The following is a 41,839-nucleotide window of genomic DNA, read 5'->3' on the forward strand; positions in this document are numbered from 1 at the left end:
GACCAGCTGGGTCCTATCGAGATGAGCTTCATCGAGTACGTGATTCCGCTGTTCGCCGCGCTCGCCGGCTGGCTCGTGCTCGGACAGCAAGTCACACTCGCTACGGTTGGCGGGTTCGCGTGCATCCTCATGGGATTCATGGCAGCGAAGTGGACAACGTTGCGAGCGGAACTGCGTCGGGTCGTCGAACCGAAAACCAGTCCGCCGGCTGACTGATCGGGAACAGAGCCTGCAGGCTATCACTCGGTGGCCGATGCTGCCGGATTCAAAGAAATCGACAGTGGAGCGAAAGGCGGTAAGAATGACCGTCAGGCCGGAGGGACAGCGGCCTCGCGCTTCTGAAGACAACTGAATTACAGCCGCCATTTTGCTATCTTTTCAGAGGATCAGTAGCAGCACTCGGCATTTACCGGTAAACCCGGCTCCAAACGGAATCTTGTAAGAGCAGACCGCATCATAGCCGCTCACACATACTGGCGGGGCTAACGGGTTTTTATAAGACCGTCTGTTGCCCTATAATATGATACAATCCGCTCGCACGCTATGGAGCCGGTATCGGTCCATCCCACTCATCTGGCGTATTTTCATCGCCTTCGTACTGGGCGCAGGTGCCGGTATCGCGTTCGGGGAGCAGATGGCCGTAGTCAGGCCAGTGGGCGACCTCTTCCTTCGGCTGCTCAATATGCTGGTCATCCCGATCATTGTCTTCACACTGCTGACCGGGATTCGGCAGCTTTCGCCCGCAAAGCTCGGAAAGATCGGCGGTGCGACAGTCGGTCTCTACGCCCTGACGACGACTCTCGCAGGTATTATCGGCCTCGCAGTTGCAAACGTGCTCCAGCCGGGCCGGGGACTCGAATTCGGCGGCGGTGAAGCGCAATCGAAAGCGCCGCCGTCGTTGCTGGATGTCGTTCTCGGTATCGTGCCGAACAATCCCGTCGCGGCGCTTGCAGAGGGGAATCTGCTGGCGACGGTGTTCTTCGTCATCGTCTTCGGAATCGCGCTGACATACGTCCGCGCCCAGCAGGGCGGACTCGCAGAGAGTGTCGATTCAGTGTTCGAGGCCTTCGAAGTGGGTGCTGAAGCGATGTTTGTCATCGTTCGAGGGGTCCTCGAATTCGGTGTGCTCGGCGTGTTCGCGCTGATGGCGTCCGGAATCGGCACTGAAGGTATCGGCCTGTTCTCCTCGCTGGGCGAGCTCGTGTTGGCAGTCACTATCGCAATCGTCATCCACATCGGCTTCACCTATCTCGTTCTGTTGATGGGCGTGATTGCCGACGTGTCGCCGATTGCGTTCCTCAGCGGGGCGAGAGACGCGATGGTGACTGCGTTCGCGACTCGGTCGTCGAGCGGAACGCTCCCCGTCACGATGCGTAATGCGGACGAAGACCTGCAGATCGCCGAGCGAGTGTATTCGTTCACGCTTCCAGTCGGTGCCACGGCGAACATGGACGGGGCCGCCATCCGGCAGGCAGTCACCGTGATGTTCGCCGCGAACGTCGTCGGACAGCCACTGGTGCTTACTGAACAGGTTTTCGTGTTGATTGTGGCCGTCCTCATCAGTATCGGAACCGCCGGTGTTCCGGGAGCGGGCATCGTCATGCTCACTGTAATTCTCACGCAGGTCGGTCTCCCGCTGGAAGTTGTCGGGTTCGTCGCCGGCGTCGACCCCATTCTCGGGCGGGTTGCGACAATGAACAACGTCACTGGCGACCTCGCGGTTTCGACCGTCGTCGGGAAGTGGAACGACGGACTCGACCTGAATGAGGGCGTCTGGTCACGAAATCTGAGCGGCGTCGCCGAGTTCGTTCCCGGCGACGACTAGAGAGGAACAGCGGTCGCGATTGAAACAGAAACTAATGCTGGTACAGTTGTTATTCTAATCTATAAGAACAGAATCACGTCTCACGGCTGGACTGACAACGACAGTATGAGCGGGTCCGGAGCGAGTACACCAGTCAAAAGCGGTCGTCTGTCCAGTCCGGAGCAGCCCTGCGTGAACTTCTGTGTGTCAGTTTTAACGTTATTTCGTTCGTTTCCGTTCCTGCGTCGGGTGGTCCGTGACATACACCTTCGTATCGTCCGGAACGTCGTCGGTGACCCAGGAGTTCGCCCCGATGCTAACGTGGTCGCCGACGGTAATAGCACCCAGAACTTTCGTGCCCGCGCCGATGACGACGTGGTCGCCGATATCCGGGTGTCGTTTGTATCCCTTCTTGAGTCTGTGTTCGTCGCTCTCGTCGGCTTCGAAGTGGAGTGCGCCGAGCGTCACGTCCTGATAGAGGCGAACCCACTCCCCGACAGTCGTGGTTTCACCGATGACGACACCGGTCCCGTGATCGATGAAAAAGTAGTCGCCGATTTCAGCGCCGGGATGGATGTCGATGCCGGTCTCAGTCTTGGCGTATTCGGTGAGTTCACGAGCGTACTCAGAGGCACCGGCCTCGTAGAGAGTGTGTGCAACCCGTTGTACGAGTATCGCCATGAACCCCGGATAGGACCGGATTATCTCCATGTACGTCTTCGCCGCCGGATCGCCCTTGAACGCGGCCTCGACGTCTTTTTTAAGTCGCGTGCGAACCGCTGGGAGTTGATCGATGATGGCGTCGACTGTCTCAGCGGGGTCAGAGCCGGAGTACGGTCTGATACCGGCAAAGAAGAGGCCGCCAAGAGTGTCGAGACGGTCCAGCACGGCGAGTTCGTCCCGGACCAGTTCAGCAGCGTTCCAACAAGTCGGGAAGAACAGTCGTTTGAGGATGTCGATTTCCGGCCTTCGGTGTTCCCGCCGCGGGAACTCCATCTGTGTCTGGGTCGGGAACGGCTCCTCGTCGGCCCGGTACGCCGCGAAGAGTTTCTCGTGTGTGTCGCCCGTGTAACAGTAGTCCATATCGGATTGTTGGGCTGAACCACCTTAGTCTTGAAACAACAGTTATCTCTTTGTCTATATGTTGTGTTCTCGCTGGCGCAGTAGAACTGAAAACGAGCGGAATCCCACACTGAGAGGTAGCTATTTGATACTGGCTTGTCATCGAGTCTGTATGAACGGCGAGTGTTACTTCTGTCACGGCATCGTCTCCCCACCGGAGGAAGGCCACATCTGGCTGCGTGAGCACGACAGCCACGAGGTATATATGCACGAACAGTGTGCCAGCGGTCACAACGTCATCGAAGGTGGGCAGAACCCGGCCGGTGAACTCCTGATTACGTGCCCGGAATGTGGCGAAGTCGAAACCGTGTAGCAATCCACGCAGGCAGCCCTGTGGACGGGCCGTGGCTCCGTCCTAGGGAAGTGTAATATCGACGCCGGACTGCAGGCTAGCCGCTTTCACGGTGTTGTACATTAGCATTGCAATGGTGAGCGGGCCGACACCGCCGGGAACCGGGGTGATGGCGTCCGCTTTCGCTTTGGCGCTCTCGAAGTCCACGTCCCCGACGAGTTCGTACCCCTTCTCCGTGTCAGCAGCAACCCGGTTGATACCCACGTCGATAACTGTCGTGCCCGCCGAGAGCATCGACCCGTCTATCATTTCCGGAACCCCGGCGGCGGCGATCACGATGTCCGCGTTGCGAGTCTTGTTCGCGAGGTCATCAGTCCGGGAGTGGCAGACGGTCGTTGTCGCGTTCCCGCCCGGCCCGTACTGGATGAGCAGGTTCGCCATCGGTTTGCCGACGATGTCCGAGCGTCCGACGACAACGGCGTCTTTCCCCTCTGTCTCAACACCAGTTTCGGCCAGTATCTTCTGTATTCCGTGGGGCGTGCAGGGTTTGTATCGCGCGTTCCCTGCGACGAGCCGACCGACGTTTTCCGGGTGGAACCCGTCGACATCTTTCATCGGGTCGATGCGCTCCAGTACGTCACGCTTGTTCACGTGGTCGGGGACCGGCATCTGGACGAGGATTCCGTGGACGGCCGGGTCCGCGTTCAGTTCGTCGATGGTCCCAAACAGCGTCTCGGCCGGTTCGTCCGCGCTGATTTCGTAATGGAACCCCTCGATGCCGATCTCCTCACAGGCCTGTTGTTTCATCGAGACGTACGTCTCACTCGCGCCGTCGTCGCTCATTAGCACCGTCGCCAGCCCCGGTGTGACACCCTCGCTGACGAGCGTGTCCGTACACGCCGCGACGCCCTCCGTGATCTGGTCGCCGATTTCGTTCCCGTCGATTACTGTAGTCATTGTTGCTAGATTTGCTGTCGGCCCCGAAGTCCCCAGTTAGATGTCCAGAGTGAGCAGACTGCTGCACGGTCAACTGCTGGGGTTGGCCAAGCGTTCGATGTTCCCCTCAAGCCCCGTCGGAATAGTGGGTGATGCGGAATAGTCCAGCCTTTGAAATGATACCGGCTATTCGTCCAGTGTTTAGCCGTAACCAGTCGACAGTTCGGCAATATTTCGGGCAGTGGGACGGAGTACCGAAGGTTTTTGTCCTGACCCATGCTTGGTCTACACAACCACACCGGGAGGCAGGGCCTCTCGCTTAGGAGCAACTGCACTATGACTGAGATTCGATTCAGCACCGACAAAGAATCGTTCATCGAAACTGCGAGGGCAGCAGCGGACGGCGCCCGTGTGCCGGTCGAGGCGCGCGTCACCGTTGCTGACCCGTTCGAAGCGTATCGCCGCGCCCGCGACGAGAACACAGACGGCTTCTATCTCGAAACGACCGGTGGGCAGTCGGGCTGGGGGTACTTCGGCATCGAGCCAATCGAGCGCGTCGAGGTGTCCGCAGGAGCGACACCCGCACAGGATGGCGGAAGTCCGAGTCTCGAAGCTATCGACAACCTACTCGACCGCGAACACCTAGAACGGGGCGACTGTACGGTTCCATACCCGTGTGGCGCGTTCGGGTGGCTTTCCTACGACGTAGCACGGGAACTAGAGGACATCCCAGAGACGACCGTTTCGGATGGCCTCCCACGGCTTCAGTTTGGCGTGTTCGACTGCATCGCCGCGTGGGAGGAGCCACACGACGGGGACGTCGAGATGCATGTAACGGCCTGTCCCACCGTCGACGGGTCGCCTGAATCGGCATTCGAGCGTGGCCGGACGATGGCCCAAGAGCTAGCACAGGACGCCATCCACGGCGAGAAACACGTCCAGTCCCAGCCGACCGCTGCAAGTCAGGCCACGTTCGAAAGCGAGTGCGGCGAGGCAGCGTTCGCCGACCGCGTCCGACAAATAAAACAGTACGTCAGGGACGGCGACACGTTCCAGACAAACGTCTCACACCGGCTGACCGCCCCGGCGGCCGTCCACCCGGTCGACACCTTCGACGCTGTCCGTCGGGTGAATCCGGCTCCGTACTCAGCCCTGCTTGAGTTCCCCGGCGTCGACCTTGTCAGCGCCAGCCCGGAGCTGTTGCTGGACGTCGATGGGGACCAGTTGCTCACTGAGCCGATTGCCGGAACGCGGCCGCGAGGCGCGACGCCGTCCGAAGACGAGGATCTTGAGGCAGACCTCTGTAGCGACGAGAAGGAGCGGGCCGAACACGCCATGCTGGTCGACCTCGAACGCAACGACCTCGGCAAGGTCAGCGAGTACGGGTCCGTCGATGTCGCCGAGTACCGCCGCGTCGACCGGTATTCAGAGGTGATGCACCTCGTTTCCCTCATCGAAGGGGAGTTACGCGACGACGTGAGCATTGCCGACGCGGTCGCAGCCGTGTTCCCCGGCGGAACCATCACCGGCGCGCCGAAACCGCGGACGATGGAGATTATCGACGAGGTGGAGCGGACCCGACGGGGGCCCTACACCGGCAGTATCGGGATGTTCGGTTTCGACGAGCGAGCGACGTTGAACATCACGATCAGGACGCTGGTTCACTACGACGGCGAGTATCGCCTCCGTGTCGGGAGTGGCATCGTACACGACTCCGTTCCAGAGGCGGAGTACCGGGAGACACTGGACAAGGCCCGGGCGCTCGTTACTGCCGTCGACGAGGCACTCGGCGAACAGGGGTCGTTCGCGGTCGAATCCGGGACCGAACCGATGGAGGGAATGCGATGATACTCATCATCGACAACTACGACTCCTTCGCATACAATCTGGTCCAGTACGTCGGCGAGTTCGACGAGGTCACGGTCCGTCGGAACGACGCTATCGACGTCGCGGGCATCCACGAACTCGACCCGGACGGCATCGTCGTCTCACCGGGGCCCGGGACGCCAGCGGAGGCCGGCGTGTCCATTGACGTGTTCGCCGAGACAGAGTACCCGGCGCTTGGCGTCTGTCTGGGCCACCAGGCGCTCTGTGCGGCCCACGGGACTCCTGTTGGCCACGCACCGAGCGTGGTCCACGGGAAGCCCTCGGAGGTCCGCCACGATGGAACGAGGCTATACGACGGCGTCGACGACCCGTTCGAAGTCGGGCGGTATCACTCGCTGGCCGTCGAAGCAACGGAACTCCCGGACACGCTTTCGGAAACGGCCCACACGAACGACGAGCAGGGCATCGTGATGGGCGTCCAGCACGCCGAAAAACCGCACATCGGCGTCCAGTTCCATCCGGAGAGCATCCTCACTGACGCCGGGAAACAGATCGTCGAGAACTTCTGTACCGGAATCGCCAAGGCCTAAATCACAGCACCCGCGCGGTCTATTTCTTTTCAGGTGGGTCGACGTCGTGGTGTGTCTGAATGTCCGGCAGTTTCCTGACGGCGCGTCGGAAGAGGGAGGTGTGGCCCTGCTCGTCCCGGTACCAGGTCACGGTCAGCCCGCCGACCGCCACAAGTGATATTACGGCGAACGGGCCGCCAGTCAGAACGGCCAGCGCCTGGAGCGTCTCGGCACCACCGAGAAGCAACACCGAAACGGCGACTGCACCCTGAAAAATGCCCCAGAAGACGATATGCGTCGCCGACGGTGCCATCCCCCGTCGCGTTGCCAGAACCGAGACGACGAGCGTCGAGGTGTCCGCCGAGGTGGCCATGAACACGATGATGAGCGCAAGAAACAGGAACATCAGGAGCTGTCCCAGCGGCAACGACGCGAACAGCGGGAAGCCGGCGACCGCCTCCGAACCGCCACGTTGTGCGATCGCGGCGAGAATATCGGCCTGCCCCGTCTGCTGGATGAACAGCGACGTGCCACCGAGCAGCAGGAACCAGACCATCGTCGCCGCTGAGGTCGCGACGACACTCGTGAACACGACAGTTCTGACCCGGCGACCGCGGGAGAGTGCGGCGATGAACAGCCCCGCGAAGGGTGCCCACGAAAACCACCACAACCAGTTCCAGACGGTCCACGCCGCGACCCACTGCCCGCCCGTGTGAAGACTCAACGGAACGAACTCCACCACGTAGGTCCCGAGTGCCTGCGTTCCTCGCTGGAGAATGAACGACCGTGGACCGACGGCAGCGATGAGAAGCGCGAACAGGCCGAACAAGACAATATTGAGACCGGCGATGCGACGGATGCCACGGTGGATTCCAGTCGCGCTAGAGACAACGAATATCAGCGTCAAGCCGCCGACGAACAGGACCGGTCCGACCTCACCGGCTGCCACGTCCCACTGGTAATTGATTCCGGCGAGAAACTGCTCGCTCACGAGTGCAACCGAGGTGGCGATGCCCCCGATAGTGGCAAAGACGGCCAGCGTATCGACCAATGTAGCCCAAGCCGAATCCAGTTCATCGACACCGAGCAACGGGGCCAGCACCGTCGAGACCCGGAGCGGTGCGCCCCGCGTGAACGCGAAGTACGCGATCGGGACGCCGATGACGGCATAGGCGCTCCAAGCCGAGACGCCCCAGTGAAAGAGGGTGTACACCAGCGCGCCGTTGATCGCGCCCGGCGACCTGGGGGCTGCCCCGATGTACGGCGGTGGCTGATCGTAGTGAAACAGAGCCTCAGTGGGGCCCCAGAACACCAGTCCGGCCGCGATGCCGGCCGTGAACACGAGCGTAAAGTACGTCGGATACGTGTAGCTTGGTTCCGTGTCTGGACCACCGAGTTTGATTTCACCCCAGGGCCCAACCAAGAGAAACAGACAGTAACAGACCGAGAGGAAGACCGCGGCGAGAAACAGCGGGCCGCCGCCGCGAAGGACTGTGGCAGCAGCGGCGTCGACAGCACCCGTCGTCCGTGCGGGGAATGCGATCTGGAGCCCGAAGAACGCGGCAAACACGAGCACCGGGAACGCGAGGATGGCTGGCTCGTGCTGTGTGAGGAACTCTCTGACGGCCCGTCTGACATTGGTCCGCCGAACACGGAGCAGGACATCGGCCGCGGCCGGCGCAGTAGCGTCTTCGGAGTAGGGAAGGAGCGCGATGTAACAGAGTCCCGAACTGAAAAACACGAGCGCGATAGTCAGCCATGCCGGACCAGTCACGGCTTCGCCGACAAGCGTCGGAAAGAAGAACCCTGCGAGCACGAGCGCCCCGGACGCGGCGCACAGTGGCACCAGTAGCCGGCCGACAATCTCCGCAATGCCACAGGCGTCCGAGGTGGCCATGCGTCAATATTCAGTATCGAATACATATATTACTATCCCACAGCACGATGCAAGCCGGTCGACACCGTCGCTGACGAGCGTTGGGACCGCTACTCGGTGGTGTCTCCGCTCTCCTCGTCGTCCGCGACGATTCCGTCCAGTAGTGGTTCGCTCGACTCACGGCCCAGCACCGACTTTCCCAGAAGCCGTCCGCCGATAGAACGGGGGTTGATAACTTCGTCCGCCCCGACCGCGCGGAACTTCTCGACGTGTTTCTCGGCAGTCGCCGCTGCGACTGTGCGGATGTCAGGATTGACGTTTTTCGTCGCGATGACCGCAAGCACGTCGCGGGCATCGTCGTTACTCCCCACCACAACACCGCTTGCGGTCCCGACGCGTGCGTCCCTGAGGACATCCTCATCGGTGGGATCACCGGTGAGCAGATTCACGCCCTCGCCCTGCAGCGACGCGACCGTCTCCTCGTCGGGGGTAACAACCACAACCTCCGTCTCGTCGCCCAGTTCCTCAAGCAGCGATGCCGTAACGTCTCCGTACCCAAGAACCACGACGTGGTCCTCGAGGAGTGTGAGTTCTGATGCTGTCATGACTCCGAACGCTGTCGCCATTCTGGATTCGATAGCCGGCCCGATGAGCGCGCCCACGGCGACGGTGAACGCGCCGGTCCCGAACAGGATAATCGAGAGCGAGAACCATCGTGCTTCCGCCGTCACAGGTGTGATATCGCCGTAGCCGACCGTCGCGATTGTGACGACGACGTAGTACACGGCGTCGCCCCAGCTGTCGAGTTCGAGGAACTGGCCTCGTAGCCCGTAGGCACCGACGGTCCCGTAGAGAACAACGCCGAAAATCGCCGACAACGATGCGATCTGAATCGGCGAGAGGTCAAGAGACTGGTCGAACCGGTGACGGTTGCGGACCAGCAGCGGGTACGTGACCAGTGTCAGCAACAACAGCGGGATGTCAGTTGGCTGAAACGTGGTAAGCGGCAGGACTACCAGACCGAGTAGCACGACGGCCGCCACGCGCCACGCGAGTTGTTTGCGCCGCTGGAGTCCAACCGTCACGATGCCGAGGATAAACGCGAACAGCACCCCACCGAACCTGACAAAAAGTATCGGAAGGTCGACGACTGCGGTCAACGGGCCATTGAGGGTAAGCGACGCCTGGCTGAGGTTCGAAAGACCGGTCACGAACGCCAGCAGCGCGACCGTGCCGGTCAGAACGACTGTTGGTTTTGCGCCGGATAGCTCGTCCCACTCGACGAACGGGACTCTGTCAGCCGGATAGAACACGTCCTCCAGCGTCCGGTCCGACGAGTCCTCAGGGACGTTAGCCATTAACATACTTTTGTCGGAGTCAATATAAAAAACACGCGGCGAGCGGGCACCGAACTCAAGTCAGCGGACCACATACGACCACATCAATGCGTCGATTGCACGAGCATGGGTGTCGCCATTCGCCAAGGGCGCTTAGAGGGAGCGGGGACCGACTCATCTGGAGGGCGGACAGATGAACGCCGCCGTCCTGTTCGGACTGGGAACGATGATAGCCTGGGGGTTCTGGATAGCGTTTGGCAACGTCGCGTCGAGTACAATGGACCCGGAGACCGCGGCGTTCGTGTCCTACGCCGCTGCAACGGTCGTCACCGGGATATACGTCGTTGTCTCAGACGCATCGTTCGTCGTCACGAACCGGGGGATGATGTTCGCCGGCGCGGCGGGCGTCGCGGCGGCCGTCGGCGTGGTCTCGACGTTCGTCGGCGTGACTGTGGGGCCCACGTCGATTGTGTCCACCATCGGCGGGATGTACTTCATCACTGCCGCGGTCATCGGCGTCATCGCGTTCGGGGAGTCAATGACGTTGACGAAAGCCGCCGGCATCGGTCTGGCGCTGATAGCGATTGTCGTCATCAATCAGTGACTGGACACAACTGGTAAGCGCCCGAGAATGTTGTGCGAGCGTGACTCGTCACGGCGGGGGTTTATCAGATGGGGGCAGGTACGGCCGAATATGAAGCACGTAATCAGCACCGACGAAGCACCGGCCGCGGTCGGCGCGTACAGTCAGGCAACGTCGAACGGCGACCTCCTCATCACCGCCGGACAGCTCCCGCTAACGACAGACGGCGAACTCCTCGACGACGAGCCAGTCGCTGACCAGACGCGGCAATGCCTTCACAATGTCGCGGCGATTCTGGAATCAGAAGGGCTCTCGCTGGACGACGTACTCAAGACAACGGTCTATCTCGACGATATCGACGACTTCGATGCGTTCAACGAGGCCTACAGCGAGTTTTTTGAATCGGAACCACCGGCGCGGAGCGCCGTCGGCGTTGGTGCGGTCCCGAAAGGTGCAGCGGTCGAAATTGAAGCTATCGCGACCACCGAGTAGCGAGCGCGGCCGTTCCGTATCCTACCGCAGCTCCATCTGTTCTGCTCGCTCTGCGGCGAGCGTCGTCAGTTCGTCGACGCTGCTGTCCGAGCGGTCCGCGAGGACGCGAAGCAACATCCCGAGCTGTATCGCCGCTGCCTCGCGGAGTTCAGCCGCCTCCTCGGTGTCGTTACCGAAGTAGTACTCGTGGCGGCCGTCCTCGTGGATAATACCGGTGTACACCGAGCGCAGGTCGGCCTCGGTTATTGCGGCTGACGCCTCCGCCTTGACTTCCTTGAACCGTGGATTCATGATTTCGATTGGGGGTAACGTCCCGCTGCCTCATTGTTTCGACGGAACAGTCTGACCAGCGCTGTCTCATCAATGTATAAGCAAGTGATATGTTGTGGGGGCCGACGACGCCACTGCAACCAGTGGTCCCGGGACCGCTCGGCTGGGGTTTTTAATCGTTCAACACGAGGCACAGAGTATGACTCGGGAAACCACGGCCCTCGCTCATTCGACCGCCGTCCGGGTATCGACGGACGGCCGGTCACAGAACGAGGACAGGGTCCTCTCCGCGGCGCGAGCGACAGCGGATTCGACGCCGGTCGTCAGGACGGGACCGACGGGCATCACAGCAGCCACACCGCTTGTGATGGTCACGCGTAGCGGACGGACAGCGTTCTACGGCGACCCGCCGCCGGGTACTGTCCGTGACCTCGTCAGTGAACTGGAAGCGGGAACAGTACCGACAGCCGATGCGGACGCCGTCGTCGAACACGACCCCGAAACGGCCTCGCTCCCCATCCCCGAGCGTGGCCCGCTCTCGGTCGGCCGCCGCGACGTACTCGGTCCCTGCGGCTGGGTCGCCCCACTGGAGCCGGCCGACTGGTCGTTCGTCTCGCCCGAGCAGACTGCCGACGCTGCAGCAGCAGCCGGGCTGCTGGGCCGGGGCCGCGGGGACGCCGCCGCTGACGAACCGGTCGCCGATACGTGGGAAACAGCCAGCGAAACCGACGGTGACCCAGTGGTCGTCTGTAACGCCAACGACGCCAGCGACCTCCCAACAGGCGACGACACTCTACTGTCCGGCGCACCGATGGCAGTCCTGGACGGGATTGGAGCGGTCGCCGAGTACGTGGACGCTGTCGACGCTGTCGTCTATGTAAACGAGTCGCAGACCGACTTGCAGGCGCACCTCCGCGAGGCAATCGACGCGGCCGCCGACACCCTGCCTGTCGTTCCGCAGCTGGTGGCCGGTCCGGACGAGTTCCGCGCCGGCGAGCCCACGGCGGCGCTCGAAGCACTGGAAGGAGCCGACCGCATCGAGCCGCGGCTCCAGCCGCCCGCACCGGCCAAACGCGGCCTATACGGCCGCCCGACAGTCATCCACACCCCGCGAACGTTCGCGCACGTCCAGCGAGCAGTTGCCGATCCCGATAGCGTCGACGCTGACGCGGCGGACCCCGGGACGCGACTTGTCACGGTCACCGGTGACGTTGCCAACCGGGCGACGGTCGAACTTGGGTCCAGCGCAAGCCTCGCAGCGGTTCGCGGAGCGGTCGAGATGGACGGGTCGTTCAAGATGGCCTGCGTCGGCGGCGTTCTCGGCGGTGTCACTCGCAGCCTCGACATGGCACCGACCGCACAGTCGCTCCGAGCGGCCGGGCTCGGAACCAATGGCGTCGTCGAACTGTTCGACACCGGTCGATGTACCGTTGAAACGGTTGGGAAGCGGGCGCGGTTCGCATCGATGGAGAACAGCGGCCGGTGTGTGCCCGGTCGCGAGGGAACGAAGCAGCTCGCAGAACTCCTTCGTGACGTATATGACGGCTCGTTCGAGAGCGACAAGATACGTGAACTCGGCCGCGTGATGCGTCAGTCGAGTAACTGCCAGACCGGCGCGCATGCGCCACGGCCGGTGACCACCGCCATCGACGAGTTCGAACCCGAGTTCCGCGCTCACACGAACGGACACTGTCCTAGCGGTACCTGTACGGAGAAACTATGAGCACAGACAGATCGATTCCACGAGTTCCAGATCTACACGACCCACAGCCCGAGACGCCAGTTACCCGCGAGTTCGAGACCGGAACCGCTAACGACCCGGCCGTGGGGACCGACACGGACGACCCGACGACGCTGACAGTCGACGGCGAGCGGGTCACGGTCGCCCCGGGGTCGACCATCATCGACGCTCTGCAGGACCTCGACGACGATATCGTCAGTGTCGACCCCGGCGCAGAGGGCGTCGAAGACGATGCTGACGTACCTGCGCTGTGTTACTACGACCGTGACGGTGACTGTAGCGATGAGATCGGCCCGCGCAGTGAGTGTCGGACCTGCATGGTCGAGACAGAGGAGCACGGTCTCGTCCCATCGTGCTCGTTCCCTGCCGAAGACGGCCTATCCGTCTCGACGGACACCCCCGATGCCGAGGAAGCCCGCAGCGTCAACCTCGACCTCGTGCTGTCGAACCATAACCTCCGGTGTACCACCTGCAACGGCAACGGGCGCTGTGAGTTGCAGGACGCCGCCATCAGCGAGGGCGTCGACCACCCCAGATACGGCGTCTTCGACGAGCGCGACCAGTACGAACCCATCGACGACACTTCCTCGTTCATCCAGATCGACCGCAACAAGTGCATTCTCTGTAACCGGTGTGTCGACGCCTGCAACGACGTGCAGGTGGAAGGTGTCCTTCGAATCGAAGGTCACGGCGAGGACACCCGCATCGGCTTCCAGTCCGACGCCGAGACGATGCACGACTCTGAGTGCGTCTCCTGTGGGCACTGCGCCACCGTCTGCCCCACCGGCTCGCTGACCGAGAAGGGCATCGACGGCGCGGCGACGCTCCCGCTGCCGGGGTTCACGCAACGGAACTCCATCGGGACCGTCATCGAACACGAGGACGCCGAGACCATCGACGACACCACCGCCCCGAATCGCGGATTCGAACCCGACGACCCGAGAGCAGCGAAGGGGAAGCAAGGCCTCGCCAGATTCGCCTCAGCGGCCAAACGCCGCGCTGGGGACATCGCCAAAGACTACGGCAAAAAGGCGTTCCTCGCCGGCGAACACACCGCCGAGAGCATCGCAGCAAACACGATGCCCGAGGGCCGACTGTTCGACATCGCCGACCTGGTCAGCGACTACCGACTCTCGAAAATTGACAAAGAGGAAACGACCTGCGGGTTCTGTGCCGTCGGCTGCCGGTTCGAGATGTGGGGCAAAGACGGCGACTCGCTCGGCGTCGTTCCGGTCGATGACCCCGACGACGCGCCCGCGAACAACTTTTCGACTTGCGTAAAAGGGAAGTTCGGCCACGAGTTCGCCAACAGCGAGCAACGGGTCACCGAACCACTCATCCGCAACGACGACGGCGACCTCGAACCGACGACCTGGGACGAGGCGCTTGAGTATGTCGCCGAGCGCTTCACCGAGATTCAGGACGCCCACGGCATCGACTCGCTTGGCTGTCTCGCCTCTTCGAAGGGGAGTAACGAGGAGGCATACCTCGTCCAGAAGTTTGCCCGACAGGTGCTTGGGACGAAGAACATCGATAACTGCGCGCGACTGTGTCACTCCTCGACGGTGGCGGCGCTCCAGCAAACGCTTGGCTACGGCGCGATGACCAACCGTATCAACGAGGACATCGGCGAGGCTGACGCCTACCTCATCAGCGGCTCCAACACGACGGAGTCCCATCCGGTGCTCGCCACGCGAATCAAGCAAAACGTCCGGGATGGAGCGGACCTCGTCGTGTTCGACCCACGGAAGGTCGGTATCGCCGAACACGCCGACCAGTACACCCGGACCAACCCCGGCTACGACGTGGCCTGGCTCAACGGCCTGATTCGGTACATCATCGAACACAACCTCCACGACGAGGACTTCATCGAGCGCAACACGAAGAACTTCGAGGAGGTCAGGGAGAAAGTTCAGGCGTTCACGCCCGAGAAAGTCGAGGAACTGGCAGGCGTGTCGCCGGACGAACTCGCCTCGGCCGCCGAAACGCTTGCCGAGGCCGACAGCGTTGTCTTCGGCTGGGCGATGGGGATGACCCAGCAGAGCCACGGCACGGAGAACCTCATCGCGATGGCCGACCTCGCGCTCGTCCTCGGGCAGGTCGGCAAGCCTGGTGCCGGCCTCTCGCCGTTCCGCGGGCAGAACAACGTTCAGGGCGGCGGCGGCGACATGGGGACGCTTCCGGGGAGCCTGCCAGGGTATCAGAACCCGGCGGACGACGAGGTCGGCGAGAAGTTTGCCGACGCGTGGGGCGAGCGACCGCCCGAGGAACCCGGACTCAAAGTGCCGGAGATGCTCGCCGAGGCCCACGCGGGGAACCTCCGCGGGATGTACGTCGTCGGCGAGAACCCGGCGCTCTCGGAACCCGACATCCAGCACGCCGCCGAGGCGCTGGAAGACATGGAGTTCCTCGTCGTTCAGGATATCTTCATGACCGAGACGGCGGAGTATGCCGACGTGGTGCTCCCAGCGGCTACCTCGCCGGAGAAACACGGGACGTTCACCAATACGGAGCGACGCATCCAGCGAGTTCGGCCCACGTCCGAGCCGCCAGGCAAGGCCCGCCAGGACTGGGAGATAACGCAGGCGCTGGCCCATCGGCTCGGCTACAACTGGGACTACGACCACCCACGTGAGGTCATGGACGAAATCAACTCGCTCGCGCCAATCTACGGTGGCGTCACCTACGACCGCCTCGAATCCGGCGCGGAACACGGCCTCCAGTGGCCCTGCTGGGACGAGGATCACGAGGGCACGCCGTACCTCTATGACTACGACGAGGGGAAGTTCAACTTCGAGGACGGGAAGGCCCGCTTCGTTCCCGCCGATGGTGGACACCCCGGCGAGATTCCCGACGAGGAGTATCCGCTGACGCTCACTTCGGGGCGCGTGCTGTATCACTGGCACACGGGTCAGATCACCCGCCGCGTCGAGGGACTGATGAGCCACGTCGGCGAGAGCTTCGTCGAGGTGCATCCCGAGACGGCCGAGAAACTCGGCATCGCCGATGAGGAGTACGTCCGCGTCGAGTCCCGACGGGGTGACATCGTTGTCAAGGCGCAAGTGACCGAGCGCGTCGGCCCGGGGACGCTATTCATCCCGATGCACTTCGCTGCCGGCGCGGTCAACAAACTCACCGGCGAGACGTTCGACCCGACAGCCGGCATTCCTGAGTACAAGGTGTCCAGCGTTCGTGTGGAAGTGCTGGGGCCGGAGACAGACGAACAGGTGCTCCGGACGCCAGACGCTGGTGGGAAACAGATCCGGAAGCGAGGCGCTGGCGACGACTGAGTCGGCGCGGCCGCTTCCAGCCAGTACACGGAATTGCAAGCGGTGTCATAACAGATCCAGACAGTTACGTCATAGACAAGTATAAGTAGTTATTATTTAGTCTTAATTCTCATCTTTGGCTGTTGTTCAGCCCCTTTCAAATCGTATAAATATTTTTACCAAGAAAATAGACACAAACAATCTCGAAGGGTAGCCAGATACTGTGGTTTCAATAGAAGATATCTGCTTTCGCCTCGACTCTCACTCACGAGGCCCAGCCGGTCGGTCAGCGATTTCATCAAGGAGGTCAATGAGCGACTCGGTCGCCAGTTCCAGCAGCGTCTCGCCGCGTTCGGCGCTGCCCTCACGCGGATCACCGACAACCCCGTTCTCAGTGAACTCGTCGGAATCGAACGCAAGGTTGACGCCGCTTTGCCACTCCCCCCAGCCGTCGCTACCACCGTCTGCGGCCTCATCCAGCCGGTCCTCGTGGACTGTTTCGGGATTCGTGTGCCGGAGGAGCGAAGTCTCCAGCGGCCCGCCGTGGCCCATGTCGGCGCTGTGGTCACCGACCGCGTTGAACCACGTGAACGGGACGGCGAAAGCCTCGTCGTGTCGGGTTATCGTGCCCGAAACTTCCCGTAATGCGTCGATGTTGCCGCCGTGGCCGTTGACCAGCACCACGTGGTCCCAGCCGTGGCTGGCGAGACTACCGACGATGTCACGGATGTAGGACCGAAACGTCGATTCGGAGGTCCAGAGCGTCCCGGTAAACGCTCGATGCTCCTCGGCGACGCCGACGGGGACTGCTGGTGCGACGACGACGGGGTCATCGTGGCGCTCAGCACCGTGTTCGGCGACTGCCTCAGCGTCGAGCGTGTCCGTTCCGAGCGGCGCGTGTGGCCCATGTTGCTCTGTGCTCCCAACGGGGAGCAGCGCCAGATTCGTCTCCACGTCCGCCATATCAGTCCAGGTTTCCGTCTGTAGATCCATGGGTACGTCTCTGTCCGAAGCGAAAATAAAGCCCAGTTTCTCCCCACCTGTTACGGTTGGTTGCCACTTAGCCACAGAATTGGACACGTACGTACGATCCGGCCCATGCCTCACAGACAGAGAGAGTCGTCAGTCCCCGGCTGAGGCGTGGTTGTTGCGTTGTGACCAGATAAGCGGCGTCTCAACAGGATCAACCACCCGAACGGTCAGATAGACCAGCGTAACCATGATAGTGTATTCGAGCACGCTGACCACCAGATGTAGCTCAGATGGGACGGTCACCTTGACGAGGAACGGGGGGTGATTCATCGATGCATGGAACAGCGCGACGAGCCAGAGGTTCCCCGAGAGCGCGTACACGCTCCCGTAGGCAAGACCCATGAGCGCCAGTCCGAGGAGCCTGACTGCAAGCCCGGAGCTAACGCCGTGCCCCGATGCGAGAAACCACCGCGGGAGATGAAACAGGGCGAACAGGACCGCGGCAAGGCCGATACCGGACAGCACTGCGCGACGAGTCGTCTCACCGGCCAACCACGTGAATTTCTGCTGGAGGTACGTACGGAAGAGGAACTCTTCCGGGATCGCAGTGAACAGAAGTGAACTGAAAAGCGCCGCGAGATACAGCAGCGGGTGGGCAGCGGTTCTCGACAACGAGGCTTCGAATCCGGAGATGCCACCCATCGCGAGAGCGACCGCAACAAGATTGTACAGTCCCCAGAACACGGTGACCACCCCGATCACGGGGCCCAGTGTGCGAACAGACGGGAGCAGAGAACGCGGTGAGACGGCCTCTATTCTGAGCGTCCCAACCGTGAGTGCGACGAGGAAGACACCCCAGATCATTCCCAGGACGGGTGGCGGCGATGCGCCGGGGGAGATGGTCATCAGTCCGGAGAGGACCACAATCACCAGGAGGTACGTTGCAACGGGAACCAGCGGCCCGCCGCTGAATCTCGGCAGGCCAATGTCAGGGCGCAACATCCAGTCGGAATCCGATGGCCGACCCAAAATTATCTTTCATCTCGCAGTCCGGTACAAACCTGTCGACGACGAGTACCGAAGTGTGTGAGTTGGCTACAACCCAGATGCATTGAGATTTAAAACCAGTTTTTAGTCTTTGATAGTTTTAGTATGCTCCCGTCCGACGGTTCAAACGCCGGCGACCGCCTGAGACGGGTCCCGGCTGCCAGCGCCCTCCCCATGTGCCACCGGTTTCCCCGAATCGGAATCCATCCCGGTCCGGTTGTCCACACGACAACGGGCACAAACCGCCCTCCCCGTTGTCGATTGCTCGAATCAGAGTTCGTTGGTCCTACAGTCGGATCTTGCCACACCACACAGACTGAAAGTAACGATGAAACGACGTGTCCGCTGGGTAGACTGTTCCTATGTGAATGGACGTGTGTCGGTTTTCACAGACAACGTATTCCGCGCTGCGTATGCCCGAGTAGCCGAACGTCTCGGTACAGCGTTCGATACTCACCCAATGTTCGTTGAGAGCCTGTCGCTCTACGTTCCGGTGGTCGTATCGCAGCAGGTGGTCAGCAGTGCGTGATCGGACTGTACTGCTACTGACCGTCGTCGCAATCGTGTCACTCACCGGTAGCATCGCACTGCTCGCAGTGACGGGGCCGACGGACCCCCGCCCGAATAGGGCCGATACCGCATCAGTATCAGTGTCAGACGGATCAGCCGACCGGTTCGAACGTCTCCACGCGGCCGGGGTTACAGGTTCGAACGTCTCGGTCGGTATCGTCGATCCGACCGGATTCGACACGGAGTCGGAAACGATTGCTGGACAGGTCTCCGAGACACGGAGCTTCGGCGGTGGGTCCGTAGACGACACCCGGGAGGCACACGGAACCGCGACGGCCGCCGTCGTGTCGCGGACCGCACCGGGCGCCGCCCTCTATCTCGCCCGGGTCGACAGCGTCAGCAGTTATCGGCAGGCAGTTGACTGGCTCGTTCGAGAGGACGTCGACGTTATCGTCGCACCTGTTTCCTTCTACGGACAGCCGGGCGATGGAACCGGGCCAGTCGCCCGGAGTGCGACGCGAGCGACGGAGCGTGGGTCAGTGTTCGTCGCCCCAGCCGGGAATCTCGCACAATCCCACTGGTCAGGACGGTACACCACCGAAACCGTCCAAAACCGGACAATCGAGTTTACCAACAGGAGCAGGCAGAATTACATCCGGGGCGGGACCGAAATCACGGTCTGGCTCTCGTGGGACCGGAGCCATGCAGACGAGGAGTACACAGTCGAACTGTATCGAACGAACGGAACCGATTCCCGTCTCGTCGCTCGTTCACAGCCCTACCGCGGCGACGACGTACCAAACGAGCGAATCGTTGCCGACGTCAGGCCCGGCGACTACTATCTCGTGATTCGTGGGCCCGCATCGCCGACTGGCGCACGGTTACGGCTTGTCTCACCGACGCACGACCTCCAGCACACGTCGACTCGAAACAGCATTGTCGCTCCAGGGACGGCCCGCGAAGTCATTACTGTCGGGGCATACAACAGCCGTGTCAAGCAGCTCGAACCGTTCAGTTCCCGCGGCCCGACAGTCGATGGACGGACCGGTATTGACATCGTGGCCCCGGACAGGCAGTTCGCCGCTGCCGCACCTGACGGCTTCGTCGGCTCTTCGGCCGCAGTCCCGTACGTCGGTGGAACCGCGGCCCTGATGCTAGAGGCGAACGAGTCGCTATCGCCCCGCGAAACAGAACGCCTGCTGGAACAGACCACGAGAGACGTGGGGAGGCAGAGGCTCGACAACGAGACCGGCCACGGGGCGGTCCGTCCAGTCCATGCAGTCCGGAGTGCACAGAACCGCACGGACGGTTAAATCTAGTTTTAAGCCAGCCACAGGGCTTTGATGGGTCCAGTATCATATATCCGACAGTGACGCTATGTCGAGTCTCATCGAAACGATACAAGAGCGGACCGGGACAGCGGACGAATCGCCGCGGGTACTCGGTGTTGCGGAGAACGAAACCGACGACGTCCTCGACGCGCTCGCATCGGACACCAGCCGGTCGCTGTTCCGCACGCTGTACGACGAGCCCGGAACGCCGTCCGAGATAGCGGACCGGTGTGACACGTCGGTCCAGAACGTCCACTACCACGTTTCGAACCTCAAAGACGCAGATCTCATCGAGCCGGTCGAGACGGTATACTCCTCGAAGGGCAACGAGATGACCGTGTACGGCCCGGCGAGCGACCCAATTGTGCTGGTCGGCGACAACGACCTTGCGCCGCGCATCCAGCAATCGATGAGCAACGTTATTACGGGGATAGGACTCATCGGCTTTGCGAGTCTCTTCGTCCAGTGGGGCGCAGAAAGACTGGCGGACGCAACCGCCGGATCCGAGGTCCTGGCCCCCGCAAGTCCGCATGCAGGGCCAGTCAGTGGAACCAGCACACTCGCATGGTTCGTGTTCGAAGTCGTCGAGCCGGGTGTGCTGTTTTTCTGTCTCTGCATCACCGTGCTCGGTATCGCTGCGCTACTGACTGACGGGTGACTCTGGCGAACCGCTGTCATAGGAAGGACCGCTCTGCCGTGGCGATTTGAGGATAAAACCCACAGACCTCAGTCTCAGATCGCAACGTGACAGCCGTGGGTAAGGCAATGGGATCAGGCCTCAGACGAGGGTAGCCCGATCGCCAAACCCGAGATGGTTTCAAAAACCGTGCGTATAGCCCACTGTCGCGACGTCAGTCCATCACGGACCGAAGACCGATGCCTACGCCAACGATAGCGAGCACCCCGCCGACAGCGAGAGCGCCGACACCAACCCCAAAGTCACCAGCCTGTGACTGCTGCGCGGCCGGCGTTTCGCCGGTAACTGAATCGACGCCGTCAGAAGATGCGTCTGTAGATGTGGTGTCCCCATCTGTGATGAGCAGCGTGCCGACCGTGTCGGGCCGCCCGTCGGCCACTTCGTCCCCACGGTACAGCGACAGGTCGTAAGTGCCCGCGTCAAGGTGGGAATCGAGGGCGACCTCCGAGCCGGATTCGACCGCCACGGCATCGGCATCCGCAGCGGTTTCGAGGGTCGGTTCGTCGTGACCGGCCGCCATGGTGTCAAACAGGAGGGCGACACGATCATCGCCGTTCCCGTCACGGACAGTCGCATTGATCTCGTAGTTGATTTCCGGGTTTCCGATAGAAATGGTGGCTGCGTCGGCAGTCGCGAGGACGATGTGGATTCGGGCAGTCTCTCCCTGCCGCCCTTTGACGACTGGTTCCTCTAGCCCAAAGTCGGCCGACTCCTCAACCTCGAATTGCTCGCTTGTCGTCCCGTTGGCTTCGATGACGATCGTTCCGACAGTCGGTCTCCCGTCAGTCGACTGCCCATCGAACACGCGGTACGAGTACGCAGCGGCGGCGAGCGTGGACGAGAGGTCCGGCTCCGACTCGGTCACGGTCAGCGAGTCACCGTCGTCCGCCACGCTGAGCGTCGCTCCGTCCGTACCGGCGACCGCAGTATCGAAGAGGACCAGCACCTCGCCGTCATCATCGTCGTCACTGACGGTCGCGTTGATCCGGTAGTTAGCCGCCTCGCTGCCAATGGAGAGCGTTTTGGTTCCTCCATCAGTCATTGAGACCGGAATTTCGGCGGTGTCGCCCTGGGAGACCTCGACGACGTTTTCGCCATCATCAGTCGATTCCGGGGTCTCTATCTCCGGTACCGTATCAGTACAGTTGCCGTCACACGGGGCGATAGTCTCAGTACGTTCAAACAGCGTGTCGCCATCGACATGAGCGGACAGCTCGTAGGATATGTTCGCTGGGGGGCGAGACAGATCAAACTGGGCGACGAATGTCCCATTGGGCTGTACTATGACCTGCCTTTGGTAAAGGAACGGGTTCGACGAGTTCTCTGACAGGATTCTGACCGTCATTTCCGTCCCGGGCTCCAGCGTGGTCTCTCCAGTGACTACCTGTTGTTCGTCGGCGTGCAGCGGGAGGCTGTCCTCTGAGACCGTGGCTTGCTGCTCCGCAGCGGCAAGCCCCGGACCCGTCGCCGCTGCAGCGATAAGCACTGCGGCCAACGCCACCGACCGAACGCTCACAGAATCACCTCCTGTGGTGCGGGCAACTGTCCGTGCGTTTGAGAGTGATGCTGCCAACAGTACCGCGTTGCAGGTGGAGGGCAATTCGCTGGCATACAGTTAGCGGTTACGCCGGGACTGAAAAAGCACCAGCGATAGGTTAAAGCCGTCTTGAACCCCGTAATGCTGATCCGATCAGTGCGCCGGCGAGTCCGTCATAATGTACCGGTCATATCTGTGACACAGTTTCGGCGGCGACCATGTTCATCGTATCCACGTACGCACCCGCTTTGTAGTAAGAGACGATATGCCACAGGAAGATGCAGTAATTTTATGGTAATTTCGGGATTATTGACCAGTATGCGAACGGTCCTCGCAAACCAGCTCTCCAACGTCCGGGTCGTGAGTACCGATGGCCGCGAAGTCGGCACACTGCAAAACATTACGCTCGATACAGCTACGGGAGAACTTCAGACAATTGTCATTAGCAGCGAGGTTCAGGAGATATTCGGCGTTGAGCGGGATTCCGACGGCGACATTCGATTACCGGCGTCCCTCATCGAATCGATGCGGGACCACCTGACCATTCAGCCGCCTGCAGAACAGAGTGTTACAGGCCGCGATACTGTGGATTCATAGGTAACCCGTCGGGTGTTCAAGCGGGCCAGTCCGAGTGCAGTTGTTAGTCATGCGTATTCAAATATCGTTGGCTGACAGGTCTGTCAGCGCAAATACGAACGAGTTCGGGCGAATACTCTTCTTTACAAATAGCTGAGGAGGTTTATGGAAGCATTATCGCCTGCACAGCACTATCCCGGCGTTGTCCTTGGTATCCTCTGTGCTGGTGTCGGAGCCGTGTTGCAGGGCGTCGAAAGTAGCGTTCTGTGGGGCCTTGTCGGGTACTTTGTAGGCAAATCGCTACAGAGTACGCTCTGGACTATTACCGGCGAACGGACCTCGTGACACGAAGACAGTCAGCGCGAAATGCCGACTCAGCCGTGGTGGAGGTCGGTAAATCCGATCTATCCGTTTCGCTTGAAGCTGGCGGCCACCATTGCGGTCAAGACGGCGAGGACGAGCAGTTTGACGGCGACGAGGTGCCCGATTGGGGAAGCGAGCAGCGCTGGAGCGGACAGCCCGATGAGACCGGTAGTCTGGTAGACGCCGGTCACGAGCACAACCGAGATAACGACGAGGAGGTGGCGACGGAACGCGTGTGCCTGTGGTTTCAGCGCCCAGCCGATTCAGTATCGAATCGACGCGGATTCCCCGCCAGGAAAGGCCCTCTGTGACCTCTTTCGTCCGCTGGTGAGCCATTCGCATAGTCGACAGTCAGACAGAGTGAGTCGATGATGCTCGCCGTCGGAGCCTGCCGAGCCAGGGACGATTCTATCGTGTTGGTCACAGACATAGTCACACGTCATTATACAACAGATCAGCCGAAGAACGCGATGGCGAACGTATTAGCGAGCGGATCCGGGCGGCCCGTTTTCAGTCTCGAAACGGGTGTGACAGTGACGGATACTTGACTAGTTGCTGTCCAATCGGTGGGGTGATCCGGATGCGACCGAACCCCTTCGGGACAGGTGACATCAGTCCACTTGTGTACCATCCAGTATAGAGATGCCAACAGAGATTCAGTTGCGAGACCAGTCGGAAGGAAAACGTCGTGAACAGCTTTTCGACGTACTGTCGGGAGCCGAGGTCGGTGATACCATCGAAGTCGTGGCCGACAGGGATATCGACCCCTGGCTGGTGCGCTACCAGCTAGAACAGGGCCGGTCGCTGGAGTGGGTATACGCACATCCCGACGCAGAGCCGCGAGAGCTCCAAGTGACCGTCGGCGAGCCGATTGGGGACGAGTCACTCCCCTCAATCGACGTCCGTGACCTGAAGCCACAGCGACGACACGAGGTGCTTCTGGAGATCTTCGACGGTCTGGCGGCGGGTGACGGGTTCGTCCTCGTCAACGACCACGACCCCAAGCCGCTGTACCACGAGCTCAAATCGATGCATGGAGATGTAATCGAGTGGGACTACGCGAGTCAGGGCGGCGGCGAATGGCGGGTCGAGATCGTCAAGACCGGCGCTTCCGAGACCACCGACGAAGACATCGTTACGCGGTACGACGTCCGCGAAATCCCCAAACAGGAGCGGCATCCGACGATCCATCACCGCTACGGAATGATACCCGAGGGCGGGACGATGGAACTCATCGCCCCACACGAGCCGCGGCCCCTGCAACGGGAGTTCAAACAGCAGTACGGCGACGCGTTCGCCTGGGAGGTCGTCGAGTCTGAGCCCGGCCGCTGTCGCGTCCAGATCACGAAAACAGAGAGTACGGGGGAATCCGATGAATCGGATACCGCTGCCGATGCCGTGTCGGCAGCCCCGTCTGACGACGAGTCACTCAATATCACCGAGGAACTCGATGTCAGAGATCTCCCGCCAGCACAGCGACACGAGCAGATCTTCGAGGCGTACGCCGAACTGGACACCGGGAGCGGATTCGTCCTCGTCAACGACCACGACCCCAAGCCGCTGTACCACCAGTTCGAGGCCGAGGCGGGCCCGGAGTTCCGCTGGACCTACCGGCAGCAAGACCCCGGCGAGTTCAGAGTCCTGATCGGAAAGGCCGAGACGACCGTCGACGAGTCAGCTGACGAAGAGACGGAGGCCCCGTTCTAACCATGATCTACGGACTCAAGCTCCGAGAGCAGGAGAACAGAGTGCTCCCAGCAAGGAACGCAAGTAACAGCTACCAATGACTGAACCAATCAACCCGAACCGACCGCTCGGCGTACTCGTCAGAGAGAACCCGGCGTTCGCTCGCGTCTTCGAAGCGGTCGGGCTCGATTTCTGCTGTGGCGGTGACCAGACGCTCCGGACAGCCTGTACCGAAGCGGACCTCGATATCGATGCCATCCGGGAGCGTCTAGACGAGGCGCGCCGACAAAGCGAGGATCCCGGGGACGAATGGAAGTCGATGACTGCACTCATCGAACACGTCGTCGACAGCCACCATCAGTACCTCCGCGAGGAGCTGCCAGCCCTAGAACAGCTCGCTGAAAAAGTTCGGGTCGTCCATGCGGAAGAGCATCCAGAGCTGGCGGACATCGAGCGGGAAGTCCTCGAACTGGCCGAGGAGATGCGTCAGCACACGACAGAGGAGGAACGGGACGTGTTTCCCGTCATCGAGAAACTCGATGGGGGCGCTGCACTCACGGACGAGGAGAGAGCGCTTCTGGACGAGGCGCTCGCGGATCTCGAATCGGATCACGAAGCGACAGCCGAGCACCTCGAACGGATTGCGGAGCTGAGCGACGGGTACGCAGTCCCGGACGACGCCTGTCCGAGCTATCAGAGCCTGCTCGAACGACTCGAAACACTGGAACAGGACACGCATATGCACGTCCACAAGGAGAACAACGTCCTGTTCCCGCAGGTGGAATCACAACTTGCGGGCCAAGTCTGACGGTCAAAAGGCCGATTGGCAGCCGTTACAGTACTGCTCCTCTCCGTCTGAGGTGGGATAACACTCGGAGCGTTGCTCTCGCTTCCGATATTCGGAACTGGTGTCCGTACTCTGGGAAGTGTGCTGAGCCTCGGTCGATTCGTCGTTCCGTTGCTAGTTCTCGCGCACGTTCCGGCCGTTATTGCACTGATCGCTCTCTGGTCGATAGGCTGTGACATCCGTGGACCCGAATATTCAATCCAATGACAGTTGGTATCGTCAGGCCACTGTGATGCAGATACAAGGCGACTGAGCGGTGGCGGCACAAGGCGACTGGTCACCGTAACATCGCGTCGGCGTACTCACTCGCCGTCTGTCGGGCCGTTTCAAGTTCCTCGGTGTCGTCCAGCATTACGGCACGGGTCCGGGCACCGTCGATGATCGTCAGCAGCGAACGAGTAACGTGATCCGCATCGACGTCGGTGAACACACCCTCGTCGATTCCGTGGTTGATGACCGCCTTGAGCAGATAGCGAATGTACTCGTCGTTCTGGCGGAACCGGTCGCTGAACGCCTCCTTGTACGGTGCTTGACTCCGCATCTCTAGCAAGGCGACCGAGAGATCGGGGTTTTCCTGCGGCTTGACGAGCAGTTCATCGAGCAATATTTCCAGTCGGGCTTCGGGGTCCGTTGTCTCAACGTCGTGAATCGAATCGACGAACCGCTCCAGCAGATAATCGAGAAAGGCCGCAAGAAGGTCGTCTTTCGTGTCGTAGTAATAGTGCACTGCAGCCGTCGATTTGCCGTACTCGTCCGCGATTCGTTTTATTGTGAGATCAGCGTACCCGTGTTCGCGCAACGCCCGGTAGGTTGCCTGCATTATCTCCTCGGTCTGTTCCGAGAAGGTGCGGTCCGATGGTCCACCCATTGGCTAACAGTTTCGCCTATGGTTGGATAACCGTTGTGACCTGTATGCTATTACGGACTGAATTATTAGTTAGTAAGTCTAAATTCGCCCGGATAGATCCAATAGTCGTCGGTAGCCCAGATTGTGGACTTCAAAGCGTTTTTGACTAATCGGTTAGTAAGTTTTGTCACAGCCGCCATGGATGACGATACAGCTACCGAAATTCTCGAGGCGACGTACCGCGCCCTCTGCCAGCACGGGTACGCCGCGCTCACGGTCAAGGACATCGCTGCCGAGGCAGACCGGAGCAAAGCGTCTATTCACTACTACTACGACAGCAAAGAGAACCTCTTTGCGGAGTTTCTGGACTTCTTGTACGAACGATACACTGCAAAAATAGCGGGAGTGGAGGGGAACACGCCGCGGGAAGAACTCGATTCGCTGTTGGATACAGTTCTCACCGATGGGCGACGAACGCCCGGCCAGGAGTTCAGAACAGCGTTACTCGAAATAAAGGCACAGGCCCCGTACAACGACGCTTTCCGGACACAACTGGCCAAGTTCGATGCTGCTCTCTTTGACCAGTTGCGGGAAATTATCGCGGCCGGCGTCGAAACCGGGGAGTTCGATAGCGCGGTCGAGCCGGCCGTCGCAGCGGAGTTCCTCGTGACGGCGATCACAGGTGCCTACACCCGGCACGTCGCCACAGATCGTTCGATAGACAGATTCAACGAGACGATTACGCGATACGCTGAGACCCATCTCCTGGCGGACACGCCAGTGGAGGCGACCCGCTGATGGGGATTCGAAGTCGCGTTGGTGCTCTGTTCAAGGGCCCTGAGGAGTTCGACCTCACGTCGGGTGGCATCGGGAAGCCGCTGTTCTTCCTCTCGATGCCGATTGTCATCACGAACCTCTTCCAGACTGCGTACAACCTCGCGGACACGTTCTGGCTCGGCCAGTACAGCACGGATGCGCTGGCGGCAATCAGCTTCGCGTTCCCGATGGTATTCCTCCTCATCTCACTCGGAATGGGCATATCCGTTGCCGGCAGCGTCCTCGTCGCACAGTTTACCGGTGCGGGCGAGGAGCGCGACGCCGAGTACGCCGCCTCACAGACGGTGACGTTCGCCGTCATCGTCTCGTTCGTTCTCGGTATCGTGGGCTATCTCGGCGTCGATACGTTTCTCAGCCTGATGGGCGCGTCAGAAGATGTCCTGCCCATGGCGACCAGCTACATGGAGGTCATCTCGCTCGGCCTACTGTTCATGTTCGGCTTCTTCGTCTTCGTCGCGCTCATGCGGGGCTACGGTGACACGATAACGCCGATGCTCGTCATGTTCGGCTCGGTTGTCCTCAACATCATCATCGACCCGTTCCTGATATTCGGCTGGACGGTCGTCGAGAACGCGCCGCTCGTCGGGACAGTCTCGTTCCCCGAGCTCGGCATCGAAGGGGCTGCCATCGCGACCGTCTTTTCGCGGGCGCTGGCGCTGATCGTCGGGCTGGCGATCATGTTCCGAGGGAACCGCGGCGTCCAGATTCACCTCCGCGATATGGCTCCAGACCTGTCGTATCTCCGCCGTCTCGTTCGCATTGGCCTACCCGCCTCCGTCGAGGGGACGGGCCGTGCGCTGTCGATGAACCTGCTGCTGGTCATCGTCGCGATGTTCCCGGATACGGTTGTCGCCGCCTACGGCATCGGGACGCGCGTGTTCTCGGTCGTCTTCCTGCCAGCTATCGCAGTCGCCCGCGGCGTCGAGACGATGACCGGTCAGAACATGGGGGCGGATAAGCCGGACCGGGCAGCGAAAGCGGCCGGCCTCGCGGCGACGGTGCTTTTCGGCGTGCTCACCCTGGCTGGAGTCCTCGTCTGGTTCACCGCCGCACCGATAGCCGACCTGTTCACGACGGACCCCGAGGTGGTCGAAATCACGACGCAGTTCCTCCGGTACGTCGCGCTTTCCTTCGGCTTCATCGGCATCATGCGGGCCTACACCGGGAGCTTCCGTGGTGCCGGGAAGACGCTCACCGCCGCGGCAATCTCGGTGTTGATGCTCGGGATCATCCGCTTCCCGATTGCGTGGTTCGCCGCTGTGCCACTCGGCGAAACCGGAATCTGGATATCGTTCGCCGTCTCGAACGTCGCAGGGGCGCTCATTGCCTACGGCTGGTATCGACGCGGGACGTGGCGAGACAGCAACCTCACCGAAGCCAAAGTTGATATTGATGAAGCGGGCGTCGAGATGTCGGCGGATGGAGACTGACAGCAGTGGGTGGCGAGCGCGTGTGATACTCTTCGAGTGAACCAATGCTTTCAGGGGAGCCACCGGTACTACTGCTATGCCCACAGAGCCGAACGCCAATCAGAATCCCTCGTCGCCGCTGTTTGCAGCTATCTACGATCCGGCAACGACGCTCATCGAACGGACCCTCCTACAGCCACATCGTGAGTATCTGGTAGCAAATCTGGATGGAACGGTGCTGGACCTCGGCGCTGGAACCGGCGCGATGTTTCCGTATTTCGATAGCGTGGCGACCGCCTCGACGGAGTTTCACGCTGTCGAGCCGGACCCACATATGCGGCGGCAGGCAGCAGAGAAGGCGAACGCGCAGGCCAGGCCGATTCGCATCGAGGCGTCACCGGCCGAAGCCCTCCCGTACGACGAGGAATCCTTCGACGTCGTTATCGCGTCGATGGTGTTCTGTACGATACCGGACATCGAATCCGCGATGAGTGAGGTTGCCCGCGTACTCAAACCCGGCGGCGAACTGCGGTTCTTCGAACACGTCATCGACGACGGCTGGCGCGCCCGGATTCAGTCGGCTCTCGCACCGCTCTGGAAACGACTCGCCGGCGGTTGTCATCTCACTCGGCAGACAGGGACACGGCTCGTCGCTGACCAATCATTCGCTGTCGTCGAAATCGATCGACTCAATCTGGGCGTAACACCAATCCGTCCGTTCGTTCGGGGACGGCTCCGCAAGCGCTCGGTGTCTTCGACGCAGTAACTCGACGGCGATTAGCTCTGACTCTGTGTGACAGACCCCTCCTCGTTCGGCTGGATGACGACGAACCCGTCGTCGCCGGTGAACTCCATCTGTAGCGACTCCCCGGAGGTCTGGCCGATTTCGAACGTCTTGTTCATCTCGATAGACGGCGAGAGGTTCGAACTCCACGCAACGGTCGCGTCCGGGTCGGTGAAGACCGGCGGCGTCATTACCAGCGGGTCGCCGTGTGTCGTCAGTGCGACTTCGCCGGGGCCGGTGAGGTAGACGTTCGTCAGGCCGCCGGCGGCCATGCCGGAGAGGCTGCCGACAGTGTTGATTTCGTAATCGATGGTTGATTCGAACGCGAGCACGTCAGTCCCGTTGACCGATATCGATTCCCCGTCAGCGAGAGTCAGCACCTGTACCTTCTTGCCGTTCTCGGCCACGTAGAGGTGGCCGTTCCCTTCGGCCTCCATGACCGGCGTCCCTTCGCCACTCACGGCCTCCTTGACGAAGCCCGTGATACCGCCTTCCGCCGAGGACTTGCCAGTGAACGTGACCTCGCCGGTGTACGCGACCATCGACCCGGCTTTGACCATCACCGTTCCGTCGAGCGGGATGTCGAGCAGCCTGTTGTTCTCTTTCTGGAAGCCATCGCCACCGTCTTCGGGGGCGTTAGAGCGGACGAATTCTTGTAAGTCCATAGTTACATCGGGCCACTCGTCAGGCCATGCTCATAGGCTTCGTGAAGGATTAAAACGCATTTTGTGCGACGGAGCCACACATTGCTTTGGCCATACAGCTGTTGATAGGGAAGAAGCGAGATAGCAGTATAGTCGGATAGCTATTCCGAATAGCTATATGATTGGTGACGCCGGCTTTGGTTTTGAGATAGCGCCGTTCCCCGTCAGACATCCGGACAGCGGAGTCGTACACGACACTGCCCGGGGCGTCCCACCGGTCGCTATGTGTGGGTCGAATTTCTTCGGGCTTCGATGGTCGCGACACTACTCAGAACGTCCACCGGCTCACCCATATGCGACAGCGATATCCACCATTCGTATATCTGTGTTATCCAGAAGCGTAGCCGCGTCCTGTCTGGGACAACAACAATGTCACACGCAATCGATGAAAGGCAATCGTCTGCGGTAGATATTCAGCCTGTAGGTTGCAGTTCAATACGACTCCGAGAGCGCGGCGTCATCCCTCGACGGCATCTCTGGTGTGTTCGGCGTCCAGCCCGAACAGCAGTCCGGCGAGAAACAGTAGTTCGTTACCCTGGTAGTACTGTTCGAGCACGAAGTTGACTAGGCCGATATCTGGCGTGGTCGCACCCAACAGCACCAGAACGAGTGCAAGAGCGGCAGCAAGTCCAGCGACCCACCGGACGACGATGCCTGAGAGGAGTCCAACAATAAAGACGACAACAGCAGCGAAGAGGGTCATTTTCCGCTCCGGGGCGTAGCGGCCGTTAGTCTGCCAGCGGTTCTCATATGGAGCACAACACTTCCACCGGATATAATTCTACTAGCAGCAGGGAACCCAGACCCAGATCACTCGATTTCGGCAGCGACACGCGACAGACAGCCCTCGCCCGGTTCGAAGTACGAGTAGTGATCGGCAACGAGGTCAGTGACATTCACGTCTTGGTAGCCGTCAGGAAGCGGCCCCGCGTCACGAGCGCCAGCGTGGCCGACGGCATGGGTCCGGTCCGACGCTCGGTACACCCACGAGAGGACCTTGTCGTTCTGGCTGTAGAAGTTCGACACCGGAGCGTCAACAGCCTCGATAGCGTCGCCATAACGGCCACCTTGCACCACGCTATCGTAGGGAATAGCGCCACCGAGCAGTGACACCGAGGCAAGCGCGTCTGTCGCCCCTTGCTCCGCAAGCACGCGAAGTGTTTCACCGGTCAACCGCGCGCCAAGCGAATGGGCGAGCACGTGGACGGGTCGCCCGTCGGTTTCGGCCCACTCGACCAGCCATTGGGCGAGGGGAGTACGGTTCGCCACAGCGTTGTCCTTGGCCTGCTCCCATTCGACGTTGGACTCCCAACTGTATGCGACGACCGGTGCGGGTGTAGACTCTTCGAGCGCGACCTGCGCTGTGTAGGCATTATTTCGCGCCCTCTCAGCGTCGGTGCTGAACCCATGGATGAACAGAAACACCTCCGACGCGTCGTCGAACGACCACGTGCCCTCGGTCTCGGCAGTCGGACCTTCCGGTGAGTCGAGAAGTCCGCGTGTAGTGACGACTGGCTGTGATTTCGGCGCAGTGTACCCGCCGGAGTCGCCCTGCAGCGACCAGTACACGTAGGCACCGCCACCCCCAAGCAAACCGAGTCCACTTCCGAGACCGAGAAGCAGCCGTCGTCTGGTCACACCGGTTTGACTGGCCATAACTGGTAGCTTGTATGTGGGTCACAGGCGAAGGGATAAGTGAGTTGAGATTGTCACGCTCAGAAACGGGAAGCAACGCAAGAGCGGTGTCACAGCCCACAGGCTTCATATCTCGGCGGGCGGTAACGCAGCCATGACGACCTGGGACGAGCGATACCGAGCGGGCACGTACCCACAACGCCCGGACCCACACCCGGTGTTAGAGCGATACCTGCCGACCTTTCCACCGGGTCGGGCGCTTGACATCGCAACCGGGACCGGGCGGAACGCGTTACCGGTCGCAGCGGCCGGATACCACGTCGATGCAGTCGACCAGTCGCGTGCGGGACTTCAGATTGCCCGGGAAAACGCACACGCCGCAGGCGTCGAAGACGATATCGAGTGGCTACAGGCAAATCTCGAATCGTTCGCGTACCCGGCGTCGACGTACGACCTCATTACGATTAGCTTCTATCGGCCCATCGACCGCCTCCCTGATATCATCGAAGCGCTGGCCGACGGCGGCTGTCTGTTCATCCAGCACCACCTCAGGACGACCGACGACGTGGACGGCGGCCCCTCGGGAGACCGATACCGATTCGCCTCGAACGAACTGCTCAGGGCCGGGCTCGGGCTGACAGTATTGCATTACGACGAGCGGACCACGACGACGGACGGGACGACCGCCGCCACCGCTCAACTGGTCGCCAGGAAGTCACAGGGCAGTCGACAGTCGTATCCAGACATCTCAGAGTAGGACAGCGGTTGGAGACCGAGAAGCGTCAAGAAGAGGACCGCAAACGGGAGCCCGGGGCCGACTCAGTGATCAGTCCCCGGTTGATTCTTCGCCGCCGTCGGTCAGCGCCGGTAGCCGCTCACGCTCGAACCACGCGAACTCTCGGGGGAACTGCTCCGTCTCCGCCAAGTCCCAGGGGTCGCCGTCCGCGACCTGCGGCCCCTCCAGCCACGAGGTCACGATGTTCCAGACGAAGATGAGCTGACCGATGACCAGCAGGACGACGCCCAGTGTCGCCAGCTGGTGCAGGAGCGTAAACAGGTCCACCGGACCGGCGGTCAAAGCGTACGTGGCGTACCGGCGGGGCATCCCGGCGTAGCCGAGCAACACCATCGGGAAGAACGTGACATTGGTCCCAATAAGCGTCAGCCAGAAATGCCACTTCGCCAGCGACCGCTGGTACCAGCGGCCGGTGTACAGCGGGAACCAGTAATAGATGCCCGCGAAGACAGCGAAGGCGATCCCGCCCATGATGACGTAGTGGAAGTGGGCGACGACGTGGTACGTGTCGTGCAGGATCAGGTCGACGGGAATGGCGGCTTCGAACACGCCGGTGACGCCGCCGATGATGAAGTTCCCGACGAACCCGACACAGAAGAGGAACGGCGCTGTGGTCCGCAACGCACCGTTCCACATCGTCGCCATCCAGTTGAACGTCTTCACCGCGCTCGGGATGGCGATAGCAATGGAGACTGCCATGAACGAGGCCCGCAGTCGGGGGTCCATCCCCGTCGCGAACATGTGATGCGCCCAGACGCCGAAGGAGAGCACCCCGAGGGCCAGCGTCGAGTAGACGACGAACTTGAAGCCGAACAGCTTCCGGCCACAGAACTTCGGCAGGATGTAGCTGATGAGCCCCATGGGCGGCAGAACGAGGATGTACACCTCTGGGTGACCGAAGAACCAGAACAGGTGCTGCCATAGCAGCGGGCCGCCGCCGTCGAGCGTGAAGAACGTCGTCCCGAGGTTCCGGTCGAGCAGCAGCATGACCAGCGCACTGCCCAGCAGCGGGAAGGCGAACAGGATCTGTGCGGACTGCACCAGGACAGTCCAGGAGAAAATATCGAGGGTTGCCCAGGTCACGTCCTCGCTCCGTTCGGTGAAGATTGTCGCAATGAAGTTGATCGCCCCCATCGTCGCCGCGACGCCCGAGAGGTGGAGGCCGAGCAGCATCAGGTCCACGCCCGGGTTCTGCTGTTCGATCGACAGCGGCGTGTACATCGTCCAGGCGGTCTGTGCCGGTTCGATGTTTTCGAGGAACGGCCCGCCGAGGACGCCGCCCCAGATGAGCAGGGCGGCCGGCGGCAGCAGCCAGAACGCGATGGCGTTGATTCGCGGGAACGCCATGTCGTCGGCCCCGATGAGCAGCGGGATCAGGTAGTTCGAGAACGCCGCCAGCATCGGTGTGCCAAACAGGAACAGCATCGTGATGCCGTGGGTCGTCAGAAGGCCGTTGTAGGCACTGGCGCTGAGGAAGTCCTCCGCGGGGTACATCAGTTCGAACCGCATCAGAACCACGGCGATACCGCCCCAGGCGAACGCGAGGACGGCGAACACGCCGTAGAGAATCCCGATATCCTTGTGGTCGACCGTCGTCAGCCATCGGAGAATCCCGCTCGGCTTCTCCGCGTGGGTGCGTTCGTGAGTCCCGTGGCCGCCACCGATCGCAATCGTGTACGACCGCCAGTCTTCGATCCGTGCGAGTATGCCAGCGATACCGACGAGCAGTACCGCCATCAGTACTGTCGTCGCCAATGCGCCTACAGACACCATTTGGAGGGTCTTTATACGGACTACCCGTGGTTCTTATTGGGAAGATGTTCGGAGGCGATTTATATGCATCCAGGGGTACGAAGCGACGCGGCTACAGACGAAGCGGTTCGGGACCGAGGCTTTCCGTCGTGCGGTCGGAACTCCTTGCGATGTACCCACAGCACCGAAACCGACAGCAAGCGAGTGTGCGCACTTGCCGGCGTTCGAATCAGGCCGCATCGACCAGACTCGACTTCGGCTCGACGGTTCTTCGAGACTGCAGTGATGGGGAGGACACGCGATGACAGCGACCGATTTCGACGCCGTCCGGGAATACGACGACGACCAGTTCTCGGCTGTCGAAGTCTTCCGCAGCGACCGGATGAAAGTCGTCTGTGGCTACTTCGAACCCGGACAGTTCATTCCGGTCCACGCACCCGAGAGCGACGTAGCGATACACGTCCAGTCCGGGACCGGTGTCGTCCGTGACGGGGACACGGAGCGGATGGTCGAGTCGGGCGACGTAGTGGTCGTCGAGGCCGACACCGACCGCGGTGTCAAAGCGAATGAGGAGAGTCGACTGGAGGCGTTACTGGTGACGGCACCGCCGCCAACCGATGCGGAACACGAACCGGTCCGGAAAGGGCTCAAAAAGGGCAAGTTCGACCCCTAACGCTCGGCTGGGTTCGTCTCCAACCCCAGGTAACAGGACCGAAGTCACTCGACGACGTACGAGCGGTGTGAGCCGCGGGTTCGCACGTCGACGAAATGGTGGCGTGTCGCATCGCCCACATTACCGACAGCGGAGTGGGGTGTCTCGTCGTCACTGTACACGCTCTCTGCTGGGAGCAGGTCGTGGTCAGCTAGCTTGTCGATGACGGCAGCGGGGAGGGATGCGCCGTCCCGGACATCGACGATGAGTAACTGGTCCGTGAAGCTCTTTGCGAGAAACGCGTCGGTGATCGGCTCGTAATCGGTAAGCTCCCCAGCCAGAGTGCGGAGGTCTGCCTGCCGGTCGGTCATCGGTATCTAATAGGTCAGCCGCACCGAAAGCCGTGCGTACGAACATCTTCCCACCGACCGTCACAGTTCCTCGATGATTTCGCTGGCGAATGTCGTCATCGCCGCCTGTGGCTCTGCCGTTCGAATCCCGACGATAACGTGGTCAAGGCCGTAGTCTTCGAGCCGTTGGAAGTACTCCCGGAACCACTCGACACCGGCCCGATACCCCTGATGGAGCGGTTCGGGCTCAGCCGTCGGATCATCTGCGAACTCGACCTGAAGGGCAATCGTGAACGGTTTCTCCGGCGCGTGACTGCGCCACGTATCGAGATACGACTCCAGCGTCGACTCGGGGAGGTGATAGAAAATCCAGCCGTCGCCGTTCTCGGCGATCCACTCCGTCGACTGTCTGGCGTTACCAGTCGGAAAGAGCGGGAGCGTGTCCGTCGTTGGCTTCGGGAGGACATCCAGTTCGCCGTCAATCTGGCCCCAGGAACCCTCGAGCGTCGGGTACTCCTCTCGCCAGAGCGCGCGGAGCGCGTCGACGCTGTCACGGACGAGTTGCCCCCGGTTCTCGGGGTCGACATCGAACGCCGGATACTCCGGGTCGCGGTCACCGGAGGCGACACCCAGCACGAGCCGGCCGTCGGAGAGCCGGTCGACAGTTGCGGCCGACTTCGCCACGTGGATGGGATGGCGCAACGGGAGGACAATGCTCGCAGTACCGAGTGCGACTGACTCGGTGTGGGCGGCGACATGGGACAGCAGCGACCACGGGTCGAAGGCCCCGCCGGCGTCCCCGAACCGTGGCCAGTACGTCGGGACGTCTCGCGCCCAGAGCGCGTCGAAGCCGACGGCTTCGGCGTGGCTTGCCAGCCGGAGTTCTGCGTCGATATCCGGCGTCGACTCCTGTTCGCCTGTGAGCGGAAATCCGAGCCCGAACGAGAGTCCGTCCTGCTCGTACAATCGCCGATAGCCGGCGTTCGCGTGGTCCACAGCAGTCATCAGGGGCCTTTCACGCTGGAGCCGTATTTGCACACGGGTGGCTTGCCCGCTACGGGCCGCCGTCTGTGGTATCGACCGGCACGGTTCCCGCGTGCCTGCTTCCGGGAAGCTGCCAGTCGATATGTAGCGCGCGGTCCGGGAACGACGGCTTCGAAACGACCTCTAGCGTCCGATCTTCGGCCGCCGGCGTGACGGGTGATGCAATCATCAGTCGGGCCACGTCGGCCCGTGAAACGCTTCCCCAGAGCTTCGCACCGGGTTCGGCGACCGAAACGGTGTCAGTTCGGGGCCCGTTCGTGAGGACGCCCGGACGGAGAATTGTATGCCGAACCGGGGCCTCACGAATCGCGGCTTCGGCCTCCGCCTTTGCGCGTTGAATCGGCTGAATGACGACGTCGAAGGCTGCCGCGAGCGGACTGGCTGGCTCGTCACCGACGCCGATAGCGGATTCCATGACGAACGCCTCGACGCCAGCGTCGACAGCCGCATCGAGTAGGTTGATCGTCCCTGCGCCGTCGACGTACTCGTCCCGGGACCAGACGTCCGTGATGTTCGAGCCGACAGCGCTCAGGACAACATCGACATCCGACAACGCATCGGTCAGCGCGGTCGGAGTCAGCAAGTCGTCGACGAGAACCTCGTCAGCGCCGGCCGCCTGCAGGTCGTCTGTTTTTGCCGGTGTGCTGGTCAGTGCCCGGACCATCGGCACGCGCGAACTGAGCAGTCGGAGCGTCGCTCGCCCGGTTCCGCCGCTGGCTCCGGCGACGAACACTGTCTCCACGTCAGAAGGGTCCATATCGTGGCTTAGGGCTGCCAGTACATGATTGGCCGGGCCCGTTTCGTCAAATCCAGATCGTGATCGCTCTACTGCAATCGCTGACGTCAGTCGTCACACGGCGGCGTCTGCTGCGACGAGGATGTGTCCTCGAAGCGGTGATAGAGCCGGCGCAGTTCCATGCGGATGGTCACACGCTCGATGAGAGCGAAGCCCGCAACGACGACGAGGAAGCCAACAAACGTCCACAGTGACACCGACGAGCCCAGCAGCACCCAGCCCATGAGCGCGGCGAAAATCGGCACGACGTACGCGACCAGATTCGCACGGACCGGACCGATGCGATTGATGAGGCCGAAGTAGATGGCGTAGGCGACTGCCGTCGAGGGAATGCCCACAGCCACGATGCTCGCTATCGTCTCCGGACCGATGCCGATGACGGCCGTGGGCGGCTCCCCGACCAGCAGGCTCGCTACGTGGAGGAGCACCGCGCCGACGGCCATCGCCCACGCAGTCAGTGGTGTACTGTCCATCTGCGGGCCGACACGCTGGAGTAGCACACTGCCGAGGGCCACGGCCGCGGCCGCGCCGAGGACCAGCAGTTGCCCGATAGCGCTCGCGTCGGTGAACGTCGACGGCGACGGCTGCACGATGATGATGACGCCGCTCAGTGCGATACCGATACCGACCGCACCGAGCCACGATAGGCGGTCGCCCAGCAGCCACCAGGCGAACACGGGTGCGAGTATCGGGTTCAAACCGTACATGACAGACGCCGCTGCGGGCGTGGTCGTGCCCTGACCGAGGAACAACAGCCCGTTGTTGAGCGCGATGAGGAACAGCGCCGCCATCCCGATGCCCAAAAAGTCGCCGCGAGTCCGCGGTAACCACGTCGACCGGGGCCGAGTAACGACGATGTAGCCAAGCAGCGTCACCGCCGCCAGATCGAACCGGAGGCCGGCAAACAGCACCGGTGGAAGCTCACGGAGCCCGGTTTTGATGGCGACGAACGAACCACCGAATAACATTGCGAGCAGGACAAACAGCGCGCTGTCTCGGTACCGAGCCGGGAGTGAGGGACGATCAGTGAACGTGGAGGGCAACATAGGCCAAGTCAGTTTGACCACCAGTTAGAGCGAAAATATCTCATTACCTGTTCAACGGGTCGAAATGTGAAGAGGGCTGTGGGAGACGTGGTGTCACGGACCGACAGTCGTATCGGCAAATCCCACCGGGAAAGCTCGAAAGCGACTCAGTCCCAGGCAGCGGGCGACCAGTCCGGATCGACGCGTCGGTCGACGGTCTCGATCCCGTCGATACGGTCGATTTCGGCGTCCGTCAGGGACAGGTCGAGGCTCGCAAGATTGTCCGTGATGTGAGCCTCGCTCGTGGCTTTCGGGATCGCCGTCACACCCTTCTCGCGGAGCCATGCGAGGCTGACCTGCGCTTCGCTCGCGTCGTGGTCGTCGGCGATGGCTTCGATGACGTCGTGACCGAACACTTCACCGCGTGCCAGCGGCGAGTACGCGACCAGTTCGTAGTCCTGTTCGGCCGCGTGCTCGCGCAGTTCCGACTGCTGGAGGAACGGGTGCGTCTCGACCTGATTTGCGAACACCGGAGCATCGAGCACGTCCATCGCCGTTTCGACGTGGTGCGGTTCGAAGTTCGAGACGCCGACGTTGTCGATCAGGCCGCGGTCGACGAGTTCGTCGAACGCCGGGAGCGTCTCCTCGGGCTCGTACTCGCCCGCCGCCCAGTGGACGTACAGCAGGTCCACCGAATCGACGCCGAGTTTGTCGAGGCTCTCCTCGGTCGTCTCGATCACGTCGTCGTGTGAGAGATTCGAGATCCACACCTTCGTCGCCAGGAAGATATCGTCGCGGTCAACGTCAGCCGCGGCGATACCATCACCGACGGCACTTTCGTTGTCGTAGGCCTGTGCGGTGTCGATATGTCGGTAGCCGGCTTCCAGTGCCGTCCGAACGCTTTCGGCACACTGTTCTGCGTCTTCATTCTGCCAGGTACCGAGACCGAGCATCGGCATACCGCTCGCTCGTGGACCACCATCTGTCGAGGACTGTTTCTGAGTCATTATCGGATACCGGAGCTTGTGACTTTAAGCCGTTTGGAAGCCGGCGGGTAGCGCCGACTATCGGGCGACCTGCTATGAGCTGTCTCTCACAGGTAACCCGGGAGCATTCAGAAGCCGTATGACCCGAAAATCCAGAGCGCGACGATGGGCGACACAGCGAGGAACGCGCCAAGGACAACCGTCCCAGAAACTGTCTTCCAACCCAGCTCCCGAATCGGTTTCTCATACCGCCACAGTTGAGCGATGGCGTAGACACCGGCGATGACCACGCCGCCAAGCAGCATAAACGGCGGAAATCCCAATGACGGAAACTGCCGAAAACCGACCGCCGGAAACGGCTTCGAACCACTCGAAGCCGCGAAATCGAGACCAATGCCGACAGCGCCGACGGCGGTGGCCGCAACGACATACGAGATCCCGGCGACGACGTGCCGGAGTACTCCAGTCAGTGCGAGCGGCTCCCCATCGGCTGGCAGGACCGATGGGGCTGCATAGCTACCGAGTCCGGTGTAAAAGAACGGGACAGTTAGAACGCCGACAGCGGCGGCATACGGAAGGACCGACGAAATTGCGACGATGAGAACCGCCACAGTCAAGGCATATGTGCGTCCGGTCGGGCCCCCGAGGACCAGCGCTGGCACAACCAGCACGGCAGCGACTACCGCAGTAAACAGACAGATCGGGACGGAGTAGGGCCGGAACCGTCCAACAAAACGCGATAAAGACATGCTGGTGTCGTTTCGGACCCAAGCGCATAGGTTTTCGCCTCTCCAGTGAGAACCGGAGTCGGCATGCTTTTACTTTCCGTTGTTGTATCGTGGCAATAAGATGTCATTACCGCGGGCGAAACGCGCTATCACCGAGTCCTGTCCGGACCGCCTCTACCCGCTGATTGCCGGACTCTATCAGACCGCGTTTCCGCCCGACACGACAGAGGGAGCCACAGCGGCGACCATTCTAGACCGGAAGCAAGCTGTCCCGGAGTCGCTCCCGGCAGCAGAGCTTGAAGACGTTGAAATCCTCCCCCATCGGACGGTGCTCCTCGAACAGTTGCCGACCAGCGGGACTGTCGCCGAGTTCGGTACTGGAGACGGGTCGTTCGCCGAGTCAATCAACCGGATCACGCGGCCGGAAACGCTCTCTCTGGTCGACCGGTGGGAAAGCGACGAAGATCGACAGGCTGTCAAGCGACGCTTCAGCGGGCAGGGAGACACTGTTCGTCTGCGGGACGCTGAGCCGATTACCGTGCTCCGTGAGGCCGATACCGACTCGCTCGACTGGGTGTATATCAACAGTTCCCACAAGTACGAGACCACGCTGGCCGAACTCAAAGAGAGCCAGCGGGCAGTCGCAGATGACGGCTACATCACGGGCGACGACTACAAAATCGTGAACGGCGTCATCCCCGCCGTCCACCAGTTCTGTTCGGAGACCGACTGGCGGCTGGCGTATCTCACGCTAGAGACCCATGGGCGGCGGAGTTACGCGCTCCACAAGTCGTAAGCGCTGGATTCGCGACGAAACCCAGTGACGCGAGCGGCATCGTCGGCCAGACGGTTTATACGGCCGGACGGAGTTGACCCTGTATGGCAGACTTCGGATTACAGGTGCGGATGCTTGTCGTCGGTGCGATTCTGTTCGCGTTCTACGTGTTCGCCGGCACGGCCCTGTCGGTGCTGTTGGGCCTGCCGCTCGTCCCGGTGCTCCTCGTCGGCATCCTCGTCGTGCCGGCGGTTCAGTACAAACTCGGAAAGTGGCTGGCACTCCGTGGCGCGGAGGAGATGCCGGACGACCAGCGGTTCGGCTACGTCCACCAGATGGTCCGGCGGCTCTGCAGGGACATGAGTATCGAGGAGCCGCGACTGATGGTGATGGACATGGGCGTGCCCAACGCCTTCGCTGTCGGACGGAAAGGTGCGGGTGTCGTCGTTGTGTCGAGCGAACTGATGCAACTGCTGGATGATGACGAACTGGAGGGTGTCATCGCGCACGAACTGGCCCACATCAAGAACCGGGACGTCATCACGATGGTTGTCGGGCAGTCCATCGGGATGCTCGTCGGCTACGTCGCCTACTTCGCGGTGCTGTTCGGCGGCGAGCGAAACGTCGGTTCCTGGATCATGGCGATGATCGTCTCCTCGCTCGCAAACGCGCTGGTCATGGTGTTCGTGCTGGCGATTTCGCGGTATCGAGAGTACGTCGCCGACGCGGACGCTCGCCGCGCCATCGGCACCGGCGAGCCGCTGGCCCGTGCGCTCGAAAAAATCTCTCGCGGTGCGGAGGGGCGAGAATCGAAAGTCGAGGACAGCATGAACGCCCTCTGTATTTTCAACGCCGACAAGGGGCTGTTCGAGAAGTTGTTTTCGACCCACCCGCCGACGGAGAAGCGCATCCAGCGGCTCCGGTCCTGAATCGAGAGTCGTTTCCACCCGGTCTGTACGGATATATCCCAACAGACGCCCCGTACAGCTCTCTGCTAACTGGCCGCTTATCAGCATCGAGCCGAAAGTAACGCTA

42 protein-coding genes (1 of these 42 only partly in view) are annotated in these 41,839 nt (G+C 61.4%); 22 read left to right on the top strand and 20 right to left on the bottom strand.

The annotated features are described in order from the left end of the window. Both AV059_RS02570 and AV059_RS02575 read left to right on the top strand, forming a co-directional pair. Positions 1 to 216 carry the 3' portion of a DMT family transporter gene (locus AV059_RS02570; protein ID WP_058992039.1) on the top strand. Its footprint begins 717 nt before the window's first position, so 216 of the gene's 933 nt are visible here — the last part of the coding sequence; its start codon lies off the left edge, out of view; the stop codon is at positions 214 to 216. A 304-nt stretch (positions 217 to 520) separates the two neighbouring features. Further along, positions 521 to 1,825 (top strand): dicarboxylate/amino acid:cation symporter, encoded by a 1,305-nt coding sequence (locus AV059_RS02575; RefSeq protein WP_058992040.1) that lies wholly within the window; start codon positions 521 to 523, stop codon positions 1,823 to 1,825. A 198-nt stretch (positions 1,826 to 2,023) separates the two neighbouring features. On the opposite strand, the gene epsC is transcribed toward AV059_RS02575, so the two are convergent. Further along, positions 2,024 to 2,887 (bottom strand): serine O-acetyltransferase EpsC, encoded by an 864-nt coding sequence (gene epsC / locus AV059_RS02580; RefSeq protein WP_058992042.1) that lies wholly within the window; start codon positions 2,885 to 2,887, stop codon positions 2,024 to 2,026. A gap of 151 nt (positions 2,888 to 3,038) precedes the next feature. On the opposite strand from epsC, the gene AV059_RS02585 reads away from it, so the two are divergent. Continuing rightward, positions 3,039 to 3,239: a hypothetical protein gene (locus AV059_RS02585; protein WP_008312239.1), complete on the top strand. Its 201-nt coding sequence runs from the start codon at positions 3,039 to 3,041 to the stop codon at positions 3,237 to 3,239. A gap of 42 nt (positions 3,240 to 3,281) precedes the next feature. Here the strand turns inward: AV059_RS02585 and AV059_RS02590 are convergent, their stop codons facing one another. Continuing rightward, positions 3,282 to 4,175 carry a bifunctional methylenetetrahydrofolate dehydrogenase/methenyltetrahydrofolate cyclohydrolase gene (locus AV059_RS02590; RefSeq protein ID WP_058992044.1) on the bottom strand — a complete coding sequence of 298 codons (894 nt, stop codon included), beginning with the start codon at positions 4,173 to 4,175 and terminating at the stop codon, positions 3,282 to 3,284. Between the two features lie 315 nt (positions 4,176 to 4,490). On the opposite strand from AV059_RS02590, the gene pabB reads away from it, so the two are divergent. Beyond that, positions 4,491 to 6,002 carry an aminodeoxychorismate synthase, component I gene (gene pabB, locus AV059_RS02595; protein WP_058992046.1) on the top strand — a complete coding sequence of 504 codons (1,512 nt, stop codon included), beginning with the start codon at positions 4,491 to 4,493 and terminating at the stop codon, positions 6,000 to 6,002. Next, the gene (locus tag AV059_RS02600) at positions 5,999 to 6,571 is read left to right on the top strand and encodes an aminodeoxychorismate/anthranilate synthase component II (protein WP_058992047.1); all 573 of its coding nucleotides are present in this window, start codon (positions 5,999 to 6,001) and stop codon (positions 6,569 to 6,571) included. The genes pabB and AV059_RS02600 overlap by 4 nt, the downstream gene beginning before the upstream one ends. 19 nt (positions 6,572 to 6,590) lie before the next feature. Here AV059_RS02600 and AV059_RS02605 read toward each other — a convergent pair whose 3' ends face one another. Together AV059_RS02605 and AV059_RS02610 are read right to left on the bottom strand one after the other, a co-directional pair. Further along, a complete protein-coding gene (locus AV059_RS02605) occupies positions 6,591 to 8,447 on the bottom strand; it encodes a BCCT family transporter (protein ID WP_058992050.1) in 1,857 nt (618 codons plus the stop codon). Positions 8,448 to 8,536: 89 nt separating this feature from the next. Beyond that, entirely contained in the window at positions 8,537 to 9,784 is a 1,248-nt protein-coding gene (locus AV059_RS02610; RefSeq protein ID WP_058992052.1) for an NAD-binding protein, read from the bottom strand. Between the two features lie 172 nt (positions 9,785 to 9,956). Between AV059_RS02610 and AV059_RS02615 the strand changes: the two genes are divergently transcribed. After that, a complete protein-coding gene (locus AV059_RS02615; protein WP_004966000.1) occupies positions 9,957 to 10,367 on the top strand; it encodes an EamA family transporter in 411 nt (136 codons plus the stop codon). A 90-nt stretch (positions 10,368 to 10,457) separates the two neighbouring features. Continuing rightward, the gene (locus AV059_RS02620; RefSeq protein ID WP_058992054.1) at positions 10,458 to 10,838 is read left to right on the top strand and encodes a Rid family detoxifying hydrolase; all 381 of its coding nucleotides are present in this window, start codon (positions 10,458 to 10,460) and stop codon (positions 10,836 to 10,838) included. 21 nt (positions 10,839 to 10,859) lie between these two features. On the opposite strand, the gene AV059_RS02625 is transcribed toward AV059_RS02620, so the two are convergent. Further along, positions 10,860 to 11,129, bottom strand: a complete 270-nt coding sequence (locus AV059_RS02625) for a hypothetical protein (protein WP_058992057.1) — start codon at positions 11,127 to 11,129, stop codon at positions 10,860 to 10,862. A gap of 178 nt (positions 11,130 to 11,307) precedes the next feature. Between AV059_RS02625 and AV059_RS02630 the strand changes: the two genes are divergently transcribed. Both AV059_RS02630 and fdhF read left to right on the top strand, forming a co-directional pair. Beyond that, a complete protein-coding gene (locus AV059_RS02630; protein WP_058992059.1) occupies positions 11,308 to 12,831 on the top strand; it encodes an NADH-ubiquinone oxidoreductase-F iron-sulfur binding region domain-containing protein in 1,524 nt (507 codons plus the stop codon). Continuing rightward, positions 12,828 to 16,139 (top strand): formate dehydrogenase subunit alpha, encoded by a 3,312-nt coding sequence (gene fdhF / locus AV059_RS02635; protein ID WP_058992061.1) that lies wholly within the window; start codon positions 12,828 to 12,830, stop codon positions 16,137 to 16,139. Before AV059_RS02630 ends, fdhF begins: the two co-directional genes overlap by 4 nt. 240 nt (positions 16,140 to 16,379) lie before the next feature. Here fdhF and AV059_RS02640 read toward each other — a convergent pair whose 3' ends face one another. Together AV059_RS02640 and AV059_RS02645 are read right to left on the bottom strand one after the other, a co-directional pair. After that, complete coding sequence (locus tag AV059_RS02640; RefSeq protein WP_058992062.1) at positions 16,380 to 17,111, bottom strand: creatininase family protein; 732 nt, start codon at positions 17,109 to 17,111, stop codon at positions 16,380 to 16,382. A gap of 129 nt (positions 17,112 to 17,240) precedes the next feature. Next, positions 17,241 to 18,092 (bottom strand): type II CAAX prenyl endopeptidase Rce1 family protein, encoded by an 852-nt coding sequence (locus AV059_RS02645; protein ID WP_058992064.1) that lies wholly within the window; start codon positions 18,090 to 18,092, stop codon positions 17,241 to 17,243. 566 nt (positions 18,093 to 18,658) lie between these two features. On the opposite strand from AV059_RS02645, the gene AV059_RS02650 reads away from it, so the two are divergent. After that, complete coding sequence (locus tag AV059_RS02650; protein ID WP_058992066.1) at positions 18,659 to 19,960, top strand: S8 family serine peptidase; 1,302 nt, start codon at positions 18,659 to 18,661, stop codon at positions 19,958 to 19,960. A 64-nt stretch (positions 19,961 to 20,024) separates the two neighbouring features. Further along, positions 20,025 to 20,636 (top strand): helix-turn-helix domain-containing protein, encoded by a 612-nt coding sequence (locus tag AV059_RS02655; protein ID WP_058992067.1) that lies wholly within the window; start codon positions 20,025 to 20,027, stop codon positions 20,634 to 20,636. Between the two features lie 193 nt (positions 20,637 to 20,829). Here the strand turns inward: AV059_RS02655 and AV059_RS02660 are convergent, their stop codons facing one another. After that, complete coding sequence (locus tag AV059_RS02660) at positions 20,830 to 22,191, bottom strand: BGTF surface domain-containing protein (protein WP_228841710.1); 1,362 nt, start codon at positions 22,189 to 22,191, stop codon at positions 20,830 to 20,832. 339 nt (positions 22,192 to 22,530) lie between these two features. Here AV059_RS02660 and AV059_RS02665 point away from each other — a divergent pair, with 339 nt between their 5' ends. Further along, entirely contained in the window at positions 22,531 to 22,809 is a 279-nt protein-coding gene (locus tag AV059_RS02665; RefSeq protein ID WP_058992069.1) for a PRC-barrel domain-containing protein, read from the top strand. A 144-nt stretch (positions 22,810 to 22,953) separates the two neighbouring features. Then, entirely contained in the window at positions 22,954 to 23,133 is a 180-nt protein-coding gene (locus AV059_RS21355) for a hypothetical protein (RefSeq protein WP_079990699.1), read from the top strand. Positions 23,134 to 23,192: 59 nt separating this feature from the next. Here the strand turns inward: AV059_RS21355 and AV059_RS21360 are convergent, their stop codons facing one another. Then, positions 23,193 to 23,342: a hypothetical protein gene (locus AV059_RS21360; RefSeq protein ID WP_228841711.1), complete on the bottom strand. Its 150-nt coding sequence runs from the start codon at positions 23,340 to 23,342 to the stop codon at positions 23,193 to 23,195. 451 nt (positions 23,343 to 23,793) lie between these two features. Between AV059_RS21360 and AV059_RS02670 the strand changes: the two genes are divergently transcribed. Together AV059_RS02670 and ric are read left to right on the top strand one after the other, a co-directional pair. Further along, positions 23,794 to 24,858, top strand: a complete 1,065-nt coding sequence (locus tag AV059_RS02670) for a DUF2249 domain-containing protein (RefSeq protein WP_058992071.1) — start codon at positions 23,794 to 23,796, stop codon at positions 24,856 to 24,858. Positions 24,859 to 24,934: 76 nt separating this feature from the next. Further along, positions 24,935 to 25,645 (top strand): iron-sulfur cluster repair di-iron protein, encoded by a 711-nt coding sequence (gene ric / locus AV059_RS02675; protein ID WP_058992073.1) that lies wholly within the window; start codon positions 24,935 to 24,937, stop codon positions 25,643 to 25,645. A 316-nt stretch (positions 25,646 to 25,961) separates the two neighbouring features. Here the strand turns inward: ric and AV059_RS02680 are convergent, their stop codons facing one another. Next, on the bottom strand, positions 25,962 to 26,552 hold the full coding sequence (locus AV059_RS02680) for a TetR/AcrR family transcriptional regulator (RefSeq protein WP_058992075.1): 591 nt from the start codon (positions 26,550 to 26,552) through the stop codon (positions 25,962 to 25,964). A gap of 177 nt (positions 26,553 to 26,729) precedes the next feature. On the opposite strand from AV059_RS02680, the gene AV059_RS02685 reads away from it, so the two are divergent. From AV059_RS02685 to AV059_RS02695, 3 genes are all read left to right on the top strand, one after another. After that, positions 26,730 to 27,329, top strand: coding sequence for a TetR/AcrR family transcriptional regulator (locus tag AV059_RS02685; protein WP_058992077.1), 600 nt, complete (start codon positions 26,730 to 26,732; stop codon positions 27,327 to 27,329). Then, the gene (locus AV059_RS02690) at positions 27,329 to 28,798 is read left to right on the top strand and encodes an MATE family efflux transporter (RefSeq protein ID WP_058992079.1); all 1,470 of its coding nucleotides are present in this window, start codon (positions 27,329 to 27,331) and stop codon (positions 28,796 to 28,798) included. The genes AV059_RS02685 and AV059_RS02690 overlap by 1 nt, the downstream gene beginning before the upstream one ends. Before the next feature lie 76 nt (positions 28,799 to 28,874). Then, positions 28,875 to 29,543, top strand: coding sequence for a class I SAM-dependent methyltransferase (locus AV059_RS02695; protein ID WP_195156608.1), 669 nt, complete (start codon positions 28,875 to 28,877; stop codon positions 29,541 to 29,543). 11 nt (positions 29,544 to 29,554) lie between these two features. On the opposite strand, the gene AV059_RS02700 is transcribed toward AV059_RS02695, so the two are convergent. From AV059_RS02700 to AV059_RS02710, 3 genes are all read right to left on the bottom strand, one after another. Beyond that, positions 29,555 to 30,226 carry an AIM24 family protein gene (locus AV059_RS02700; protein ID WP_058992080.1) on the bottom strand — a complete coding sequence of 224 codons (672 nt, stop codon included), beginning with the start codon at positions 30,224 to 30,226 and terminating at the stop codon, positions 29,555 to 29,557. Positions 30,227 to 30,722: 496 nt separating this feature from the next. Next, on the bottom strand, positions 30,723 to 30,968 hold the full coding sequence (locus tag AV059_RS02705) for a hypothetical protein (protein WP_058992082.1): 246 nt from the start codon (positions 30,966 to 30,968) through the stop codon (positions 30,723 to 30,725). A gap of 107 nt (positions 30,969 to 31,075) precedes the next feature. Next, positions 31,076 to 31,921, bottom strand: coding sequence for a DUF726 domain-containing protein (locus AV059_RS02710; RefSeq protein ID WP_058992083.1), 846 nt, complete (start codon positions 31,919 to 31,921; stop codon positions 31,076 to 31,078). 133 nt (positions 31,922 to 32,054) lie between these two features. On the opposite strand from AV059_RS02710, the gene AV059_RS02715 reads away from it, so the two are divergent. After that, positions 32,055 to 32,657 carry a bifunctional 2-polyprenyl-6-hydroxyphenol methylase/3-demethylubiquinol 3-O-methyltransferase UbiG gene (locus AV059_RS02715; protein ID WP_058992085.1) on the top strand — a complete coding sequence of 201 codons (603 nt, stop codon included), beginning with the start codon at positions 32,055 to 32,057 and terminating at the stop codon, positions 32,655 to 32,657. A 69-nt stretch (positions 32,658 to 32,726) separates the two neighbouring features. Here AV059_RS02715 and AV059_RS02720 read toward each other — a convergent pair whose 3' ends face one another. Beyond that, positions 32,727 to 34,433 (bottom strand): cbb3-type cytochrome c oxidase subunit I, encoded by a 1,707-nt coding sequence (locus AV059_RS02720; protein WP_228841712.1) that lies wholly within the window; start codon positions 34,431 to 34,433, stop codon positions 32,727 to 32,729. A gap of 316 nt (positions 34,434 to 34,749) precedes the next feature. Between AV059_RS02720 and AV059_RS02725 the strand changes: the two genes are divergently transcribed. After that, positions 34,750 to 35,121: a cupin domain-containing protein gene (locus AV059_RS02725; protein WP_058992088.1), complete on the top strand. Its 372-nt coding sequence runs from the start codon at positions 34,750 to 34,752 to the stop codon at positions 35,119 to 35,121. Between the two features lie 44 nt (positions 35,122 to 35,165). Here AV059_RS02725 and AV059_RS02730 read toward each other — a convergent pair whose 3' ends face one another. From AV059_RS02730 to AV059_RS02755, 6 genes are all read right to left on the bottom strand, one after another. Continuing rightward, positions 35,166 to 35,471 carry a hypothetical protein gene (locus AV059_RS02730; protein ID WP_058992091.1) on the bottom strand — a complete coding sequence of 102 codons (306 nt, stop codon included), beginning with the start codon at positions 35,469 to 35,471 and terminating at the stop codon, positions 35,166 to 35,168. A gap of 60 nt (positions 35,472 to 35,531) precedes the next feature. Then, positions 35,532 to 36,455, bottom strand: a complete 924-nt coding sequence (locus AV059_RS02735) for an LLM class oxidoreductase (RefSeq protein WP_058992093.1) — start codon at positions 36,453 to 36,455, stop codon at positions 35,532 to 35,534. 49 nt (positions 36,456 to 36,504) lie between these two features. After that, a complete protein-coding gene (locus AV059_RS02740; protein ID WP_058992095.1) occupies positions 36,505 to 37,251 on the bottom strand; it encodes an NAD(P)-binding oxidoreductase in 747 nt (248 codons plus the stop codon). 86 nt (positions 37,252 to 37,337) lie between these two features. Next, positions 37,338 to 38,336, bottom strand: a complete 999-nt coding sequence (locus AV059_RS02745; protein WP_058992097.1) for a DMT family transporter — start codon at positions 38,334 to 38,336, stop codon at positions 37,338 to 37,340. Positions 38,337 to 38,482: 146 nt separating this feature from the next. Next, positions 38,483 to 39,274, bottom strand: a complete 792-nt coding sequence (locus tag AV059_RS02750) for an aldo/keto reductase (protein WP_058992156.1) — start codon at positions 39,272 to 39,274, stop codon at positions 38,483 to 38,485. Between the two features lie 155 nt (positions 39,275 to 39,429). Next, complete coding sequence (locus AV059_RS02755) at positions 39,430 to 40,050, bottom strand: hypothetical protein (RefSeq protein ID WP_058992099.1); 621 nt, start codon at positions 40,048 to 40,050, stop codon at positions 39,430 to 39,432. A gap of 100 nt (positions 40,051 to 40,150) precedes the next feature. Here AV059_RS02755 and AV059_RS02760 point away from each other — a divergent pair, with 100 nt between their 5' ends. After that, on the top strand, positions 40,151 to 40,825 hold the full coding sequence (locus tag AV059_RS02760) for a class I SAM-dependent methyltransferase (RefSeq protein WP_058992100.1): 675 nt from the start codon (positions 40,151 to 40,153) through the stop codon (positions 40,823 to 40,825). 83 nt (positions 40,826 to 40,908) lie between these two features. After that, positions 40,909 to 41,733, top strand: coding sequence for a M48 family metallopeptidase (locus tag AV059_RS02765; protein ID WP_058992102.1), 825 nt, complete (start codon positions 40,909 to 40,911; stop codon positions 41,731 to 41,733). Positions 41,734 to 41,839: the final 106 nt, after the last annotated feature.

This window comes from Haloarcula sp. CBA1127 (assembly GCF_001485575.1).
Taxonomy (GTDB): Archaea; Halobacteriota; Halobacteria; order Halobacteriales; family Haloarculaceae; genus Haloarcula.

Bases quoted from the DNA above. Each gene is read 5' to 3' on its own strand.
- AV059_RS02630 (WP_058992059.1), top strand. From the start codon at position 11,308: ATGACTCGGGAAACCACGGCCCTCGCTCATTCGACCGCCGTCCGGGTA.
- AV059_RS02640 (WP_058992062.1), bottom strand. From the start codon at position 17,111: ATGGATCTACAGACGGAAACCTGGACTGATATGGCGGACGTGGAGACG.
- AV059_RS02730 (WP_058992091.1), bottom strand. From the start codon at position 35,471: ATGACCGACCGGCAGGCAGACCTCCGCACTCTGGCTGGGGAGCTTACC.
- AV059_RS02690 (WP_058992079.1), top strand. From the start codon at position 27,329: ATGGGGATTCGAAGTCGCGTTGGTGCTCTGTTCAAGGGCCCTGAGGAG.
- AV059_RS02680 (WP_058992075.1), bottom strand. From the start codon at position 26,552: ATGGGTGGACCATCGGACCGCACCTTCTCGGAACAGACCGAGGAGATA.
- AV059_RS02760 (WP_058992100.1), top strand. From the start codon at position 40,151: ATGTCATTACCGCGGGCGAAACGCGCTATCACCGAGTCCTGTCCGGAC.
- AV059_RS02615 (WP_004966000.1), top strand. From the start codon at position 9,957: ATGAACGCCGCCGTCCTGTTCGGACTGGGAACGATGATAGCCTGGGGG.
- AV059_RS02755 (WP_058992099.1), bottom strand. From the start codon at position 40,050: ATGTCTTTATCGCGTTTTGTTGGACGGTTCCGGCCCTACTCCGTCCCG.
- AV059_RS02600 (WP_058992047.1), top strand. From the start codon at position 5,999: ATGATACTCATCATCGACAACTACGACTCCTTCGCATACAATCTGGTC.
- AV059_RS02715 (WP_058992085.1), top strand. From the start codon at position 32,055: ATGACGACCTGGGACGAGCGATACCGAGCGGGCACGTACCCACAACGC.
- AV059_RS02725 (WP_058992088.1), top strand. From the start codon at position 34,750: ATGACAGCGACCGATTTCGACGCCGTCCGGGAATACGACGACGACCAG.
- AV059_RS02710 (WP_058992083.1), bottom strand. From the start codon at position 31,921: ATGGCCAGTCAAACCGGTGTGACCAGACGACGGCTGCTTCTCGGTCTC.
- AV059_RS02620 (WP_058992054.1), top strand. From the start codon at position 10,458: ATGAAGCACGTAATCAGCACCGACGAAGCACCGGCCGCGGTCGGCGCG.
- AV059_RS02610 (WP_058992052.1), bottom strand. From the start codon at position 9,784: ATGGCTAACGTCCCTGAGGACTCGTCGGACCGGACGCTGGAGGACGTG.
- fdhF (WP_058992061.1), top strand. From the start codon at position 12,828: ATGAGCACAGACAGATCGATTCCACGAGTTCCAGATCTACACGACCCA.
- AV059_RS02700 (WP_058992080.1), bottom strand. From the start codon at position 30,226: ATGGACTTACAAGAATTCGTCCGCTCTAACGCCCCCGAAGACGGTGGC.
- AV059_RS02705 (WP_058992082.1), bottom strand. From the start codon at position 30,968: ATGACCCTCTTCGCTGCTGTTGTCGTCTTTATTGTTGGACTCCTCTCA.
- AV059_RS02655 (WP_058992067.1), top strand. From the start codon at position 20,025: ATGTCGAGTCTCATCGAAACGATACAAGAGCGGACCGGGACAGCGGAC.
- AV059_RS21355 (WP_079990699.1), top strand. From the start codon at position 22,954: ATGGAAGCATTATCGCCTGCACAGCACTATCCCGGCGTTGTCCTTGGT.
- AV059_RS02670 (WP_058992071.1), top strand. From the start codon at position 23,794: ATGCCAACAGAGATTCAGTTGCGAGACCAGTCGGAAGGAAAACGTCGT.
- AV059_RS02720 (WP_228841712.1), bottom strand. From the start codon at position 34,433: ATGGCGGTACTGCTCGTCGGTATCGCTGGCATACTCGCACGGATCGAA.
- AV059_RS02735 (WP_058992093.1), bottom strand. From the start codon at position 36,455: ATGACTGCTGTGGACCACGCGAACGCCGGCTATCGGCGATTGTACGAG.
- AV059_RS02585 (WP_008312239.1), top strand. From the start codon at position 3,039: ATGAACGGCGAGTGTTACTTCTGTCACGGCATCGTCTCCCCACCGGAG.
- AV059_RS02750 (WP_058992156.1), bottom strand. From the start codon at position 39,274: ATGCCGATGCTCGGTCTCGGTACCTGGCAGAATGAAGACGCAGAACAG.
- AV059_RS02605 (WP_058992050.1), bottom strand. From the start codon at position 8,447: ATGGCCACCTCGGACGCCTGTGGCATTGCGGAGATTGTCGGCCGGCTA.
- AV059_RS02590 (WP_058992044.1), bottom strand. From the start codon at position 4,175: ATGACTACAGTAATCGACGGGAACGAAATCGGCGACCAGATCACGGAG.
- AV059_RS02695 (WP_195156608.1), top strand. From the start codon at position 28,875: ATGCCCACAGAGCCGAACGCCAATCAGAATCCCTCGTCGCCGCTGTTT.
- AV059_RS02665 (WP_058992069.1), top strand. From the start codon at position 22,531: ATGCGAACGGTCCTCGCAAACCAGCTCTCCAACGTCCGGGTCGTGAGT.
- ric (WP_058992073.1), top strand. From the start codon at position 24,935: ATGACTGAACCAATCAACCCGAACCGACCGCTCGGCGTACTCGTCAGA.
- AV059_RS02765 (WP_058992102.1), top strand. From the start codon at position 40,909: ATGGCAGACTTCGGATTACAGGTGCGGATGCTTGTCGTCGGTGCGATT.
- AV059_RS02645 (WP_058992064.1), bottom strand. From the start codon at position 18,092: ATGTTGCGCCCTGACATTGGCCTGCCGAGATTCAGCGGCGGGCCGCTG.
- AV059_RS02685 (WP_058992077.1), top strand. From the start codon at position 26,730: ATGGATGACGATACAGCTACCGAAATTCTCGAGGCGACGTACCGCGCC.
- pabB (WP_058992046.1), top strand. From the start codon at position 4,491: ATGACTGAGATTCGATTCAGCACCGACAAAGAATCGTTCATCGAAACT.
- AV059_RS02740 (WP_058992095.1), bottom strand. From the start codon at position 37,251: ATGGACCCTTCTGACGTGGAGACAGTGTTCGTCGCCGGAGCCAGCGGC.
- AV059_RS02625 (WP_058992057.1), bottom strand. From the start codon at position 11,129: ATGAATCCACGGTTCAAGGAAGTCAAGGCGGAGGCGTCAGCCGCAATA.
- epsC (WP_058992042.1), bottom strand. From the start codon at position 2,887: ATGGACTACTGTTACACGGGCGACACACACGAGAAACTCTTCGCGGCG.
- AV059_RS02575 (WP_058992040.1), top strand. From the start codon at position 521: ATGATACAATCCGCTCGCACGCTATGGAGCCGGTATCGGTCCATCCCA.
- AV059_RS02745 (WP_058992097.1), bottom strand. From the start codon at position 38,336: ATGTTGCCCTCCACGTTCACTGATCGTCCCTCACTCCCGGCTCGGTAC.